We start from the raw sequence: 57671 nt of genomic DNA, 5'->3' as shown, positions 1-57671 counted from the left end.
TGCCGGATTGGCCAGAGCGCATCACGTCAAAGCCTTGCTGAAAGTCATCGATCGGGAAGTGGTGAGTAATAATCGGCGTTAAATCGAGGCCAGATTGGATTAACGACGCCATTTTGTACCAGGTTTCGAACATCTCCCGGCCATAGATGCCTTTGATCGTCAGCCCTTTGAAAATCACCTCGTTCCAATCAACCATCATCGGTTCCGGCGGGATACCAAGCAGCGCCACCCGCCCGCCGTGGTTCATGGCATGCAACAACGCGTGCATCGCGGCTGGCGCGCCGGACATTTCCAGACCCACGTCAAACCCTTCGCGCATCCCGAGCGACAACATGACATCCGCCAGCGTCTCTTGCGCCACATTCACCGCACGCGTAACGCCCATTTTGCGCGCCAACTCCAGCCGATATTCATTGACGTCGGTGATCACCACATGGCGTGCCCCGACGTGGCGGCATATCGCGGCGGCCATAATGCCGATGGGTCCGGCACCAGAGATCAGCACATCTTCGCCAACCATATCGAACGACAGCGCGGTATGTACCGCATTGCCAAAGGGATCGAAAATCGCGGCCAGCTCATCAGAGATCCCATCAGGAATAGGAAACGCATTCAATGCCGGGATCACCAGATATTCGGCAAAGGCACCGGGACGATTAACGCCAACGCCGATGGTGTTACGGCAAAGATGACGCCGTCCGGCGCGGCAATTACGGCAAAAACCGCAGGTGATATGCCCCTCTCCCGCCACGCGATCGCCGATCAGAAAGCCACTGACTTCCTGACCAATGGCAACGATTTCACCCACATATTCGTGCCCGACGATCATTGGAACGGGAATGGTCCTTTGCGACCAGCTATCCCAGTTGTAAATATGCACATCAGTACCGCAAATCGCCGTTTTGCGGATCTTGATCATGATGTCGTTGTGGCCCACCTCCGGCAACGGCGCATCCATCATCCAGATACCGGGCTCCGACTTCAGTTTGGCGAGTGCTTTCATGCGTTTCCCTCCGTTAGCTGACAACACCAAGGCGTTTCCCAACCCGAATAAAGGCAGCCACCGCATGCTCAATCTGCTCCGTGGTGTGCGCGGCCGACATCTGCGTGCGAATGCGCGCTTGCCCTTGCGGCACCACGGGGTAGAAGAAGCCGGTGACGTACACCCCTTCACGCTGCATGGCCAGCGCAAAATCTTGCGCCAGCCGCGCATCCCCCAGCATCACCGGGATAATGGCGTGATCGGCACCTGCCAGCGCAAACCCAGCGGCCGTCATCAGCTTGCGAAACAGCGCAGCGTTTTCCCACAGCCGGGCACGCAATGCATCACCCTGTGCCAGCAAATCCAACACAGCAATGGACGCCGTGACAATAGCCGGGGCCAGCGAGTTGGAAAACAGGTAAGGGCGAGAGCGTTGGCGCAGCCAGTCAATCACCGGTTTGCGCGCCGCGACATAGCCGCCAGACGCACCGCCCAGCGCTTTGCCCAACGTACCGGTCAGAATATCGACGCGCCCCATCACATCGCAGTATTCATGGGAACCTCGGCCCTGCTTGCCAACAAACCCCACCGCGTGCGAGTCATCCACCATCACCAGCGCACCATAACGCTCTGCCACATCGCAAATGCCTTTCAGGTTGGCAATCACGCCATCCATCGAAAAAACGCCGTCGGTCGCCACCATCAGCGTACGAGCCCCGTCCGCTTTTGCCTTTTGCAACTGCGCTTCCAGTTGCTGCATGTCGTTATTGTCATAGCGATAGCGACGCGCTTTGCACAACCGGACGCCATCAATGATCGAGGCGTGATTCAGCGCATCGGAGATAATGGCATCGTCATCGCCCAGCAGGGTTTCGAACAGGCCGCCGTTGGCGTCAAAACAGGAGGAGTAGAGGATGGCGTCTTCCATGCCGAGGAAATCGGCCAGCTTATTCTCCAGCGTTTTATGGATATCTTGCGTACCGCAAATAAAACGCACGGACGCCATGCCGAAGCCGTGGCTGTCTAACCCCGCTTTCGCTGCCGCAATCAGGGTGGGGTTATCCGCCAGCCCCAGATAGTTGTTGGCGCAGAAATTCAGCAAAGGGCCGCCGTCGGCCACCTCGATATCCGCACGCTGTGCCGTAGTGATAATCCTTTCTTCTTTGAACAGACCGTCGGTTCGTGCCGCCATAAGCTGTGCGGACAGACGCTGATAAAACGATGCAGGCATGATGTCACTCCTTTGTGTAAGCCCGTACTCAGCTTAATCAATCCTGTTTATTACGGTGACAGATAACGCCACATAATCTGAAAAATGCCAGTGCGGTCACGACATGCCACAACACCGTCTCGGTAAAACCTTGCGGCAGCGCAAAATGGTGTACTGTCTGTCGTGCAACGAAATGTTATGATGGCAGTCATAAATAGTGTGGAGCGTGGTGCTTCACCCACGAGATTTACAAGGGTTACTCCCATGATCATCGTCACAGGCGGAGCCGGCTTTATCGGCAGCAACATTGTTAAATCATTGAATGACATCGGTTATCGAGACATTTTGGTGGTGGATAACCTGAAAGACGGCACCAAGTTTGTCAATCTGGTCGATCTGGACATTACCGATTACATGGACAAGGAAGACTTCATCGCCAGTATCGTTGCAGGCGACGATCTGGGCGATATCGATGCCATCTTCCATGAAGGCGCATGCTCCTCCACCACCGAGTGGGACGGCAAGTACATGATGGATAACAACTATCAGTACTCGAAAGAGGTGCTGCACTACTGTCTGGAGCGTAGCATCCCGTTCCTGTACGCCTCTTCCGCAGCCACTTACGGCGGACGTACCAGCGACTTTATCGAAGAACGTCAATACGAACAGCCGCTGAACGTTTACGGCTATTCCAAATTCCTGTTCGACCAGTACGTGCGCGATATCCTGCCGCAGGCAGACTCGCAGATTTGCGGCTTCCGCTATTTCAACGTCTACGGCCCGCGCGAAGGGCACAAAGGCAGCATGGCGAGCGTCGCATTTCATCTGAATAATCAGATCAATCAGGGCGAAAATCCGAAACTGTTCTCCGGCAGCGAAAATTTCCAGCGCGACTTTATTTATGTCGGTGATGTGGCTGCGGTTAACCTGTGGTTCTGGCAGCACGGCGTTTCCGGTATTTTCAACTGCGGAACGGGCCGTGCCGAGTCATTCCAGGCCGTGGCCGATGCCGTGCTGGATTTCCACAAGAAAGGCCAGGTGGAATACATCCCCTTCCCTGAAAAACTGAAAGGCCGTTACCAGGCATTCACGCAGGCAGACTTGACCAAACTGCGCGCGGCGGGTTATGACAAGCCATTCAAAACGGTTGCTGAAGGTGTCAGCGACTACCTGACCTGGCTGAACCGCTCCGCGTAAACGCCACAATAATGTGCGGCCGCACGCAGGGATGGCCGCACGTTCCCGGTACGCAGCAGGCACCGGATTGCATCCTTCGATGGCATTCTTCTGTCCGCCAAGAAACAGAACATAAAAGATAAACGCTATGAAAATCCTGGTGATCGGCCCGTCATGGGTGGGCGACATGATGATGTCCCACAGCCTGTATCGTTCGCTCAAAGCGCAGTACCCGGATGCACAGATTGATGTCATGGCGCCGGCCTGGTGCCGTCCGCTGCTGGCCCGTATGCCGGAAGTGCGTCAGGCGTTGGCGATGCCGCTCGGGCACGGCGCGCTGGCGTTAGGTGAACGTCGACGTTTAGGTGTCTCGCTGCGCGAACAGGGTTACGATCGGGCCTATGTGTTGCCGAACTCGTTTAAATCCGCGCTGGTGCCCTTCTTTGCCAAGGTGCCAGAGCGTACTGGCTGGCGCGGCGAAATGCGTTATGGCTTGCTTAACGATGTGCGGGTATTGGACAAAGCAGCGTTCCCTCTGATGGTACAGCGCTATGTCGCACTGGCCTATCCGCGCGACCAGATTCACCGGGCTGAAGATCTTCCGCAGCCGCTGTTATGGCCGCAGCTACAGGTTACACAGGCAGAAATCGACGCCGTGCTCCCCACTTTTGATTTAGTAAGCGAGCGCTCACTTATTGGTTTCTGCCCCGGCGCTGAATTTGGCCCGGCCAAGCGCTGGCCGCACTATCACTATGCCAGCCTGGCGCAAACGCTGATCGAACGCGGCCATCACGTTGTCCTGTTCGGCTCAGCCAAGGACAACGAGGCGGGAGAAGCGATACGCGACACCTTGCCCGAATCCCTGCGCGCCTTTTGCTCCAATCTGGCCGGCAAAACGTCACTGGATCAAGCCGTGGTGCTGATCGCCGCCTGTCACGCTGTGGTCAGCAATGACTCCGGATTAATGCACGTGGCAGCCGCGTTAAACCGCCCTCTGGTGGCACTCTATGGCCCCAGCAGTCCGGATTTCACGCCGCCGCTGTCACATCAGGCCAACGTTATCCGTTTGATTACCGGCTATCATCGCGTGCGTAAAGGCGATGGCGAGCAGGGATATCACCAAAGCCTGATTGATATTCAGCCTGAGCGCGTGCTGGAAGCCTTGACGCCTTACCTCCAGAAACAGGATTATCGCTAATGCGGGTGCTGATCGTTAAAACCTCTTCCATGGGCGATGTTTTGCACACGCTGCCTGCCTTGACGGACGCCATGCGCGTCATCCCCAACTTGCGATTTGACTGGGTGGTGGAAGAAGGGTTTGCCCAGATCCCTACCTGGCACGTCGCCGTTGACCGCGTGATCCCGGTTGCCATCCGCCGCTGGCGTAAAAGCTGGTTCAGCGCAGAAACGCGGCGTGAACGCATGCAATTTAAGCAACAACTGCGAGAACGACAGTATGATGCCGTGATCGATGCACAGGGTTTGCTGAAAAGTGCGCTGCTGGTCACGCGTCTGGCACGCGGGAAAAAGCATGGTTTAGACAGCAGCAGCGCGCGTGAGCCGCTGGCCAGCATTTTCTATAACTACCGGCACCGCATTGCACGGCAGCAGCACGCCGTCGAACGCATTCGTGCGCTTTTCGCGGCCAGCCTGAGCTACCGTAAGCCCAGTGAGCGGGGGGACTACGGTATCGCCCAGCATTTTCTGGCAACACCGCCGGAAGATGCCGGACGCTATCTGGTATTCCTGCACGCCACCACCCGCGATGAAAAGCATTGGCCCGAATCTCACTGGCTCGAACTGATCGCCAGCCTGCAACCGTCAGGATTGCGCATTAAGCTCCCCTGGGGCGCAGAGCATGAACATCAGCGTGCGCAGCGCCTCGCTGCCGATTTCCCTCACGTCGAAGTATTACCGCGCCTGAGTTTGCAGCAGGTGGCCGCCGTGCTGGCGGGCGCACAAGCGGTGGTATCCGTCGATACCGGCCTGAGTCACCTGACGGCGGCATTGGATCGTTCCAATATCACTCTCTATGGCCCTACCGATCCTGGGCTCATTGGCGGATATGGTCTCAATCAGGTGGTAGAACAATCTGAAAATCGCCACATGAGCGCCATCTCTGCCGACGCGGTCCGGCAAAAGCTGTCAGAGCTGGTAGACTTACAGCCTCTCGACACGATTCCCCTGCACACATCGGCGCCAAGCGCGCTTCCGTAAAGGCTTGCGCCGGGGCTACACTCATGCCATCCCTGATGGTCGAGATAACGGGGATAGCCCTTGCTACGTGACCCAATGATATGTTGAATGCTTTAAGATACAGTTGGGCAAAATACCCCGCGGTAAGCGCCTCGTTAACCACGAATACGCTGTTTCCAGGGTGCATGCTGACCTTGGCCGTGATGCCATTTAGCACCATCATCGCCGGATGGCTGTTTTATTTGACTGGGGTGTCTGCCGCACTGTATGTGGTTACGCATGTAAAACAGATTCTAGCCGCAAAACGGCTGTTGATATTGCCCATATTGTTGCTACTAATGGGCTGCCTCAACCTTGTCTGGTTTACGCTTTACTATCAACCCGACACACTTTTTACCGATGTCTACTCCGCTTATCGCACCGCCGGGCATGCCGCGATGCTCGGTGCGTTTATTCTGTTAGCCGCATGCCACCTGCCACATGAAAACCAGCCCGTCGTGCGAATCGGCTCCTTCGCAGTTTGTGTGATGACGCTGGCTTATGCGCTATTTCAGTCCGTTTTTCACGATATGCACCGTGTGGGCCTGATCTTTGGTCCGGCAACCAGCGCGGCCTATTTTATGACGTTTATCGGCGCCCTGAGTGCGCAGGCATTACTCACGCTCAATGTACGCTACAAATATTATCTCTATTTATTCCATTTCTTACTGGTGACCAGTGCCATCATCCTGACCCAGACACGGGCGGCTATTTTTGTTTATCCCCTAATTGGGGCGATGATCCTGTTATCAGAGGTGCGCCATAATAGACGTACCTTGCTTAAGGGCGTGCTGGGCTCCATCGTGACGCTAACGCTCTGCATTGCACTGTTCCACGACACGATCCATAAACGCACCAGTGATTTGATCAATGACATGCGCAGTTACAGTCAAAACAACAGTCAAACCTCGGTAGGCGCACGGTTTGCCATGGTGCAATCCGGCATTGACGCAGGGCTTGCTGCACCGTTCGGGCAATCCGCCGAGCGGCGCGCGGAAGATATCACCGCCCTCGCACAGCAGACGCCAGCCATGAGGGGCGCGGTGAGCTACCTGAACGTGCATCTGCATAACGATGCGATTGAAGCTTTTTCACTGAAAGGCTGGCCCGGTGTGCTACTGATTGTTTTGTTTTATCTCGCGCTCTCTTATTTTTCGATTTTTGTGCTGCGCAGCCACTTCTCCATTGCGCTGTTATTTGCCTTACTTATGTTTGGCTTGAGTGATGTCATTCTCTTTGCTCGAGATATGTTAATGGCGTGGCTGGTCACGTTGTGTCTTGGCATGACACTGACGGGAAAATGGACCCGCCCTGCCTGCGCGCAAGCCCCCTCAGCCTAGCGTAATTATCGCTGTGAGAGGCATACAGCTTTTAGTACCATAGCGGTATAAAATAGTAGAGCGTGTGTATTTATTTACGTGACGCCTGAAAACAATCCGGATAATAGCGCGCAGTTCACTGGTAGCTGAAAAGCCAGGGGCGGTAGCGTGGTCATTTTCTGGTTTAAGTGCGTTGACTGAAGGAAAGCGAGTGAGCCTCAAAACCCTTACCTATAGCCGGATCTTGATTGTAAAGCTGCGTTTTCATGGGGATATGCTGCTGACTACGCCGCTTATCAGCACGCTAAAAGCGCGCTACCCAGAGGCCGCGATTGATGTGTTGCTCTACCAGGACACCATCCCTATCCTTTCCAAGCACCCGGATATCCACCGGTTATACGGTTTGAAAAGAAAAACCGCTGGCGCAATGGAGAAAATCAGTGATTTTGTCACCATGCGCAACACACTTAAACGCAACCGCTATGACCTGATTGTGAATTTAGCCGACCAATGGCCAATAGCGCTGCTGATTAAATCCTTGAACTGCCCTTACAGTCTCTCCATTCAACGCGGAGGAGCCAGGCAGTCACTGTGGCGCGCCTGTTTCACCCACTGTCTGGAACCAACGGGGCAACATATCGTTGAGCAGAACTTCTCTTTGCTCGCCCCTCTGGATGTGCCAGAACAAGACAGGACTCGGCCTCTGTCGCTGTACTACGGCCCGGAAGACGCGGAACGCGTTTTTGCCCTCGCGCCTGAGTTAACGGCAACGCCTTATGTGGTCATTCAGCCGACTGCCAGACAGTCTTTTAAATGCTGGGATAACGATAAATTTGCACAGGTCATTGATCATCTGAAACAGCAAGGATTAGAGGTCGTCCTTACCTGTGGCCCAGGTGCCGAGGATGTGGCGGTGGTGAATGAGATCCACACCCTGTGCGAACACAAACCTACTCTGTCGCTTGCCGGTAAAACGCATTTTCTCGAACTGGCAGCGTTAATCGACAAAGCCGTGCTTTATATCGGCGTCGACTCAGCACCAATGCACATGGCGGCAGCGCTCGCGACGCCAACAATTTGCCTGTTTGGGCCGACGGATCACCGTAAATGGAGCCCTTGGTCAGATAACCATATTGTTCTCTGGGCGGGAGACTACACCGCCATGCCCGAGAGAAGGTATCTCGATAGAAATAAAAAATACCTGTCATGTATCCCTGCTCAGGACGTTATTCAAGCCGCAGAAAAACTGCTGGCCTGCCCCACGGGTGCTCCACTAAATACGGCAGAAAGATAAGGAATTCCGCATGAATATTGCCTTCTGCTTGTATAAATATTTCCCGTTTGGCGGCCTGCAACGCGATTTTCTCAGTATTGCTCAGGCCTGCGTCAGGCAGGGTCACCGCGTGCGTGTGTATGTCTTGTCCTGGCAGGGAGAAGAGCCAGAAAATCTTGAGATTATTTTGGTACCCACTGTCGGTATCAGCAATAACACGCGGCATCAACGCTACAGTGAGTGGGTTCAACATCATTTGCAATTGCACCCTGCCGATCGCGTGGTGGGGTTCAACAAAATGCCGGGGCTAGATTTTTATTACGCCGCTGACGTGTGCTACGCAGAAAAAGTTGAGCAGGAGAAGGGATTTTTCTATCGCTTAACGCCGCGCTACAAGCACTATGCGGCGTTTGAAAAAGCAGTGTTCAGCCCAGGCGTGAAAACCAAAATGCTGATGCTGACTCAGCGCCAGATTGCAGATTTTAAAAAACATTATGGCACGCAGGATGAGCGTTTTCTGATTCTTCCACCGGGCATTGCACTGGACAGAAAATACGACCAGCAGGCACCCGGCGTTCGCCAGACCTTTCGTCATACGCATAATATCCCAGAAAGCGCTCGGGTTTTGCTGCAAGTCGGCTCTGATTTCAAGCGTAAGGGCGTCGAGCGCAGCCTGCGCGCCGTTGCCAGCCTGCCGGAAAACCTACGGAAACAGGTCGTTTTTCTGGTTGTCGGCCAAGACAAACCCGATCGTTATCAGACGCTGGCAGGTCAGTTAGGCCTTGATAAGCAGGTGCATTTTTTTGCTGGACGTAGCGATGTTCCTGATTTTATGGCCGCCGCAGACCTGCTCCTCCATCCTGCACATCAGGAAGCCGCAGGCATCGTGTTACTTGAAGCGATCACTGCCGGGCTACCGGTTATCGTGACGCAAGTGTGTGGCTATGCGTTCCATATCGATAAGGCACAAGCAGGCCAGGTTATCGCCTCCCCCTTTAGTCAGGACGCGCTGAACGCTGCGCTGCACATCGCATTAGAACAAACGGAAACCTTGCATCGTTGGTCGGAGAATGCCCGGCATTATGCCGATACGGAAGATCTTTACAGCTTACCGGAAAAAGCCGCGCTGCTGATTTCGGGCCAGGACCGTCACTAAATGAAAAGTGTCATTACGTTAAAAGAGCCGTTCGCCTCACTCTGGCAAGAACATGACCCGTTTGAAGAAGTCAAAAAACTGGATGGCGATGTCTTTCGCGCATTAGAGAGCCGTAAAACATTACGTTTCACCTTGGCCGGACGCTCGTGGTTTATCAAAATACATCGCGGTACCGCATTGAAAGAGGCTCTGAAAAACCTGCTTTCATTGCGCCTGCCCGTATTGGGTGCCGATCGCGAATGGAACGCGATTCACCGCTTGCGCGATCTCGGCGTAGACACCATGACCGGAGCAGCATTTGGTCAGCGCGGGTTAAACCCGCTACTACGCGAATCTTTTATCATTACTGAAGATTTAAGCCCGGCCATCAGTCTGGAAGATTACTGCGCCAACTGGCCGCAGAATCCGCCAATGCATGCCGAAAAGCGGCGACTGATTCGCCGCGTGGCAGAAATGGTGAGAAAGATGCATGCCGGCGGCGTTAATCACCGCGATTGCTATATTTGCCATTTCTTGCTGCGTCAGCCTTACCAGCCCACCGATAAACAATTTACACTTTCGGTCATCGACCTGCATCGGGCGCAACTTCGCGAGCGTGTTCCGCTGAGATGGCGTAATAAAGATCTTATCGGCCTCTATTTCTCCTCACTCGATATTGGGCTGAGCAAACACGATCTGTTGTTTTTCCTGAAGATCTATTTTGATCAGCAACCATTGCGTACTACGCTGCGTCAGGAACAAGCGCTGTTTCACGAAGCATTTACCAAAGCAGAAAAAATTCGAGAAAGAACGGAGCGCAAGGCGCTTTAACCCGAGCCCTGATTATCATTATGAATATACTTTTCGTCGGTGAGGCTACATCCGGTTTCGGCGGGATTGAAACGGTAATAAAAAAAGTCACCAGCTTCCTGGAAAATGACCAAGACGCTGAAAACACCTATACCTTATATTTTCTCTGCCGCGATAACCGCATGGATAAAGCCTGGCTGGAAGGAAAGCACTTTATTTGCCATCATTCAGGTATCAAGATCTCCTTTCTGCGTAGAATGAGTCACGCGTGTGCACTGGCGCGCTTCATTAAACATAACCAACCCGATACGGTGATTGCTTTTGATGCACCATCCTGTCGAGTTGCGGCACAAGCGATCCGTTACAGTAAGAAAACACTGCCGCTGATTTCATGGCTGCACTACTCACTCGATCACAAAAAGCATGCCGAACAGGCACTGGTCGCGGATCATCACTTGGCTATCAGTTCTGGCATCAAGCAGCAATTAATAAAGCGTGGTGTTCCTCCCGAACGCATCTCTGTGATTTTTAATCCGGTCACACCACAAAGCGTTGTCATCCCTCGTCCGGCACAGGGCGAAAATGCGGTGTTTATCTATGTGGGCCGACTGAAGTTTGAAGGGCAAAAACGCCTGAAAGACATGTTGGATGCCTTTGCTGGCGTAACGGGCAAGTGGGAATGCCATTTTATTGGTGATGGTTCAGATACCGAAGTCTGCCAGGCCTACGCGCAACAACGGGGTATTGCAGATCGTTTGTATTGGCACGGATGGCAAGAAAAACCGTGGGAATATGTTCAGACAGAGATCAAGCAAGTCTCGGCATTTGTCATGAGTTCTGCTTTTGAGGGGCTTCCGATGACACTGCTTGAAGCCATGTCTTATGGGATTTATTGCGTTAGCAGCGATTGCCCATCGGGACCAGGTGATATCATCAAGAATGGTGTGAATGGGCAACTTTATCCACCGGGTGATACGCACCATTTCGTGAAAACATTATCTCAATTGCAAACGAATGAAATAAATTCAAGCATCGAAGAGATCAAAAACTCTATCAGTGAGTTTTATGATAAAAATTATTATGCTAAATTTATAAACGCGATCGCGATTGAAAAGAACAGATGAAAAACTAATAAAGTGGTGACCTTGTGTATTTTAACACTGAGCATGTAATAAAAGAAAAAATAATATTAAACCATAATATTAATGACTCATCTAACGAGGCTTTTAATATAGCCTACGGTATAGACAAAAACTTCATATTTGGCTGTGGAATATCCATAGCGTCTATTTTATTGCATAATAAAAATAAAAAAATTGCATTTCACATCTTTACTGATTTTTTCGACGAAACGAACATTGCTGAATTTACAGACCTTTGTCATCAATACAATACGCAGATTGTCGTTTACATCATAAATTGTGATGAATTAAAACAATTACCAAGCACTAAAAATTGGTCTTATGCAACATACTTTCGTTTTATCATTGCTGATTTTTTCAATAATGTGTTAACCACCGTTCTTTATCTTGATGCTGACATTGTCTGCAATGCAGATCTGGATGAATTGATTAACCTTGATTTGATAGATCATACTGCTGCGGTTGTCTGCGAGGGTGAAAAGCCCTGGTGGACTAAACGCGCCCTTGCATTGGGAGACGCAGAAATAAGCAATGGCTATTTCAATGCTGGCTTTCTTTTAATAAATATACCACGTTGGGGAGAGCAGGATATCAGTCGACAGGCGATGTCACTTCTTGCTGACGATGATGTAAAACAAAAAATATCGTTTTTAGACCAAGACATATTAAATATTTTATTTGTAAACAAAGTTTTGTTTCTAGATAAAAGATACAACACCCAATTCAGCATTAATTATGAATTGAGTGAAAACAAAAAAACACTGACACCAATTACAAAAAACACCGTGTTTATTCATTACATTGGACCAACCAAACCGTGGCATGCATGGGCTAGCGACTACGATTCTTCCCGCTACTTCATGACGGCAAAACAGCATTCACCATGGAAAGAGACTAAACTACTCAAAGCTCATTCGGCCAATCAGTTACGCTATTGTGCTAAGCATCAATTCCACAATAAAAAAATCCTTTCAGGCTTAAAAAGTTATTTCTTGTACTTTTTAAGAAAGATCAGCTGATTTTATTCTAGAAATAATAAATCATGTACTTTGACAACAGCATAGTAAAGAATAAGCTTGCATTTTTGGGTGCTAAAGAAGGCAACACTGAAAAAGCATTACATATTGCGTATGGTATTGATAAGAACTTTTTGTTTGGCGCTGCCGTTTCCGCAACATCGGCTATTATAAATAATAAAATCCCCATTACCCTGCACTTTTTCACCGACACGATAGATGATGATGATAGCCATCGTTTCAAGAAAATGGCTGCTAAATTTAATACAAACATCTATATATATCATATCGACAATACTCCTTTAAAAAACCTACCAACAAAAAACTGGCCATACTCAGCATATTATCGACTGATAGCATTCGATTATCTCGCGTCGTCGATAGATCGTTTGTTATATCTTGACGCTGATATTGTTTGCAAAGGCCCGCTTGATCAGCTAGCCAACTTATCTTTTGATGATAATGTTTGCGCAGTGGTTCCTGATATTAAGGAAATGCACAAGAAAGCAGTAGATAGATTACACTGCCCTGAACTGGATGGTCACTATTTCAACTCGGGTATGATGTTGATGGACTTAAGTAAATGGCATCAGCAGTCGTTCACCGCCAAAGTCATCGCTTTTATTCTCGATAATGTGGAACTAAAATATCCTGATCAAGATGCACTTAATATTCTGTTATTGAAAAAAACGCATATTTTACCAAGAAAATACAACTGCATTTTTAGTATAAAAAGCGAGTTAAGCGATCGGAGTCATCAGAAATATAACAACGTCATTAACGACGACGCGGCTTTAATTCATTATGTTGGCACAACTAAACCATGGAATGAGTGGGGACAATACCCATCAACAATTTTCTTCCAAAAAGCATATCTAGCCTCAGAATGGCATGATGTGCCGTTACTTAAACCGCGAACACCTTTGCAATGGAAGAAAAAGTCAAAGCATGAGTTCCGAAAATATCACTTATTTAGCGGAATTTTGGCAAGATTAAAATATATCACAACAAAATAAGAGAATCGTTTCATGAATGTGTATTTTTTAGAATGGAATGCCAATTATGAAAAGCTCATGATAAAAAATTTAGAGTCGCATGGCGTCACAGAAATAAAAAATATCATGAAGCATTTTACAAGAAACAATATTAGACTTAAAAAGGCCAACGTTAATAATTGGTTATTCGTTAAGATACATATTTTTTTAAAACTGAGAAAAGTCAAAAAAGATGATTTAATAATTTGCAATGGATATAGTTTTTTAGGTTTTCTTGATATAATAAAAGCACTCCCATGTAAAAAAGCTTTAGTCATTCGAGATACTATAATTCATTTAGAAAGAGGAATGAAAGAAAACAAAAAATGGCTTCCATCTGATGGAGATATCACCCAAGAAATAGATTCACATTTTGATAAAGTATATAGTTTCGACCCATCTGACTGTAAAAAATACGATTTCATATACTTAAAACAATTCCTTCCATTTACATCCCAAGATATTGACACCATACTTAAAACATCAATAAAAAGCAAATTATCAGAAAAGTCATGTTTTTTTATTGGTGAATACAGAGCTGATCGAGAAAAATCTCTCCAAGTCCTTTTCCCTTATTTTAAACATTTAAATTACACACCTGATTTTTATCTTTTTGATAAACATAACAAATCAACAAATTACCCATTTTTTTGCAAAAACCAATCTCTTGATTATAAAGAAAATATACAGAGAGTTATTGCGTCTGACGTTGTTATAGAAATAAACCATCCAGGACAAGATGGTTTAACGTTACGAACGATCGAGGCTCTTGCTTTTAACAAAAAAATAATAACCAACAATATAAAAGTAATGCAATATGATTTTTATACTGACGACCGTTTTTTCATATTAGGCTATAATGACATTGACTCTTTACACAGTTTTTTAGAAAGGCCATTAGCACCTGTAGATATTGAATTGATAAAAGAATACACAGCAGATGGAATGTTAAATCGATTGGTCTCAGACATTTACCATCATAACAGCCCTACGCAAAGCAATATATTAAATTAACCGCATACTTTTCCACATCTCTTATTATAATAGAGAGCAACATTCGACTCTTATCTAGGGCATAGCTACAATGCGATTTATAATAATGGCTCCAGCATATACTGAATGGAGTGGTGGAGTTATCGTTCTACATAAATTATGTCATCTTCTCAACCAACTTGGAGAAAATGCTTACTTACATCCTATGGTCAAAGAATATCCTTTATCATGGAAAAATCATTTTACTGAGATAAAAGAGAAAATCAGACTAAAATATAAGAGTGGAAGATATAAAACAAACAAAGCATTCCAAACCCCTGTAATTAATAAATTAACAAACGACGATTTAGAAAATTCCATTATTGTATATCCAGAAATAGTATCAGGAAACCCATTAAAAGCTAAAAATGTAGTCAGATGGTTCTTACACCATCCGGGTTATCAAACAGGAAACGTAAATTATTTCTCTCGCGAACTGTATTTCTCATACGGTGCATTTGGCCGAGATTTTAAGCTATATGGTTCCCACACCTCTGACACAGTACTTCATGTATTTCATCAGATGAATGATATTTATAATGAGATTGGCGCATCTAAAGAACGGACAGGTACCGCATATTGCATTAGAAAAGGTCAAGGAAGAAAGATAATCCATGACCTATCCGATTCAATTCTTATCGATGAAAAAAAGCATGAAGAAGTCGCTGAAATATTCAAGCGTGTGAAGTACTTTATCTCTTATGACCTATACACTGGATATTCATTGTTTGCCATAATGTGTGGCTGCATTCCGATTGTTGTTCCTGATGAGAACTTATCACTAACGGAATGGCAATCTGACCCCAAGATGCGATTAGGTATTGCATACGGGTTTGAGCAAATTGAAGAGGCGACCAAGAACCGTAAAATTGCATTGGATTTAATGTTTGAAAAAGAAAACGAAGCAATTCTTAACGTCAAAAAATTCATAGTTGAATCGAAAGAATATTTCTCCGTAGATTAAATACTTATTTGCATAAAAAGACCTAGTCTATAGTCCCCTCTGCATTAATTACTACACAGATGATTGATTACATTCATTTGCTTTTTAAAAATATGGATAAAAACTTTCAAGTAGTTCATAGCTGAAACATTATAGAGCTAGAAAATATTTCCTTAGGCAACAATGTTAGAATTAATGGATTCACAACCCTTGTTGCATCAGGAAGCGGATTCTTGAATATAGGCTCCTATGCGCAGATTGGCGGATACACGTTTCTTTCTGCGGGTGCAGGAATAATTATCAAAGATTTTTGTGGCCTTTCACAAGGTGTCAAAATTCACAGCAAGTCTGATGACTACTCAGGAAAGAAGCTGACTACTCCAACAATAAGTGAGGAGTACACTGGTGTGATAAAAGGTACAGTGGCCCTCGCGAAACATGTTATCATCGGCTCAGGTGCTGTTGTTCTTCCTAATATAACGCTTGAAGAGGGCGTATCCGTCGGGACACAGTCTCTCGTAACCAAAGATTTAAATGAATGGGCAATGTACTTTGGTTGTTCAGCAAAAAAATGAGAGATAGAGGAAAGGAGCCCCTTATACTCGAAAAATTTTTTTAGCGATTCAGGAACTTAAATAAAAAAATTAATAGCCAGTGCCATAGTCATTCCTTAACAAAAAAGCTAAAATATTTTCAGCGATAACTCTAAAATAGCCAATGCCAATGTTACAAACCCTTTACACCATCTTGCTTTACCTCATTCAACCATTAATCTGGCTCCGTCTGTGGCTGAGAGGGCGCAAAGCGCCTGCCTACCGTCGCCGCTGGAGTGAACGCTATGGATTTTGTGCAGAGAAGGTCAAACCCAACGGTATCATGTTGCATTCGGTCTCGGTTGGCGAAACATTAGCGGCCATTCCCTTGGTCAGAGCGCTCCGTCACCGTTACCCTTCTTTGCCGATTACAGTCACCACCATGACGCCGACCGGCTCAGAGCGGGTACGCTCCGCCTTCGGCAATGATGTCTTTCATGTGTACCTGCCTTACGATCTCCCCTGCGCCCTTAAACGCTTCTTCGATCAGGTGAACCCAAAACTGGTGATCATCATGGAGACCGAACTGTGGCCAAACCTTATTACGGAACTTCATCGCCGTGATATCCCGCTGGTTATTGCCAACGCACGGCTGTCTGAACGCTCAGCGGCAGGCTATAAGAAAATCAGTTCTCTGACACGCCGAATTTTGCGTCGCACGACCCTGATCGCCGCTCAAAACCAAGAGGATGGCGAGCGCTTTATCGATCTCGGTTTACAGCGTTCACACTTAGCGGTCACTGGCAGTCTGAAATTTGATATTTCTGTCACGCCAGAATTAGCAGCAAGAGCCGTAGCACTGCGGCGTCAATGGGCTTCCCGGCGTCCGGTTTGGATTGCAACCAGCACTCACGAGGGTGAAGAAGCGATTATTTTGGCCGCGCACCGTGAACTGCTGATCCGATTTCCCGATTTACTGTTGATTCTGGTACCTCGCCATCCTGAGCGTTTTCCGACGACTCAGGCGCTTACCCAGAGTCTGGGATTTAGCTACACCTTGCGCAGCAGCGGTGAAGTCCCGGCGGCTGACACACAAGTGGTGATTGGCGATACCATGGGCGAGCTGATGATGCTGTATGGCATTGCTGACATCGCTTTTGTCGGGGGAAGTCTGGTGGAACGGGGAGGACATAACCCGTTGGAGCCTGCGGCACACGCTATCCCGGTATTGATGGGCCCGCATACCTTTAACTTCAAAGATATTTGTCTTAAATTGTCAGAAGCAGGCGGTTTGATCACCGTGAAAGATGCTGACAGTATTGTCAAAGAAGTGAACAGCTTGCTGACGGATGAAGATTATCGGCTCTATTATGGGCGACACGCTGTAGAAGTGCTGCACCAGAATCAGGGAGCGCTTCAGCGCTTGCTCACTCTGCTGGAGCCCTATCTTCCTCCGCGTGCAAACTCGTCTATCTAACCCTCTGGTGCTAAGGAATCCCATGGCGACCAAAGCAATCTACCCAGGTACCTTCGATCCCTTAACCAATGGGCATCTGGATCTGCTCGCCCGCGCTTCACGTCTGTTTGATCATCTCGTGTTAGCCATTGCTGCCAGCCCCGGTAAAAACACGATGTTCAGTTTGGACGAACGCGTCGCATTAGCCCGGCAGGCAACGCAACATTTGACTAATGTTGAGGTAGTGGGATTTTCCGATCTTATGGTGCATTTTGCCCAACAGCAGCAAGCAAATGTGTTAATACGCGGGCTGCGCGCTGTATCGGACTTTGAATATGAGCTTCAGTTGGCAAAAATGAATACTCACTTAATGCCAACGCTGGAGAGCGTATTCCTGATGCCATCGGAAGAATGGTCCTTTATCTCTTCCTCTCTGGTCAAAGAGGTTGCCCGACACGGTGGAGATGTCTCACATTTTCTTCCCGAGGCGATTGGCTCGGCGCTTAAGCAAAAGCTGGCACAGGGTAAGTAAAGCACCATCCGGCGGGTGGGTTCCTCCGCCGGAAATGGCGATGTGATTAACGCGCCAATGCACCGCATAGATAGCGGAACCACCACAACGGACGCCACCATGTATTTCGCGGAGGCAGTGTCGCGGGCATTACGTTGTTACGGTATTTAATTTCCCAGGTAAAGTTGAGGAAAATACGACTTTGCCCATACTCATAACCGAACAGGCTACACTCTTGCTTCTTACGCTTATCAATCGGCGTATTGGCGGAAAGGTCGCGCTGTAACGTATGGTAACTCTCTTCCCGGTCCACATCCCGTTCAAAACAACGAATGTTCTTCGGCAGGTAATGTTGGCGCGAACCTTGGTATTTCTGATATTTAACGAAGCGGAAATCCTCTGAGCCATAATTTCCGGCAAACTCCTCGTCATAGCCAAAGAAACGCATAAAACGTGCGCGCGACATGAAGAACGTGTTCGGGTGACCATAATACCTGTCGCCCACGTTACACACTTGGCCACGTTTTTTGATGCCGTCTTCACGGCTTTCCCGATAGATTTTGTAAAAATTGCGGCCCGGGTTACGGCAATTGATCAAATAACGGAATGTGGATTCCGGTAACTCATGGTCAAGATCGGTGATGAAAATTTTGTCAGATTTAGCGTAGGTCACCCCTAAATTACGCGCACCGGCCTGATTCCATGGAATATCTTCATTAATCCGTAGCCAGGTGATATTCAGGTCGAAAACGCCAACGTCGTACTCAATGGGCGAACCGTCATCAACAATAACGAACTCAACCGCAGTCCTGATATCTTCCGGCAACTGCTCATACAGCCGCAGCAACGAAAATACGGAGTCCATGTTGTTCTGATTGCAGTAAAAATGCGTAACATAGCTCAATTTTATATGCTGCTTATCAAGCGGATGCCGTGCGGCAGTAGAGTACTCGTGGTTCACCGATAAAATCCTCAGCCTTGTTCTTATTGATGCCCTTCCAGACTCGCCATTCGAACGGCAATCTGGCGTTACTTATCCAGCATCACTTCTGGCAGCAGCGACAATAAAATGTACTACGCTGCCCATGTTTTTTCGTTAACAACGGCGTTCCGCATACGCGGCAAAGCTCTCCGGCCCGACCATAAACCTGCAATTCCTGCGCAAAATACCCCGGTTTACCATCTGACTGTAAGAAATCCCTTAACGTCGTTCCGCCTTGCTCAATCGAGCGCTGTAACACCCGCTTTATCGACTGAACGAAATGAGCAGATTCTGATTCGTTAAGCGAGCCTGCCGCACGATCGGGATGAATACCCGCCATAAAGAGGGATTCGCTGGCATAAATATTTCCTACGCCGACCACCACCTTGTTATCCATCACCCACTGCTTAATGGCCGTCTGCTTACCACGAGAACGTTGATGGAGATAGTCGGCAGAGAATTCCTCACTCAAGGGTTCCGGTCCAAGATGAGCAAGTACATTGCTTGCTGCAAGATCCGTCGTCCATAGCCAGGCACCAAAACGTCGGGGATCGGTATAACGCAGCACATGGCCATTGTCCATGACCATATCCACATGATCGTGCTTTGCGGGGGGGAGATATTCCGGCAGAATGCGCAAGCTACCAGACATGCCGAGATGCACAATGATCCAACCACCAGGCAGTTCAAACAGCAGGTATTTCGCCCGACGGTCGATGCTCAAAACAGGTTGGTCACTCAACGAAAGGATCTCGCTGGATACGGGCCAACGCAAGCGGGCATTACGCACTTCAACGTGAAGGATAGTGTGTCCGACAAGATAGGGTGATATCCCGCGGCGGCTCGTTTCAACCTCTGGTAATTCCGGCATTTTCTCCTCCTGAACACTCCCGCGGCTAACGTAGCATAAAAAAACCCGGCCTTGGCCGGGTTTTTAATAAGTCCACTAAAATTACTTGATTTTAGCTTCTTTATAGATCACATGCTGACGGACAACCGGATCGAATTTCTTCAGTTCCAGTTTTTCCGGCTTAGTGCGCTTGTTCTTCGTCGTCGTGTAGTAATGACCAGTACCGGCAGAAGAAACCAGCTTGATCTTCTCGCGAACACCTTTAGCCATGATTCAGTTCCTTAGTACTTTTCACCACGGGTACGCAGATCGGCCAAGACCGCTTCGATACCCTTTTTATCGATAACACGCATACCTTTAGCAGATACGCGCAGCGTGACAAAACGTTTTTCGCCTTCAACCCAGAAACGATGGGAATGCAGGTTAGGCAGAAAACGGCGTTTGGTCGCATTCAGTGCGTGGGAACGGTTATTACCGGTCACCGGACGCTTGCCAGTAACTTGGCAGACTCGGGACATGTCTATTCTCCAAAAATCAAATCAGCTCGAGCTTCGTAGAGGATGTTGGCCGCCTCGTCAGGCTTTAGAGCCCATCTCAGCAACTTTACAAGTAAAGATACTGTCATCAGGGTAAACCTGCTGAGATAGGCTCTTAACGCCACACCCAAGATTCTCAAAGGTGGCGTAGTATACGCTCTAGCGCGGATGTGCTCAAGTCCCGAGCAGCGAAAGATCTCTAAGGATCGCGGAAAATATGCTAAATCCAGCCTCGCTCGGCAAATGACACGTACTCACCACGCCCAATAACCAGGTGATCGAGGACGCGAATGTCCATCAATGCGCATGCCTGAATAATATGCGTCGTTATCATACGATCGGCGCTACTCGGCTCTGCATCCCCTGAAGGGTGATTATGCGCCAGAATGAGCGCCGCCGCATTGGCTTTTAACGCTTCACGCACAATTTCTCTCGGGTGCACCTCGACGCTGGCGATAGTACCTGCAAACATCTCTTGATGTCGAATCACACGGTGCTGATTATCTAGAAACAGCACGGTAAAAATCTCCCGCGCCTGATGCGCCAACGCGGATTGCAGGTACTGTATGGTCAGATCGGGATTCAGCATCGCTTTTTCCTTCACCAAACGCGTTGCATAGAGCCGCCGCGCTAGCTCCGCTACCGCCTGAAATTGAACAAATTTAACCACCCCCATCCCTTTCACGGCGCAAAATGTTTGTTGCTCTGCCATCATGACATGGTAGAGGGAGCCAAAATGATGCAGCAGTTGCTCCGACAGCGCCATCACGTGGACACCCGGAAGCCCAGTGCGCAGAAAAATCGCCAACAGTTCCACATCCGTAAGTGCTTCAGCCCCCGAGGCAATAAGCTTTTCACGCGGAGCCTGATCGTCAATCCACACCGTTGTGCCTCCTTTCCATCGTTGCCCTATCATGGCAGGCTCACGGTAGCGCGGCGAGAGCTCAGGCAAGCGCCTGCACAACCGCACGCAAGACGCCCTGCAACAAAGCATCATGAACACACACAAACGCGAGCAAGATTCCGCTCATCCGGCAAGGTTATGATAAAATGTTTCCTCTTAGGCGTTAATCGGACAAAGATGATGACGGGATTTTCCAATCTGCCTGGGCTCTCCGGTAAAAAAATCGTGCTCGGCATCAGCGGCGGTATTGCCGCTTACAAGTGCCCAGAAATTGTCAGGCGTCTACGCGATCGCGGCGCAGAAGTCCGCGTGGTAATGACACCTGCCGCCAAGGCATTTATTACGCCGCTCACGCTTCAGGCGGTTTCAGGATACCCAGTATCAGACGATCTGCTCGATCCTGCCGCCGAAGCATCGATGGGGCATATTGAGCTGGGAAAATGGGCGGATCTGGTTATTCTTGCCCCCGCAACGGCAGATGTGATTGCACGTTTAGCCGCTGGCATGGCTAACGACCTGCTCACCACGCTTTGTCTGGCGACGGCGGCACCCATCGCCATTGCACCTGCCATGAATCAGCAGATGTATCGCGCGACACCCACACAGGATAATCTTGCCACGTTGGCACGGCGCGGTGGACTTGTTTGGGGACCCGATAGCGGTAGCCAGGCCTGCGGTGATGTTGGTCCCGGTAGAATGATTGATCCATCAGCGATCGTTGCGCTCGCCGACGGATATTTTACGCGCGTCAACGATCTGCAACATCTCAATATTATGATCACGGCGGGACCAACGCGTGAAGCGCTTGATCCGGTACGTTTCATTACCAATCACAGTTCAGGCAAGATGGGATTTGCCATTGCTCAAGCGGCGGCGGAGCGTGGCGCTCACGTAACACTTATCGCCGGCCCCGTGTCCTTGCCAACCCCCGAGGGCGTTCGGCGCATTGACGTGACCAGCGCGCTGGACATGCAACAGGCGGTGATGTCTCATGCGGCACAACAGCAGATTGTCATCGGCTGTGCCGCAGTGGCCGATTACCGGGCTAAACAGATAGCCAACGACAAGATTAAAAAACAGGGTGATGAAATCAGTATCACACTGGTTAAAAACCCAGATATTATTGCAGGGGTTGCAGCCATGTCAGCGGCTCGTCCTTTCGTCGTTGGATTTGCTGCCGAAACCCAGAATGTGGAAGAATACGCGCGACAAAAACTGACGCGAAAAAATCTGGATCTGATTTGCGCGAATGACGTTTCCCTCTCAGGGCAGGGATTCAACAGTGATACCAACGCGTTGCAGCTGTTTTGGCCGGAGGGTGACACCCGTTTACCTCTGTGCGAAAAGCGCCTCCTTGGCCAACATTTAATCGATGAGATTGTCCGCCGTTATGATGAAAAAAATCGACGTAAAAATTCTTGATGCACGCATTGGTCAACAGTTTCCGTTACCGACCTATGCCACCGCAGGCTCGGCCGGCCTTGATCTTCGGGCTTGTATTGATGAAGGGATCGCATTGGCCGCTGGGGAGACGATACTGGTGCCGACCGGTATCGCTATCCATATCGCCGATCCCAGCCTGGCTGCCGTAATCCTCCCTCGCTCAGGGTTGGGGCATAAGCACGGTGTGGTATTAGGTAATCTGGTTGGGCTTATTGACTCTGATTATCAGGGACAACTGATGGTTTCCGTTTGGAACCGTAGCCAGCAAGCCTTCACTATCGAGCCCGGTGAACGCCTGGCACAGATGGTGTTTGTTCCCGTCGTTCAGGCTGAATTTAACATCGTCGATGATTTTGTGGGAACAGAGCGAGGAGAAGGCGGCTTCGGCCATTCTGGTCGCCGTTGATCCGAAAATCGGTATACCCTGCATTACCCCCTGGACACGCGGTCAATCGCGTGTCTTTGTAGTGTTTATTCAGGTCGTTACCCTAAATAATTCTAAATGGTTGTCAGCTTCTTTTTGATCAAGGGTCTTTTCTGACATGGCAGAGAAAGAGAATACGAAAAGGAATCGTCGCGAGGAAATCTTGCAAGCGTTGGCGCAAATGCTGGAGTCCAGCGATGGCAGCCAACGCATCACAACTGCAAAGCTTGCCGCAATGGTCGGGGTTTCCGAAGCCGCACTCTATCGGCACTTTCCCAGCAAAACGCGGATGTTTGACAGCCTTATCGAGTTTATTGAAGATTCGCTGACAACACGTATCAATCTGATTCTGCAAGATGAGAAAGATACGTTCCAGCGCTTGCGGCTGATTTTGTTGCTCATGTTGGGTTTTGCTGAACGCAACCCCGGCCTGACGCGTATCCTGACCGGCCATGCGCTGATGTTCGAACAGGACCGCCTGCAAGAACGCATTAACCAGCTGTTTGAACGCATTGAATCGCAGCTTAAGCAGGTGTTGCGCGAGCACAAGCTACGAGAGGGTAAAGCCCTTACCCATGACGAGTCACTGCTTGCCAGTCAACTACTCGCTTTTTGCGAAGGTATGCTGTCACGCTATGTTCGTTCTGAGTTCCGTTTCCGACCGACACAGGAATTTGATACGCGCTGGCCGTTGTTGGCGGCACAAATATTCTAACCTGCGCTAGTCCTGCATCTGCTGGTATTTTTCGCCTGCTTTTTCTTTCAAAAAATTTAGAAAACAAAGAATAACGCACGTAATAAGCACGTGCGTTATTTTCATACTGTCACTTTATCCCCACAGGATCTCCGGTTTCAACGGCGTTGGCTGAAACCCTCAAGGTGTGGATATAACGACTACGCAGAAATACCGTACCGATCGCGATAGGCCTTCACCGCATCCAGATGCACGGCCATCTCCGGTTTTTCTGCCAAAAAGCTGATCAAGTCTTGCAACGTAATAATGGAAATGACCTGACACTGATAATCACGTTCCACTTCCTGAATGGCAGAAATGGCACCCGTACCACGTTCCTGGCGATCCAGTGCAATCAACACCCCGGCAAGCGTCGCACCATTAGCGGCAATAATGCCCATGGATTCACGTATGGCGGTACCTGCGGTAATCACGTCATCGACCAGCATGATACGGCCTTGCAGCGCGCTGCCGACCAGATTGCCCCCTTCCCCGTGATCTTTGGCTTCTTTGCGGTTGAAGCAGTAAGGCACATCGGTGTCGTGGTGTTCAGCCAACGCGACCGCGGTGGTCGTGGCGATCGGAATCCCTTTGTAAGCCGGCCCGAACAGCACATCAAAGGTAATACTGGCATCCACCAACGCTTCAGCATAAAAACGGCCCAAAAGTGCCAGGTCGCGCCCGGTATTGAATAGCCCGGCATTGAAGAAATAGGGGCTGACACGCCCGGATTTCAATGTGAATTCGCCGAATTTTAATACCTGCTTGCTAAGCGCGAATTCAATAAATTGGCGCTGATAGGCTTTCATTACTGCATCTCCTCGTATCACGGTGAGTATGGTTATGGCTTGAACACCAGCCATAAAAAAAGCGACGCCGAGGTCGCTTTGCAAAAATGGATAACGCCGCTGCCAGGCAACGGCTGATGAAACGACAGGCGGTGTATGCCAGTCATGTTTACTTGAGGTCCGCGACCGGCGCTTGCGTCAGCGCTGCTTTCTGCGCCTCGACGATAGTGTCAATGCCACCGCGCGCCAGAGCGAGCAGCGCCAGCAGCTCTTCGTGGCTGAACGGCTCGCCTTCGGCGGTGCCCTGCACCTCAATCATGCGGCCATCTTCGGTCATGACCACGTTCATGTCCGTTTCCGCGGCAGAATCTTCCACGTATTCGAGATCGCACACAGCTTCACCGGCAACGATCCCCACGGAAACCGCTGCTACCATGCCTTTGAGCGGGCTGGATTTGAGTTGGCCTTTTGCCACCATGCGGTTGAACGCATCCGCCAGTGCAACACACGCGCCAGTAATAGAAGCGGTGCGCGTGCCGCCATCGGCCTGCAATACGTCGCAATCCAGCGTGATGGTGTATTCACCGAGCTTTTCCAGATCAACGGCAGCGCGCAGAGACCGCGCGATAAGGCGCTGGATTTCCAGCGTTCTTCCGCCCTGTTTCCCCTTGGCGGCTTCGCGCGCATTGCGGCTATGGGTCGCACGCGGCAGCATGCCGTATTCAGCGGTTACCCAGCCTTTTCCCTGCCCTTTCAGAAAGCGCGGCACGCCTTCTTCTACCGTCGCGTTACACAGCACTTTCGTGTCGCCGAACGCCACTAACACGGAACCTTCCGCATGCTTGGTATAGCCACGCGTTAGCGTGATGGGACGCACCTGTTGTGCACTTCGGCCTGACGGACGCATGAGATTCTCCGGGTTATGCTCTGTTGATTGGCGCGCATTATACGGCCTTCGAACAACAATTCCTACTTTAGCTGCCGCGCGTTTCGCGATATCGGCAGGGGAGTGTTGGCGTCTGCATCAGGGTATAGCCTGAGGTTATACCCTCCCGACAAACAAGTATTCGTCAGTCATTCCCCTGCATGAAATAGTTTTGATTATTCATTCACCAGAGGGATACACGAGATGCGCCAGATGCAGGTTGAGACCGTCAAACTCTCTCTGGCACGCCCGTGCAAGCGTGCGCAGGAACGGCGCAATGCCGTAAGCGTAGTCAGGATTACCGTTGAAGAACAGGGATTTATCGGTTTAGGCGAATGTACCCCCGCGTTTGAATATCAAGAGTCTGCGGCCAGTGTCTGCCGTCAGCTTGACGCCGTGCGTGGCGCTGTAACGCGCGGTGCGTCGAGGGATGAAATCCAAACGCTGCTCCCTCCTGGTGCGGCACGTAACGCACTCGATTGCGCACTCTGGCGCTTAAATGCGGCCCTGCATAAACAAACCGTATGGCAGCAGGTGGGAATACAACCGCCTGCCTCTTTGATCACCACGGAAACGCTGAGCATTGCGTCGTTGGAAAACACGGTGGCAGCGACCCGCGATGCGATATCACGCGGGGCGCAGGTGATAAAGCTCAAGCTGGATCGTAGCGACATCGTTGAGAAAATCGCCGCAGTGCGTGACGCCGCGCCACGGGCCACCCTGATGGTCGATGCCACAGAGAGCTGGGCAGGGATTGATTTACTCAGCCTGTGTCACGCACTGCTGCCCTATAACATCGCGCTGATTGAGCAACCGTTACCGGCAGGCAAAGATCAGGAGTTACTGCGATTTTCGCACCCGATCCCTCTTTGCGCCGATGAAAGTTGTCGTCACGCCGGCGATATTCCCGATATCCGCCGTCGTTACGAGATGATCAACATCAAGCTGGATAAGTGTGGCGGATTAACAGAAGCACTGGCAATGGTGCGTGAAGCGCGGTTGCACGGGCTAAAGCTGATGGTCGGTTGCCTGGTTGGCTCTTCACTGGCGATGGAAGCCGCACTACCGGTCGCCGCCGCCGCCGACTATGTCGATCTGGATGGCCCACTCTGGCTGGCCGCCGACAGCTCCCCCTATCTGACTTATCACCACGGACGTATCTGGCTATGACGCAGCAAGAGTCCACACTGTTAACCGGAGTCCACATGACGCAACTCGCACAGGCCGCCCCGCTCCCGGCGTCGGCCCCCCCACAAACCGCCATGCCGGTGCTGGAAATCGATGACCTGAGCGTCAGCTTCAGCGGCAGATCGGGCAAGCATGTCGCCCTGAAAAGCGTCTCGTTTTCCGTCAATAAGGGGGAAATCGTCGCCATTGTCGGTGAAAGCGGCTCGGGAAAATCCGTTACGTCGTTAACCGCGATGGGCCTGCTCGCCAACTCGGCGGCGATTGAGCGCGGAAGCATTCATTTCCATTCCCGCCACGGGCAGCGCCACGACTTGCTGAATATGAAAGAGGACGATCGCCGTCAACTGCGCGGACGCGATATGGCGATGATCTTTCAGGAGCCGATGACCTCGCTCAACCCGGTGTTGAAAGTCGGCGATCAGTTGACGGAAGCGCTGCGCGACCACCAGCTTTGCGATGCCGCCACGGCAGATAAAAAAGCGCGCGAGTTACTGCGCAAAGTGCGCATCGCCGATGTCGATCGCGTGATGAAAAGCTACCCAGCTTCGCTCTCCGGTGGCATGCGCCAACGCGTAATGATTGCGCAGGCGCTGGTGTGTGAACCGCAGTTGCTGATTGCCGACGAACCTACCACCGCGCTGGATGTCACCGTACAAGCGCGCATTCTGCACATCCTGCGCGATCTCCAGCAGCAAAGTGATACCGCCGTGCTGTTTATTACCCACGATATGGGGGTGGTGGCTGAAATCGCCGATCGCGTGGTAGTGATGTACCGTGGCGAAGTGGTGGAGCAAGGGTCGGTTGAGCAAATTTTCGCGCATCCGGAGCACCCTTACACTCAAGCCTTGTTAGCCGCAGTGCCAAAGCTGGGGGATATGCGTGACAGCGCCTGGCCGCGTCGTTTTCCGCTGCTGGGACAACAATCCAGCGATAGCGAACAGAAAACCGCTCGCTATGACGCCGATCCGCTGCTGGATATCCGAGGCTTGCGCGTCTACTACCCGATCCGCAGCGGCATTTTCTCCGCCGTCACCCACCGCGTACATGCCGTCGAACAGATTGATTTTTGCGTGTGGCCTGGCGAAACCCTGGCGATTGTCGGGGAGAGCGGCTGTGGAAAATCCACCACCGGGCGTGCGCTGCTGCGTCTGATTCAGAGCGAATCAGAAAGTATTCTGTTTCAGGGCAATGAAATCTCCCAGATGGACGATCGCGCTTTTTTGCCGTTGCGCCGCGAAATCCAAATGGTTTTCCAAGACCCGTATGCGTCATTGAACCCGCGCTTAACCGTCGGTTTTACTATTGCCGAACCGCTGCTGCTGCACGGGCTGGCGCGCTCGCTGGAGGACGCGACGCCCCGCGTGCAGGAACTGCTGAAAAGCGTCGGACTGCCTCCCGAACACGCCCGCCGCTACCCCCACGAGTTTTCCGGCGGCCAGCGCCAACGTATCGCCATCGCCCGCGCCATGGCGCTGCAACCGCAGGTCATTATTGCTGATGAAGCTGTCTCCGCGCTGGATGTCTCGATTCAGGCTCAGGTGGTGAACCTGATGATGGATCTGCAACAAAAAACCGGCGTGTCATGGATTTTCATTTCTCACGACATGGCCGTCGTCGAACGCATCGCCAACCGCGTTGCCGTGATGTATCTCGGTCAGATTGTGGAAATCGGCCCACGTCAGGCGGTGTTCAATAACCCTCAGCATCCCTATACGCAGCGCTTGCTGGCCTCGGTGCCGATTGCCGACCCTCAACAGCGCTGCGTGCGCCAGTTTGATGACAGCGAAATCCCCTCCCCGCTGCGCAAAGCGGGCGAAGAGGTCAACAAAATGACCTATCGGAAAGTCGGCCCGCACCACTGGGTCGCCAACGACAGTCATTAATGAAACGCATTGATGAACAAGCCGTTTTAAGCATGCCGTTTTAAACAACAACTACAACCCATTCACAACCGGGAGACACAACATGAAGCCACTACGACATCGTTCCGCTCTGGCCCTCGGGCTTTCACTCTGTCTGGCCGCAGCGGCTCAGGCACAAGATCTGCGCATCTCTATCTATGCCGATATTACCGGACTCGATCCGCACGACACCTCAGACACCCTGAGCTACTCCATCCAGAGCGGTATCTTTGAGCGCCTGTTCCAGTTTGATAACCAAATGAAACTGGTCCCGCGTCTGGCAACCGAATACACCAGCAATGACGATGCGACCGAGTTTGTGGTCACGCTGCGCGAAGGCATCACTTTCCAGGACGGCGCGCCGTTTAACGCCGAAGCGGTCAAAGCCAACCTGGATCGCCTGGCCGATCAGAGCAAAGGCTTAAAACGTAATAGCCTGTTCAATATGGTGAAAACCGTCACCGTGTTGTCGCCAACCCAGGTGAAGATTGAACTGAACAAATCGTTCGGTGCCTTCGTCAACACGCTGGCGCACCCGTCTGCCGTGATGCACAGCCCGGAAGCGCTGAAGAAATACCCGGATGAAGCGCAACTGCGCGTCCACCCAGTCGGCACCGGCCCGTTCAAATTCACCGAATGGCAGCAGGGCAAAGACGTCAAGCTGGTCAAGAATGACAGCTACTGGCAGAAAGGTTGGCCGAAAGTGGATAGTGTGACCTTCTACCCGACGCCGGAAGACTCCACGCGCGTGGCGGCCCTGAAATCCAGTCAGGTGGATGCCATTTATCCGCTGCCGTCCGATCTGCTGGCTACCGTACAGAGCGACAGCAAACTGGCCGTCCAACGTGACCCCGGTATCTATCAATTTTGGTTGGCGATGAATAACCTCCGCCCGCCTATGAATGACATCCGCGTGCGTCAGGCACTCAACTACGCCATCAACCGCGATGTGTGGCTGAAAGTCGGCTTCGCGGGCATGGGGACACCGGCAACGTCAGCGATGGCACCGGGCGTTCAGTTCTTCCAGGCACAAACCACCCCGAGCTACAGCTACGATCCGGCCAAAGCCAAGGCGCTGTTGAAAGAAGCGGGTTATCCGGATGGCATCAGCCTCAAGCTGTGGACCACCAACCGTACCGATTACATCCGTAGCGCACAGTTCTTCAAGCAGCAGTTGGAACAGGTCGGCATCAAGATCACCGTGACACCGATGGATTCCGGGATGCGTAACGCCAAACTGTTCGGCGTGAAAGACCCTAAAGAGGCGGAATTCGATCTGTTCTACAACGGCTGGTCACCGTCTACCGGTGATGCCGACTGGGCGCTGCGTCCGCTGTATGCCACCGAATCCTGGGTGCCTGCGGCCTATAACGTGGCCTACTACAGCAGTGCTGCCGCCGATAAAGCCATTATGGCTGGCTTGGCTACCGCCGATTTGGGCAAGCGCGCCGCGGCCTACGCCGAAGCACAGAAAGTGATTTGGGGTGATGCGCCAGTGGTGTTCCTCGGTACGCCGGACAATCTGGTCGGTAAAGCGAAAAATCTCTCTGGCGTTTACATGCTGGCAGATGGCTCGTTGATCTTCGATCAGGCTGAATTTAAGTAATCGCACGGGGAGAACGCCATGTTTGCTTATATCGTCCGACGTTTGCTGGAAATGATCCCGGTGCTACTGGTGGTCTCCCTGTTAGTGTTCGGTTTTATCAAGCTGTTACCCGGCGATCCGGCGCGGATTTATGCCGGGCCGGATGCCCCGATTGCCGCCGTGGAGGCTGCTCGCCAACTGTTAGGGCTCAACGATCCGTTGCCGCAGCAGTATGTTCGTTGGCTGGGTGGCTTGTTGCGCGGCGATCTGGGCATCACCTATCGCACGCAGCAACCGGTGATGGACGTGATCGCCAAAAGCTTTATGCCCACTATGTGGCTGGCGCTGGCAGGCTTCGCCTGGTCAGTGGTGCTCGGCCTGCTGATTGGCGTGGTATCGGGATTAAAACGCGGAAAGTGGCAGGATTGGACGCTGATGAGCGCCGCTGTCGGCGGTATCTCCATGCCGCCGTTCTGGCTCGGATTGCTGCTGATTCAGTTTGTGGCGATGCCGTTCGGGGTGTTTTCCGTCAGCGGTTTTAACCAGCCGAGCGATATCGTGTTACCCGCTCTGACGCTGGGTGCTTCCGTGGCCGCCGTGATGGCGCGCTTCACCCGCTCCGCATTTCTTGAAGTGGCACAGGAAGATTATGTACGTACCGCGCGCTCCAAAGGATTACGCCAACGGCTGATCACCTGGAAGCACATCATGCGCAACGCGCTGATCCCCATCATCACCATGCTCGGCCTGCAATTTGGCTTTCTGCTGGGCGGGTCGATTGTGGTGGAAAGCGTCTTCAGTTGGCCCGGCCTGGGCTGGCTGCTGATTGAGTCGATCAAAACGCAGGACCAGCCGGTGATTCAGGCGCTGGTGATGCTGTTTGTGTTCGAATTTATTGTTATCAACCTGCTGGTCGACCTGCTCTACGCCGTGGTTAACCCAGCCATTCGTTTACGCTAGGAGCGATCATGAGCCACTCTACTGAGCCTACGATGACCGCCGCCGCGCAGGATAACGCCACCATCCGCTCACCGATGCGTGACTTCTGGCAGGCTTTTATCCAAAACCCGCTGGCGCTGGTGTCCGGCGGATTTATTCTGCTCTTGGTGCTGGTCGCGGCCTTCGCCCCTTGGCTAGCCCCTTTTAACCCGATGGACCCGGATTGGATGGCACTGTCCGCCCCCCCTTCCGCCAGCCACTGGATGGGGACCGACGATCTGGGACGCGATGTGATGAGCCGTATTATCTACGGTTCGCGCATCTCCTTATATATTGGCCTGTTTTCCGTCACGCTCGGCATGGTGGTCGGCATTGTGCTGGGTCTGCTGGCCGGATTTTACGGACGCTGGATCGACATGCTGATCATGCGCAGCGCCGATGTGCTGTTCGCCTTCCCCGGTATGCTGTTGGCTATCGCAGTGGTCGCCATTCTTGGTCCTGGCTTGAATAACGTGATTATCGCCGTCGCGGTATTCAGCGTGCCGGTGTTCGCGCGTATCGTGCGCGCTTCTGCCTTAACCTTAAAACAAGCCGCCTACGTGGAAGCGGTGCGCAGCGCGGGCGCACCGGATCGCGTCTTGCTGATCCGCCATATTCTGCCCGCCACCTTGCCGAATGTGATCGTCTATTTCACCATGCGTATTGGCACCAGTATTCTCACGGCGGCCAGCCTCAGCTTTATCGGTCTTGGCCCTGAGCCGGACGTGCCGGAGTGGGGTAATATCCTCGCGATGAGCCGCAGCATGATGATGGCCGGTCAATGGCACGTCAGTGTCTTCCCGGGTCTGGCGATTTTCTTCACCGTGCTGTCATTCAATTTGTTAGGCGACGCCTTGCGCGATACGCTGGACCCGAAACTGAAGAATGCATGAGAATCCTATGATGGCTTTTCAACAGGCGCAGCTGCACGCCCTATTGCAGCGCTGGCGTGACCACCAGCAAGTCGGCATGCCGCGCATGCCCAGCGGTCCTGGCAACAGCCTGTGCGATGTGGCTGGCGTGCGCGTCGGGCATGAAACGCTGGCACAGGGCGAGGTGCAAACCGGCGTTACTGCCATTGTGCCGCCCGGTGACAACCTGTTTACGCAGCCGCTGCCGTGCGGTGCTGCGGTCCTGAACGGTTTTGCCAAACCGGTGGGGCTGGTGCAAGTGGAAGAGCTGGGGCAACTGCAAACCCCGATCCTGCTGAGTAATACGCTTGCGGTCGGCACACTGTTTACCACGCTGGTGCGCGACGCCATTGCCAAAAACCCTGAACTCGGGCGCTCGCTGCCTACGGTGAACCCGCTGGCGCTGGAATGCAATGACGGCTGGCTGAACGACATTCAGGCATTGCCGGTGACGGAAGCCATAGCGCAGGCCGCACTGAGCGAGGCAGATACCCACTTTGCACGCGGCAGCGTCGGTGCCGGGCGCGGTATGAGCTGCTTCGGTCTGAAAGGCGGTATCGGCACCGCATCTCGTCTGATTCCCGAACTGAATGCCACGCTGGGTGTGCTGGTGCTGGCCAATTTTGGCACGCTGGCATCGCTCACGCTGGATGGATTACACATCGGCCCCTTTATTGAACCGCTGCTTCCCGAGCTGGCGCCACAACGCGATGCAGGGTCAATAATCATCATTATGGCAACCGATGCACCGTTGGATGCACGCCAGCTCGGACGCATCGCCAAACGCGCCGGTGCCGGACTGGGTCGTCTGGGCAGCTATTGGGGCCACGGCTCAGGCGACATCGCCGTCGCTTTTTCCACCCAGCCCACGCCGCAGCCGCCAGAAGACGCAAAGCTGGAATCGATGCTGTGCGCCGCCGCCGATGCCACGGAACATGCCGTACTGGATGCCTTGCTGTGCGCCGAGGCGGTGACCGGTTTTCGCGGCCACCATCGTCCAGACTTGCGACAGGTATTAGATAGTCTTGCACAACACGTTTTAGCGTAAGGACATACCCATGAAAGTGTTTATTTCTGCCGACATCGAAGGGATCGCCGGCGTGATGCGACCGGAACAGTGCAGCCCCGGACAAGCCGAGTACCAACTGGCTCGCGGGCTGATGGAGCAGGAAGTGAACGCCGCCATTGACGGTGCTTTCGCCGGTGGCGCAACGGAAGTGGTGGTGGCTGACAGCCACGCCGCCATGACCAATCTACGGGCAGAGAATATTGATGCCCGCGCCCGTCTGGTTCAGGGCAAACCGCGCATACTGTCGATGGTCGATGGGCTGGAGCAGCAGGCGTTTGATGGACTGATGTTCATCGGCTACCACAGCGCTGCCGGAGAGCACGGCGTACTGGCGCACACCATCAATGGCCGCGCCTTCTATCGGGTGAAAATCAACGATGAAGTGATGGGTGAGAGCGATATCTATGCCGCCGCCGGTGCCGAAAAAGGCACACCGCTGTGGCTGGTCAGCGGCGATAATATCCTGCAACAGTGGATCGCCCGCTATTATCCACAAACGGGCTACGCCTGCGTCAAACGCGCCATTTCGCAAACCTCGGCAGAATCGCTCAGCCCGCTGGCAGCGCAGCAACTGATCCGCACACAGGCACAACAGGCCGTGCAGCGCGCGCACCGTGAAAACACCTCGCGTATCGCTGCCCCCTATCATCTTGAACTGATGACTGCCAAACCGGTACTGGCCGATCTGTTTAGCCTGATCCCCGGAGTGGAACGCGGTGATGCGGTGACGGTACACTACACCGCACCCACCATGACAGATATCGTTCGCTTGCTAAGTACATTCTCGTATCTGGCTACCACACAGAACTAATAACAGGGAGATGACATGGTCAAGCCAGTCATTGTGATCCACGGAGGGGCGGGGGCATTGACCCGCTCCGCCATGAGCGCAGAAAAAGAGCAAGCCTACCGCGAAGCGTTAAACGCCATTGTCGCCAGCGGCCAGCAGATTCTCAGCCAGGGCGGCAGTGCGCTGGATGCGGTCACCGAAGCGGTGCGTTTGCTGGAAGAGTGCCCGTTGTTTAATGCCGGGCACGGTTCAGTCTTTACGCACGATGAAACCCACGAACTCGATGCCAGCATCATGGATGGCCGCACTCGGGACGCCGGTGCCATTAGTTGCGTCAGCCATATCCGCAATCCGGTGCTGGCAGCAAGGGCCGTCATGGAGCAGAGCCAGCACGTGATGTTTACCGCGGCGGGTGCAGAAGCGTTCGCACGTAAGCAGGGGCTGGAGATGGTCGAACCCGACTTCTTCTCGACCGATGCCCGGCGTGAACAACTACATCATGCTCAAGCAGGAGAAGGGCGTGTCGTGCTGGATCACGATGGTCAGCGCGATGTGGCACAGGGCGAGCCAATCGATCCGGAACGTAAATATGGCACGGTCGGTGCTGTGGCCTTGGACAGCGCAGGCAATCTCGCCGCTGCCACCTCAACCGGCGGCATGACCAACAAGCAGGCCGGACGCGTAGGCGATAGTCCCATCGTTGGTGCAGGCTGTTACGCCAACAATAATACCGTCGCGGTCTCTTGTACCGGCACGGGCGAAGTGTTTATCCGCTGCGTAGCGGCTTATGATGTCTCTGCGTTAATGGAATATGCCGGGCTGACGCTGGAACAGGCGGGTGAGCGCGTGGTGATGGAAAAACTGTTGCCGCTGGACGGCAGCGGCGGCCTAATCGCCGTCGATAAAGAAGGAAACATCGCTTTGCCGTTCAACAGTGAAGGGATGTATCGCGGTTATGGCTATGTGGGCCAAGCGCCGTGGGTTGGCATTTACCGCTAACATGCAGGTAGCGGAATGCCCTGTGCTGGCATTCCGCTTAGCGTACTTACGCCCAGTGAACGTCCCCGCGCCGCGCCGTAACCACCCGACTGCGGTTAAGCAAAAACGTCATGTTGTTGCCTTCAATATGCAACGCAAAGCGTTTCTCCCACGGGCCGTCCTGCGCGGTCGCCAATAGCCGACCTTGACCCAGACACTCCAACGACGCAACCGGCGCCGAGGGGCCAACCCCCATCACCAGACGATCGCCCTCAATCACCCATTCACTGCGCCATTCCGGGCAGAACCAACGGCCTTGCGCTTGCGCGAGAGAATCATCACGATGTGGCAGCACAAAGCGTTTGGCAGCGTGGCCTATTTCACCCTCAATCACCGCCCCCTTCTGACGCAACTGTATCGGCAAATGGCTGGAGAGCGATATCGCTCCGTCCTCTGACGGATAGAGCGTCTCGGTTGCACCCAACCAACAGGCGTTATTGCCACTGATTTCCAGCCACTCGTTGCCGTTTTCCTCCACATACAGCCCCGGCATCAGTGAATGGCCCGGTTGCGGTAACGCTTGCCCGGTCAGCGCCGCCATGATGCGCAGTGCGCAGTCATAGGTTGATACATCCTCACGGTTCGCTACCAGCGCCAACCCAACGCCACGCTGCGGATCGAGCAGAAAATAGCTCTTATAGCCCGCATGAGAACCACCGTGGCCGACCCAGTGCGCATCACCAAAACGTGAATGAGCAACCCCTAAACCATAGCCGGTCACGCGACCATCCGTTAGCTGGCGCGGTGCGGTCAGGCGCGCCAATACCCCGCGCCCCGGCCCCTCATCGCGCAACAGCGTTTGCAGCCAGGTGCTCAGATCACGCACGCTGCCCGCCACGCTGCCGGACGCAGAAAGATGCAGCCCGGCGCTTGCCAGTTGCCAACCGCTGTCGCTGCGCCAATACCCCGGCACTAACCCAGGCACAATATCGAACCAGGTTTCCGGTGCGTACAGGTGAATATCTAATGGCTGGCAAATATGCTGCTGCAAGCGTTCAGCAAACAAAATGTCCTTGGCTTTCAGCGCCTCCTCCACCAACCGATAACCGGTATTGGAATAGGAAATTTCACTGCCTGCCGGATAGTTCAACTTATCCAGCGCAGCAACAAACGCCAGCAAATCATCAGATTGCGTGGCGTTGTAGACCGATAGCCCAAGCAACGATAGCGTTTCACGCAAATCGTGCAGCCCGGCCGTCATATCCAACGCCTGACCGACGGTAACCTGCCCGCTCGGGCCGCGCAGTTGGGGCAGATGCTGCGCCAACCGGTCGTCGAGTGCGATAATCTCTGCTAACGGGCCGGTCACCAACGAAGCAAATAAATGTTTGGTGACCGAGGCAAAACGCACCACGCTATCGGCGCTAAACGGCGTGCCTTGCGCCAGATCGGCCAGACCACCGCAGCTTAATGCCCGTAACTGATTGCCATCAAACAGCACAATTGCGCCACCGGGCTGCCCCTCTCCCTGCCATTGCGCCGTGATAGACTGTGCCACCTCCGTCGCCCGCTGCCAATCAAGCGTCATGCGGGTTCCTCCAATGCGATACTCAATGCATATAATTCAGCGGTGTGAGGATGTTGAATCTGCCCGGCACGTAACTGCTGCGCGCTCAGACTCTCCACCATCTCTCCTTGCTGCATCACCCCCACCTGCTCGCACAAGTGGGTCACCACGGCCAGATTATGGCTCACCATCAGGTAGGTCAGCTTACGCTCCTGCCGGATATCTGCCAGCAGATTCAAGATTTCAGCCTGTACCGACACATCCAGCGCAGAGGTCGGTTCATCCAGCAGCAGCACTTGCGGCTCAACAATCAGCGCCCGCGCAATGGCAACGCGTTGGCGCTGTCCGCCGGACAATTGATGCGGGAAACGAAAACGCACCGCCGCAGGCAGCCCCACATCATCCAGCATTTTGGCAATGCGTTGCTCGGCATTGTCGACGCGGTGCACCAACAGTGGCTCTTGCAAAATGCGATCGATGGTTTGGCGCGGATGCAGGGAACCGTAAGGGTCTTGAAACACCATCTGCACCTGACGGAAGAAATCCCGCCCGCGTTTGGCACCCAGAGCCATGCCCCCGAACAACATCTCACCCTGCCAGTGATCGTTCAAACCGGCCAGCGCGCGCAGAATGGTCGATTTACCGGAACCACTCTCGCCGACAATACCAAAACTGCCGCCGCTCTCTACCTGAAAAGAGACGCCCTTGACCACCTCGGTAGCGCCAAAGGCGATACGCAAGTTATTTAAGGTAATCATCCGTTTTTCCACGCCTCATCACGTTTCATTACCGGTAGCCGTTCACGTGGATGTTTCAGTGACGGCAAACAGGCCAACAGCCCCTGGGTGTACGGGTGCTGCGCAAGCTGGAGATCTTTGGCTGCCAGCATCTCCACCACCCGCCCGGCATACATCACCGCCACGCGATCGCAGAAATGCGACACCAGCGGCAGGTCATGGCTGATCAAAATCAGCCCCATGCCGCGCTGTGAGACCAAATCGTCGATCAACTTGAGGATATCGGCCTGCACCGTGGCATCCAATGCGCTGGTCGGCTCGTCCGCGATCAGCAGCTCCGGGTCAGGAGCCAGCATCATGGCGATCATCGCCCGTTGCCCCATCCCGCCGGACACCTCATGCGGATAGCGTGCGGCCACCTGCTGCGGTTCGCGAATGCGCACCTGCTCCAACAAATCGGTGGCGGCCGCCAGCGCTGCACGGTGCGAGCCGCCCTTATGCTCACGCCATGCTTCGGCGATCTGTTGACCGATAGTCATCACCGGATTGAGGGAGTATTTCGGGTCTTGCAGAATAAAGCCCACCCGCTTGCCACGAATACGACGTAAGGTTTTTTCATCCGCGCCGCGCAAATCGATGCCGTCAAAGCTGAGCTTATCCGCCTCCACGCGTGCGCTGCCGGGCAGCAGTTGCATCAGGCTGCGCGCCGTCAGGGATTTGCCTGAACCGCTCTCCCCGACAATCGCGAATTTCTCTTTGCCAATACTGAGCGAAATACCACGCACCGCTTCAAACGTCTGCGTGCGACTCGCAAATGTAATTCGCAAATTTTCAATTTCCACCAACATTTAGCGCTCCTTAGGGTCCAGTACGTCACGCAAACCGTCACCCAAAAAGTTAAACGCCAGCGAGGTCATGAAAATGGCGATACACGGCACCAACGGCACCCACCATTCGGAGAATAAGAAACGTCGCGCGGTGGCAATCATGGTGCCCCATTCCGGCGAAGGCGGCTGCGCCCCCATGCCGAGAAAGCCCAGACTGGCCGCCGTGATGATGATAGAACTCATATCCAGTGTGATACGCACCACCAGACTCGGCACGCAGAGCGGCATAATGTGGCGCACGATAATGCGCAACGGCGTCGCCCCGGTGAGCTTGCAGGCGGCGATAAAATCACTGTGACGAAACTGCATGGTTTCTGCCCGCGCCAGGCGCGCATAGGGCGGCCAGGCCGTCAGTGCAATCGCCAGGATGGCGCTCTCGACGCCAGGTTTCAACGCAGCAACAAACGCCAGCGCCAGAATCAAGCGGGGGAAGGAGAGGAAAATATCGGTTACGCGCATCAGGGTTTTATCTAACCAGCCACCGGCATACCCGGCGACACAGCCAATCAGCAGCCCTAACGGCGCAGTCAGCACCACCACGGCGATCACCATGCCGAGCGTGGTACGGCCGCCATACAGAATGCGGGTGTAGATATCACGCCCCAATTCATCCGTGCCGAACCAATGGGCAGCAGAAGGCGGTGCCAATCGGTTGGCCAGATCCTGGAATCCCGGCTGATAAGACGTCAACCAAGGCGCGAGAGATGACAACACCAGTACGGCCAGAATCACCACCAACCCGATCATCGCCATCGGATTAGCCTGTAGCCCCAGCCATAAGCGATAACGTCGCCCCCAGATGGCCTGACGGCGCGTCGCGGGCGTTTCGTCGAGCAACCATGCTCGTGAGACAGGAAAAATCATTTTACGCGCGGGTCCCAAAGTCGATAGAGAATGTCAGCCAGCAAATTGAGCAGCACGTACACGGTGCCCACCAGCAACGTGGCACCGATCACCGGATTCATGTCGGCGTTCATCAATGCCGTGGTGAGGTATTGACCCAGCCCCGGCCAGGCGAACACGTTTTCCGTGACCACCGCCCCTTCCAACAGCCCGGCATAGGTCAGTGCCAGCACGGTCACCAACTGCACCGCAACGGTCGGAAAGGCGTGACGCCAGATCACCCGACGTGACGACAACCCTTTGGCGCGTGCGGTGATGACGAATTCACCGCTCAACGCATTGAGCATAAAAGTGCGCGTCATGCGGGTGATATACGCCATGCTGAAATAGGCGAGGATCAGGACCGGCTGCGCCATGTGCGCCAGCGCATCGTGGAAGGCGGCATAGTCACCCGCCAACAACGAATCCACGGTCAGCAAGCCGGTCACCTGCGGCACCATATCCTGAAAAATGATGTCCTGACGTCCCGGCCCCGGCGCAATACCGAGTACGGCATAGAAAATAAGCAGGCTAAGCAGTGCCAGCACAAACACCGGCAACGAGTGCCCCGCCAGACAAACCACACGAATGGTTTGATCGACCCAGGTACTCTGCCTCACCGCGGCCCACACACCGAGCGGAATACCGACCAGCGCAGCGATAATGATGGCTGCGGTAGCCAACTCCAGCGTTGCCGGGAAGAAACGCGCGATATCCGTCATCACGGGGTTGGACGTAAGGATCGACGTGCCGAGATCGCCGTGCAACAGTTGCGAAAGATAGTGGCCAAACTGCACCCACAGGGGCTGATTCAGCCCCATCTCTTCACGCGCACGTTGCACCACGTATTCCGGCGCATTGTCTCCCACCATCGCCAGCACCGGATCGGTGGGCATGATGCGACCGATAAAGAAGGTCAGCACCGACAGCCCCAACAGCGTGAGCAGCAAGCTGCCCAGCGTACTGAGAATACGTTTTGCTATCGGCATCAGGCTTTTTTCACCTGATCGTACGGGTTGTCACGCAGTACCGTCATGTTCACGCCGCTGATGTTTTTGCGGCAGGCAATCGGCAAGGTGTTTTGCATCAGGAAAATAAACGGGCTGTGCTCACGGTGCTCACGCTGGATGGTTTCATACAGCGCGATACGCTTGGCGGAATCGCTTTCATGCAACGCCTGCTCGGTTAACGTATTGAATTTTTCGTCAGACCAGCCGCAGCGCCATGCCAGAGTACGGCTACGCGCATTTTCTGTGTTATCGAGATTGACGCAGAACGCTTCGGTGTTCGAGTTAGGATCGAAGTAGTCAGCGCCCCAGGCCGTAATCGCCAGTTGGTGCTGGCGAGCACGCATTTTGGTTAATACAGCACGGTTTTCAGAAGAGACCAGCTTCGCCTTGATACCAATCGCACCCAGTTGAGTCTGGATGGCCTGAGCGATATCCGGATACGGCTGAGCAGAATAGTGATCGATGGTGATCTCGAACCCATCAGGGTAACCCGCTTCTGCCAACAACGCTTTCGCCTTGGCCACATCCTGATGGAACGGCGTATCGTCCAGTGCCGCAGGGAAGCCACCCGGCAGGAAGCTCTGATGCACGCGGTGCGTCAGCGGAATGATGTTTTTCTGGATGGCATCATAATCAATCGCCCATTTCAGTGCCTGCCACACCTGCGGTTTTTTCAGTAATTCATTGGTGGTGTTGCACGACATCAACATGATGGTGGAGACACTACTGCGGATCACGTTGTACTCAGGATCATTAATGATTGGACGCAACTGCTCGCTGGTCAGGTCGCGGGCGATATCCACATCCCCTTTTTGCAGCATCAGTAACTGCGCCGCAGGATCGGTGATGTGCTTCATGATCACGCGCTGAATCTTGCTGTCGGTCTGGAAGTGGGTATTTTTCTCCAGAATGATGCTTTCGCTCGCTTTCCAACTGCGCAGCGTAAACGGGCCAGACCCGGCACTGTGCTGTTTAATCCAGGCGTAGCCGAAATCGCCGTTCTGTTGGTTCGCCAGCGCAGCTTTCTTCTGCACGATGCTGCCCACCGGCGCAGAGAGGCAATAGAGCAGGAAAGATTCTGCCGCCGGTTTGTCCAGATTCAGCACCAGCGTACTGGCATCCGGCGCGGTGATGTGCTGCTCCACGTTATCCTTGGTGAAACCGAACTGGTTGATAATAAAGGCCGGACTTTTATCCATTTTAACGGCGCGCTGTAACGAGAACGCCGCATCTTCTGCGGTAACCGACGTGCCATCAGAGAATTTTGCTTTGGGATCAATATGGAAGGTGAAGGTTTTCCCTTCATTGCTCACTTCCCAGTGCGTGGCCAGCTCGCCTTTCACTTCGCTGGGTTTCAACGGGTTCGGCATCACCAGACGCTGGTAGAGGTTGCCCACAATTTCAGAGCCTACCGCTTCAAAACTTTCATGGGGATCAAGGCTGGTCATGTTATCCAGTTGCATCGCCATCACCAGCATGGTGGGAGGCGTGGCAGCGAAAGCGGAGTGCAGGTTCAGATAGGATAAAAAAGGTACGGCGCCGCAACCGGCGAGAAAACGTCTCCTGGTAAGCATGAATCCCTCAACTTATTGATATATTTAACAATTAATTGGATTTTATTTCATATCCAGCCTTGACATAGCCAAACGGGATTGGCTTAAATGAATGCACCAGGACATCCATTCCCTGCGCAATCATTTGTCCATTTTGGGGCAGCGTGCACCTTAATGGGGCAAATACCGTTTCATCGCATCCTGAGCCGATAACTTTGAATATGTCTAACAATTTCCTAACGGGTACGCAACGTCCTTTCCCTGTTTTTGACGGGCATAACGATGTTTTATTACGCCTCTACGCCTCCCACCGGGAGGATGCGGTCAGTGCCTTTTTACAAGGCCCGGCCGCGGGTCAAATCGATCTGCCGCGTATCCGACAAGGGGGACTGGCTGGCGGATTATTCGCCGTTTATGTCCCATCCCCTAAAGACCCAGCAAAATCTGTACCAGAAAACGACAGTTTGTTTGTGAACCATGCAACGCCGTCGATGGAATCCGCCAGAGAGATAACCTTTTCAATGATTTCCACGCTGTTGCGCATAGAAGCGGCCTCAGCAGGGCAAGCCAAAATTTGCCACAGCGTTGCCGATATTCGTCACTGCATGGCGACGGGAACCCTGGCGATGGTGTTGCACATTGAAGGTGCAGAGGCACTCGACCCCGATCTGGAACTGCTTGATATCCTTTATGCCGCGGGTTTACGCACTCTGGGCCCACTCTGGAGCCGACCGAATATCTTCGGCGATGGCGTACCGTTTCGTTTTCCTTCTTCACCCGATATCGGTTCCGGACTGACAGAAACCGGCCTGCGTCTGGTGAAAGCCTGTAACGCCAAACGCATCATGGTGGATTTGTCGCACATGGACGAAAAAGGGTTCTGGCAGACGGCGCGCATCAGCGATGCCCCGCTGGTTGCCAGCCACTCCAACGCCCACGCACTCTGCGCGCAATCCCGCAATCTGACGGACAAACAGCTGGACGCCATTGGTGAAAGCAACGGTTTTGTCGGCGTGAATTTCGGTACTGCTTTCCTGCGCGCCGATGGTAAAAAAGACCCGAACGCCACGGTGGAAGAGATTGTGCGCCATGTCGATTACCTGCTGAACAAGCTGGGAGAAGACAGCGTCGGTTTTGGTTCGGATTTCGATGGCACCACCGTGCCGCCGGACCTGCATGATGTTGCAGGACTGCCGCTATTGGTCGAGGCGCTGACGCGGCGCGGATACGATCGCCCATTGTTGGAAAAAATTTGCTACGGCAACTGGTTGCGTGTACTGGAAGCCACCTGGGGCAAATAACCGCCGGGTTACGTACCGGGTGGCGTGGATATTGCATGGAATTTGCTCAAGGTGAAATCATGACCTAACCAACACGGAGCACCTGTCCATGCGCTTACGCCACATCGAAATCTTTCAGGCGATTCTTCAGGCTGGCACCATCAGCGGTGCTGCCCGCTTGCTGAACGTTTCGCAGCCGAACGTCAGCCGGGTGCTCAACCACGCTGAGCAGCAACTGGGATTTGCCCTGTTTGAACGCGGTGCGCAAGGCATGATGGCGACCCGAGAAGGGCGGCGTCTGATCCCTGAAGTACAGGAGCTTTACATCCATCTGCAAGCCATTGGTTCACTGACGGAACAGATGAGAAGAAATCGGGTGCAAACGGTGCGGCTGGGAGCGGCCCACGCGTTTAGCCAAATGGTGGTTGCACCCACCATGGTGGAGTTTCACAAGCAGGAAGCGCGTGTCAACGTCGAGCTGGTGACCGAGCACTTTTCCACCCTGTGCCAAAACATCTTGCAAGACCAACTCGATTTTGCGCTGGTCTTTGGTCAGCAAGTGCCTGCCGCACTACTGGCTGAGCCGCTGTTTCAAGCCTATATGGTGGCGGTGTTGCCCAAAGACAGCCCGCAGAACGGGCCGGTATCACTGGAGTGGCTCTGTTCCAATAACCTGATGATGATGCAGCAGCAAGATCCGTTAGGCCAGGTGCTGCACCGGGCGTTGCGCGCCAAAGGGCTGACGCCGATGTCATCGGTGTATATCAAGACCTATTCGGTGATTGCCGACATGGTGCTGGCGGGCGGCGGCGCGGGTATCGTCGATCTGTTTACCGCGCATCGCTATGCCGATATGTTGAAAATCGTACCGATCGCACAGCCGCTGCCGTTCGAGGTAACGCTGATCAGCCGCCGCGACAATCCGCAATCACGCGCCGCATTGCAACTGAAGCAACTGATGAAAAACAAATGCTGGGAGATTGCCCGACAAAATGAAGGCCTGTTTCACGCGGCATAATGCGGTAGCGCTCTGAAATCCTGCTCTGCGCCGACCGCTCAACTGATTTTATCCTACCCTGCAAAACCACGGGCGCGTTATACTCGCCCCATCACTTGCTAAACAGGTAAATCCCGATGATCCGCAGTATGACCGCCTACGCCCGCCGTGACATCAAGGGCGGCTGGGGTAACGCCGCGTGGGAGCTTCGCTCCGTTAACCAGCGTTATCTTGAAACATACATCCGTTTACCGGAACAGTTCCGCAGTCTGGAGCCGGTGATTCGTGAGCGTATTCGCGCCCGTCTGACGCGCGGGAAAATCGAATGCAACCTGCGTTTTGAACTCGACCCGAGTGCGCAAGGCAGCTTGATCCTGAATGAAAAACTGGCAAAACAGCTGGTTGAAGCCGCCAACTGGGTCAAAATGCAAAGCGATGAAGGGGAAATCAATCCCGTTGATATTTTGCGTTGGCCGGGCGTGATGTCCGCACAAGATCAAGATCTGGATGCGATCAGCAAAGAGTTGATAGCCGCCCTGGAAGAGGCACTGGATGACTTTATCACCGCGCGGGAAACCGAAGGTGCTGCACTCAAACAGCTTATCGAACAACGCCTTGCTGGCGTGAGCACTGAAGTGGTGAAAGTGCGTGCGCACATGCCGACCATTCTGCAATGGCAGCGCGAACGCCTGCTCAATAAGCTGGAAGAAGCGCAGGTTCAGTTGGAGAACAACCGGCTGGAGCAAGAGTTGGTGCTGTTGGCACAACGCGTTGACGTTGCCGAAGAACTGGACCGGCTTGAAGCGCACGTTAAAGAGACCTACAACATCCTGAAAAAACCGGAAGCCGTTGGCCGCCGTCTGGACTTCATGATGCAAGAATTCAACCGCGAATCAAATACCCTGGCCTCCAAATCCATCAACGCCGACGTCACTGCCAGCGCCATTGAATTGAAGGTGCTGATTGAACAGATGCGGGAGCAAATCCAGAATATCGAGTAACGTTTCACGCGATCTTCATAGCGTCTCACCATCGCTAAAAAAAGCCATTGTAAATAATGGCTTTTTTTCATCCCTTTAATTGCTTCCAAATATCCGTGCCCGGACAACGGGAAGGGATCAACATCGACGCCCAAGTCTAACTATATAATTAATAGTGTATTTTCTATAATTGAATCAAAACAGCGCTGAGCGTACAATCCAAATGTACATTTCAGGAGACACATCATGCGTACTTACACCTCAACGCAGGCGCGGGCCAAGATTTCAGAGGTATTGGATGCGGCCACGCATGGCGAACCGGTTGAAATCACCCGCCGAGACGGTAGCGCAGCAGTGGTCATCAGCAAGGCTGAATTTGAGGCATATCAAAACGCCAAGCTGGATACGGAGTTTGATGTGATGATGCAACGTCATGGTCACACGGTAGAAGCGCTGACAAACCGATGATGTGGGTCAGCGCTCAGGACGTTATCGCCTTCCATAACCGCATATTGCAACGGCTTCCCGGCGTTGCTGGCATGTCCGATCCCGGCAGGGCTGAAGCACTCATCTATCGGGTGCAAAACAGAACGCATTATGAAGGCGTTACCGATGTTTTTGAGCTCGCCGCCACCTACTGGGTCGCTATCGCTCGTGGGCACATTTTTAATGATGGTAATAAGCGCACTGCGTTTTTTGTCACCATGACCTTCCTCTACCGCAACGGCATCAGGATTCGGGATACCGACAATACGCTGGAAAACTTAACGGTAGAGGCAGCCACTGGCGAGAAGGCCGTAGATCAATTAGCACAGCATTTGCGGGACTTAGTGGAGAATGTTATCCCTGCTCGTTAAGAATCTTCATTTGTAATGGCAAGCTGACAGCCCTGGACAGGCAACTACCTAACCACTTGCAACGTCACATGCAGCAGATATTCCACCTCAAAATCTCCCGGGCCGCTTCTCGCAGAGAAATGGACATCACCGACGTAGCGCCCTGGCGGCAAGGTAGCATTATCGTCTGCCGAGAACACCAGCTCGGCATCCATACCGTTCCCGGCCTTGGCGCAACCAATGGCATCATTTAGCGGCCTGAGCTTACAGCCAGAGTGGCGATACCCTCTAAATTTCACCGTATAGCGATTTTCATCCGCTTGATTGGTCAGTGTCGCCACTAAGGCCTGATCGCTGCGTGATGACCAGACCAATTGCTGCGGACCAAGGGTCGGTGCTTTTGCGACAAACCCTAAGGATGAATAGCCTTTGACCGGTACCGAGCGATACCTGACACCTTCGCTGGCGATGTCCCATGAATCTTCAATAAATCCCATCGTTTTGACGCTGGCATCACTCACGCTGGAGTGGTTAATGGCGGCGGTAACCGACACCTTACCTTTATCGACACTTTTTAAGCTGACGCTGGCGATTCCCTGGGCAGATGTGGGTGTCTTGCTCGCTGACAAGTGACCAAATGAATGACGCCACTGCACCATGGCATTGGGAACAGGGTTGCCATGCGCATCGGTAATCAAGGCGGTAAACTGAACATAATCAATGCCATCACCAGTCAGTAAGGATTTATCCGCAGACAGAGACTCTACCTTGGCAGTCGTCATATCGGCGTTAAGCGCAAACGTTGCCGATAGTGATGCCATCGCCACACCATCAAACTGTGGTGTGACTGAATACACGCCCGCTTTTTTCCCCCTGACCGTTGCAACATAACGACCAGTCGCTCCGCTTTCATGGATTGCACTGAGCGTCACTTCACTGGCGGCGGGTTCCTCCCCCTGCTGGTTTCGCAACCGGAATGAAAGATGGCCTGCCATGCTGCTTAGGGGCCTATCGTTACTGTCTTTTATCGTCAGGACAATGTTGATGCTGGCCGCATTGTTTGCCACGGCTGAAGCAGGCATAACCGAAAACGTGCTGCGGGCGGTATCCGAGGCCGTACGCATCATGGCCATTGCGGGAGCATGAACGCGTACCCAGGATTTCCCCTGATTAGAACGATGACCCTGTGTATCTACGGCAACGGCGCAAACGCGGTAGCAGTTCTGGGGTTGACCGCCGTCCTTATAGTTAGGTAACACCACCGCATAATTTTGGTATCCACGCGGCAAGATTTTTCCTCCCGCAGCGATCAACGCCGGTGCAGACCACTCCAGGCGAGCGAGCTTATGGGTAGCGCTCACTTCTACATTAAGCGGCTTTTGCTCTCCGGAATACCCATCTATAGCCCGGATCATACTCAAAAAGAGACGTTGCACCTTGCGATACTCAAGCACCAGATGATTTTTGCGCGTAACAAGATCGTAACGCTGTCCCTGTAAACGGCGAGTCGAACCAACCGCTTCAGGATCAAGCTGCCGCTCCCAAGGCTGACTAAGCTGATAGTGAAATTGCAGGCTAAAGCGTGTATCACTGCTTCCTGCTTTCCCACTGCGCCGCTCTGCGCTCAACGTCATCAGTGGGAAGGGGGTATAGTTTACACCTGCACCAATGGCATGAGGATTATGCTGGCGATCGTCCTTACCAAACAGTACCACCTGCTCGCCATAAAACTGCTCATACAATAGTTTCACACCAAGTTGGGGCCAATCAGGTAAATAGGCTTCCGTGCGAATATCCCACCCATTCGCTGGACGCTCTCGCTCATTGTCATAGGGCGCTTTCCAGCTGCTAAGGCGTAGATAACTATTCACACCCAGTTTCAGGAAATCACGCCAATATTCTATGCCAATCCCCGCACGCACATGATGATGGGAAAAATCGTAGTCGAGAAAACCGTTGCCCCCCACCACAACATCCTGAGTGACGTGACGCATACCTACACCCAGATTTGCCTGCACGCGTTTATCGATATGATGAATACTGCCCTGCGTGAAAAGAAGATTGTCCTGCCTGTCCCGTAAAGGAAGCAGTAAATCAACCTGAGATTTTTTAAGCAAAGAGGCATTATTTGCATCGAGTTGTACACGAGCAGTACCAAAACGACTCAGCCAATGCTGAAACCCACTGCCTGCCTGATCAATAGCAAAGCGATGCAGCTCGGCAATAGCGGTATCGCGCCTTGGATCGTCAGCAAGAAAGGGGCCGACCCGAAGGGCTAATTGAGCAATCTTATGCGAACGTTCATTATCTGGAATTAGCAGGGAAGGCTCAGCACGTTGAAAATTTGTGCTGCTCGATACCAAAGGCATCACTGGGACAATCAGTTCCTCACCGGGTTGAAGATCATCGAATTTATGTAAGAAAGTCCGTGATTCATTTAATTTTCGCAGTATATCCATGCTGACATGCAGGCTTTTTGCTACGGACTGCGGTGATTCACCCATTTTCAACGAATATAGCGTAGTAGGTAGCGAAGCAAGGTGTTCGGAATCAGTGAGAATTTGATGAGTAGATAGTACAGATGAAGAGAAGAGTGAGCCGCTCAGAGCCAGCATGCACAAGAAAAAAAACTGTGAGAAAATGGGATTTACTCGCGAAATCCGCAATAAATAAGAAAAGAAATCATGCATAAACATGTACTTCACCTGTAATCCTGAACATAACGAATACAGGAAACGACGGACGCATAAAAAGAGACACAGCATCTTCACATCAGGAAACTATTGTTACCATCGTGTTTTACGCCCGTAATCCTTTAATGATTACGCACACCAAGAATAGAACAAATTCAGCGACTATTCTTTCAAAAAATGACCCAAAACACCGATGAGATAAAAGCAAAAAATGAAAAGATAAAAAACCTCAAAACATTGATTAAAAACATATTATTTAATATATCTAACCACGTGAGATAGCGGTTATAGACAAAAATAGGTTTAGCCTTTTATTCAAAACTTTTCTGGCAAATCGGAAACAGAGATAAGCTTCCCCTCTTTGGTTTCAATATACCCCCCTTTTTTCAACTCGGACAAAATTCTCATGACATGACTACGGGACAAACCTGTGAGCTTGATAATAATTGAGGCTATGCCAAATTGCATTCTAAAACCCAGTGGTTTATCAATATAATGCAATAATATACTTCTTATCACCTGATAACTATCAGACTTCCCGGATATCAAGTCTCTGCGATATAATTCATTCAGGTTAGCGATCATAACGTAGATAAGACATTCTTCCAGGTGATTCTCTTTTATTATTTTCAGTAGCGTATCAACATCGCCGTGATAAATAACTGTTTCAGGGCCTCCGGTAAAATAAACGGGAAAATAGGCATCATATAAATAATTAACACCAAAGAAAACAGGGGCGTGTAGATGACCAAGAAGAATATCTTCATTTTTTCTATACACAGAGAGAAATCCAGATGACACATAGAAAAACGACATTAAATCCTGCTTGCCCTTGGCATTTTTTACCCTCACCATATGAGGCAACAAATATTTTTTCAATATATTAGTCTTGCTGCTTAATTTTTCTTCAAACAATGGGCAGCGTTTGTCTTCATAATTATATAACATTCTTGATTCTTACCTTATCAGAAAAACCGGTCTTCAATTTGAAGAATTGAATAACATAAAAATGGCAACATCATATTTTATTGGCATAGATACCAATATTGAGCAACTCCAATATTTTTACAAAAATGGCGGTGTCAATGTTTTTTTCAATTACCAAATGTGGACATAGCCTATTGATGTAAAAATTACTTTTATTTTTACTTTCAATTAAGAAAACAATCTTCGTATTTTCTGAAACAGAACGAACTGAAGCTAAAAAATCCTCCGAAATAATCCAAACTCTCTGTGAAGGATCAATGATGAGGATATCGATACTCTGCCGCTTAAGAAGATCGATAACATCTCGTTGTGTTGCAGCAATATAAATAGGTTCAAAGGTATCAAGCAGCGTCTTGGCACCAAGAACAAAGAAAGAATCCAAATCATAGAAAACAATATTACTCGGCATAGTGAAACTCTGATTAAGGTATAATACAGTCTCGAAGTTTTCTCACACCCAATTTTGCGAAGAATCGGCGTTTATATGTCATGATTGTTTTTTCTTTAATTTTCAATTGCTTTGATATATCTCTTACGCTTACACCGCCAGTCATCATAGACAATATGGTATTTTCTCTTGGGCTAAGGACTTTCTTCACATTCAACTTTTTGTCAGGTACGACTTTCGAATCAATGAGCCGATAGCCCGCACAAAACAGATCGATAATGGTTTCATAGAGATGCAAAGGGCTTTTCCTATCGACAACAGAAAGGTCTTTACTAATACTAAGATCTACACACCCTTCGGTGAAAAGCAGGACTCTCACACCCAACGAATAACATTTAATTTTGAAGAGTTCTCTTTTCCTTTCACAATCCAATATATCATCCGTCACGATGACAAGAGATGGAGCATCACTAACAAGCTGGGTGAAAAATTGGCGATAATTTTTTACATGTACGCATTGAATGTTTTTTTTCAGCAGTATTTCAGATACTGTATTACAGAAAAAAGAATCTTGACCAAAGAGTAAAACGTTATTGATTACCATAAATCCTCCGCTACGTATCAATCGCGAGAATTAACTTTCTCGCTAGCCGCACAGGCGTAACGTTGATCATTCTAAAGTTGCCTAATCGAAAAAAGGTCAACCAAGCCGATATCATAAAAAGATGCGAATGAACACGCGCAGCTTCAGTTCGCATCCAGCCATAGCGGAAAGGATTCGAATATTCTTCTTCTCTGCACAAGAACACCAATCTACGGAGTGACCTAAAACAAGTGTAGCTCAAGTATCAAGATAGTGAAGCCAGACACTTTCACTAAGGGTTATTATAAACATGATCCTATAGTGCACCGCGTTTACGTGACCTATCTCCCTTAAACGAACATTGAATTACATATAATTATGATGCTTATCACTCTGTTATAAACTAATTTACAGCAAGAGCTTTCGCAAAAACGCCATCATTCTTCCTAACCTCTCGGAGCTCCAGCCTGAGCCCTTACAGGAAAACTTTCACCTTGCAACCTGCAACACAACGGCGTTTCGAAATGAGAGCAACGTTAATGCGACCCTTTCCTGACACTCAAGAAGCAAACAAGATCCTTGGCAGCATGCCAAATACCACCAAAGTATTACCCCCATACCACAGTAGAATGAAATATGAGTTCAGATAATTCTTGATTTTAATGCCTGCTCATACCAGTCCAGACATTCGAAGTTTTCGCTTATATCCTGATAAATACCAGCCAATGCCAAAGAATACAGATCTTCCACATTCAATAAAATCAAAACCAAATGGATTTTACCCGTCTGATTCTACTGGGTCACTGTCTCATTTAAGACACAAAAACAAATAAGATATCTCATACTTGACGATAAAAACGATCATTGAAAACACAAAAATCGACCACGCACGCACTTAACGCCCAGACTGACAATTACAACGATTATTAAACAGTAAATAAATAAACTATTAATGGCAGCTAAACCCATGACTATTTCCTTAAAAATATTTGCAATAAATTGAGCGAAAAATGACAAAAAATGACGAAAAAAAGTTTATATTAACGACCATAAAAAATACAAACAGAGGGATAACCCATTTATTATACTTTAACAAAATGATACACATCAAACAGTTAGCATCAAAGAGATAGGATGTCTCTCTTTGCCAACATGTCATTATTAACAAACATGATAACGAGATTCATTTCTCGCATCAGCCATAAAAAATATAAACCCGTCACAGAACGCTATTAGTCGGCAATACAGAAAAAACTTTACCGCCAGGGCAATGAGATGAAAGAGACACATTCCATATCCAACGTTTTTGATGCGGCGTTATTACGCCTTGATATCGTTTTCAGTGATTATGAAAAAGTGTGTATCTCCTTATCTGGAGGAAAAAGTTCAACCGTATTATTACACCTCGCCGCTACTGTTGCTAAAGCTCACGGTAAAAAACTCACCGTGTTGTTTATTGATCAGGAAGCACAACATACGCAAACTATTTCTCATATACAACGTTTGAAACAGCTATACCGCGAGGTAATTGAAAATTTTTATTGGATTGCGTTGCCGCTCACAACAGAAAATAACCAATCCGATCATTCACACACCTGGATATCTTGGGAAGACAACGTTGAATGGTGGAGAATTCCTCCAGCAGGCACCATTACGGATCAGCATGTCTTTCCGTTTTACCATTATGCGATGACAGAGGGCAATTTTACCTCTGCGTTTCTGAATTGGCTCTCCTCAGGGAAAACGCTCGCCTTCGTCATGGGAACGCTGTCCAGTGACGCCGCCAATAACGATAGTCAACTGACACAAAAAAGCTATGATGTAGAACGCAATGAACTCCGCACTAAATCAGAGACAAGCAGCCAGATTCATACGCTATATCCTCTTTTTGATTGGCAATCGCAAGACGTATGGTTATTTAACAGCCTATCAAAAGCGCCTTACAACCCCTTGTATGACCTGATGTATCGCTCAGGCGCACCGCGCAGCGGTATGAAAATACAAGAACCTTTCGAACAACAAACCACAGAAATTTCTCAGTGTAAGACAATTCCCGCGCAACAGGCCGCGTTTAATCGCACGGGCCCGTGTGATAATGCCCGCAAACCCAGCGAGGGGACATGGCAAAACCATGCCACATTTCTCTTGAACTCAATGCCGCAGAAAATGGCAGATCAATTCCGCGCCAACATAGATCAGTACCTCAGTTGGCATCGTTCGCGCGGTTTTCTGACGTGTATACCGGATGAAGAGGCGTGTGCTACCGAGGAACACGATATCGTGTCATGGGAAAAGATATGCACCATGATTCTGAGTAATGATTATCGCAGCCTGGCCCTGACAGCTTCACCCTCGCCTTCAGAGGACGCGACGCTTTGCTGTAGCAGAAAAAAATCTCGCAGAAGGCGCAGTAACAGTAATGAAGCCATCTTTCTGTGATATTCGCGCTCATCTTTAAGGAACCCAATCGCTGCCGGGGATGCGCTACTGGTGATAGAAGTGCGCCCAGACTTTGATCAATACAAACGCAGAGGCGCTCCAACAGGCTACTGCGGATAGCAATGCCAGCGGCAGCTTCATGGATGCGGTAAAATAGTAGAGCGATATCAGGTAAATCAGATAGGGAATGACTGACCAGATGCCAAACAGGATGGTGGCTCGTAGCGCTTCAGTACCGCGCTCTGTTCCCACAATGTAATGGGCAATTAAGGCAAAGGTCGGAAACAGCGGGATCAGCCCCGCAATATAATAGTGTCTGGTCTTAGCCAAAATACCAATCAGCACAACAATGACAGCGCCAAGAATGGCTTTGATTAACAGAGACATTGCAGATTTACCGTGCGGTGACAAGACAATCAGGTGTAACAGAAAAGGAAGGAAAAATACAGGAGCAACCGCTGTGTCGCCAAGGCCGATACGGCATGGTGATAACCACCCCAGCCTACACGCCGAGGTGGAATAATCGTCGGTGTATTTAGACGCTCTTCAGTCGTAGCGTAGTCATGCAGGTTTGGCTGTCATCATAAGTGGCAAAAGGTGCCTGAGCGACACGTCCCTGATAGGTTACCTCAATGGTTCCTTCGGTATTGCGCGGCAACCAGACACCCACAAAACCATTCTGGTAGCTCGTCACGTTCTTATGCACAATGACAGCGCCCTGCTTGTCAGTAATTTTGACGTTGAATGCCGTGTTGGCCAGTTCCCCCTGGCAGCCCGACAAGCTGTGATTAAAGCAGGGGTGCGTTTGCTGGACATAGGGCGCAAACGACAAATAAAACTTGTCGCCCAGCGGATAAACATACTTCTGCTCCCCTTGGGTCAGCATCAATTGGGTCGCATTGATCGATGCAGAATAGGGCAGCGGTCGCACTTGTGCTGATTGGTCAATGGTGTTGACCATCTGTTCAACCGTTTTGCCCGCTAGCCCCTGCTGTGCCAAAAATGATGTAGCATCGGCCTGCACGGCACCGCTCAAGGACAACGTCAGCAATATCGCCATGGTACGCGTATTCATCGTAAGACTCCGTCAGTTGACATTATTAATACCGATGCTAAACCATACCCCTGCTTAAAGACCAGACTATCTGTACGCTTATGTGCGTTACAACTGACGAAAACGCTGGATAAATGGCCCGGACTCATCAATCACCGCCTGAGCTGATGGTCGGCACAGACACTCGAGCGAGATGGCACCTTGATAATCAAACTGCCGCAACTGACGGTAGATAGCATCAAACGGCAGGTGCCCATAGCCAGGGAAAGCGCGGTTAGAATCAGCAAAATGCACATGTCGCAAGCGCGGCCCCATCGATGCAATGGCCTGCGCAAAGTCACGGTCTTCGATATTGCCATGAAACACATCCCACAAAATGCCAACCTGCGGCGGTGAGCCAATAAGATCAAGAAACTGCACCATATCTTCTGCACTGTTCAGATGCTCAGCCTCATAGCGATTCAGCGCTTCAACGATCAGGGTCACGCCGCGTGCGTGCGCATAGTCCAGGCAAGGAGCGAGCCCCTGCGCCAAAAGCTGGCAATAACGTGTTGCGTTCAATGGCGTATCCGCCACACGCAACGAGCCAATCGTGACATAAGATCCCAGCACCGCTGCCGCATCGATATGCTCAAAAAGGCGCTGACGCGTGCGGCGCAAGATTTCCGAGTCTTGTGACAGCAGCGATAGCCCTTCTCGCTTACGCGCCTGCCCGCTGGCAATGGTGGTGCAGCCCAATCCGTGCGAGGCTAACGCATCGGCTATCCGTGCAATATCGATCCCCTGATAATCCGATATGCACAGCTCCGCCGCATCAAATCCACTCGCTTTCAGCCACGCCAAGCCTTTGTTGAGATCGGCCGCGCTGAACGGGGAAAAGGGCGCGTCGTACTGGCAGGTCAGTGTTGCACTAAAGGTAATCATTATCGTGTTCCGTACCTTGGCTATCCCGGTGAAACCGTGTTCCCCGGCGCATGACCGGGGCGTTCATGACGTGATCGAAGGGCGTTATTTGGTGGCACGTTTCAGGATGCGATCGGCGCTTTTCGCAAAGGAAGATGCCGCGTCTTTGACGGACAGGTTCCCCTGATCAATTTTCTGGATAGTTTCATGGTACAGCGCCACAAACTGCGGGTTATCAAAATGGGGGGACGTCGGGATGGCATGCGGCAAGGCCATAAACGATTTCAGTCCGGCCACCACGATATTGTTTTCCTTGATGGTGCCATCCTGTACCAATTGCTGGTATGCCGTGTTGCTGAGCGGCACGCCGCGCTCCAGCCCCATCTCCTTGACACCCGCCGCCTCATTCATCAGGAAATTGACCAGCAGAGCGGCCTCTTCAGGATGTTTGGTGGAGCGTCCGATACTGAGCATCATGGTCGGTTTGAAGAACAATCCCGCGTCTTTCGCTCCCGGCAGCATAAAGAAAGGGCCCAGTTCCAGTTTGTTATAAGGAGGCTGTAGGTTGGTTTCATACATGGTGGCATTGGTGTTCCACATGTAGATCCCTCCCCATTGCCCGCTAATCCACGGCTTCATCTCCCAGGTATTGGCTTTTCCGTAGGAGGCCAGCACTCGCATTGATGGGAAAACGTGGCTGTCGACCAAATCTTTATACAATTGGAAGAACTCTTCCCACTGGGCTGGCGTATAGGTGAATTTCCCCGCTTTATCGTCGATCGCGGCAATGTTGTATTTCTGCACCATATAGGAGTGAAGCAGCGTTAACGACTCCATGTAATCCAGCACCAGCGGATAACTGTTTTCATCCTTGGCTTTGAAAGCCTTACCCGCCGCTTTTAGCTCATCCCAACTGTTGGGGTAGGCGACACCCGTCTCTTGCCACAGTTTCTGGTTGTAGTAGAAGCTACGCGCGGTAGCCGCCACGGGAATACCGTTCAACTTACCGGCAACCGACACGCTCTCCAGCGACTGAGGATCGTACTGCGTTAAATCCAGCGTTTTAGCCACTTTGCGCAAATCGTAAAACCCGCTGCCATCTTTAGAAAAAATCGGCAGCCAGTTCCAGTTGGTCTGGACGACATCCGGCTCCTGACCGCCGGCGATCTGGGTGGTAAAACGGGATAAATAGCCTTCCCATCCCGAGTATTCCGCCTGAACCTTGATATTCGGGTGCTGTTGTTCAAACGCTTTTATCGCCTGGAGCGTCGCCTGGTGGCGGTTGTTTCCTCCCCACCAGGAAAATCTCAACTCGACATTTTCCGCGTACGCCATACCGGATGTGGCAAGCAGCAGGGCTGCGGCAAGCGTGACTGGTTTCATCAACATAGCTAAATCCTCTTATTTATCATTGAATAGCGCGGAGAATAGCGTCGGGAATACAGGCCAGATACAACGCAGGCTTGCCATCCTTATCCGAGGAGAACAACACCTGTTTCTCATCGGGCGTGAAAGACGGGTGAGGATGGGTAACCTGACGATCGCCATCCAGCACCGCCCACGAACTGCTGTGTTTGGCAATTTTGTGGGTTTGTTGGTGCTTCAAATCAAAGAGGTATAAGTAGGGATCGGTGGCATCGCCGTACTTGTCATTGTCAACAATATCAATGGGCTTGCCGGAGCCATCGCCAACCGCCAACTGCCCGTTGTCATTGCTCATGACATGCGAACACGGCGGCATCGCAACAATCTTTTCATCAACACCGGTGTCGGGATCAACCCGGCACAGATAGCGTACCGGGCTGTCCTTTACATAGGTGACATACATCATGGCAGAGCCATCTGGTACCCAAAATTCATGGGTATAACTTTCCCCTGGTGCCGGCAATTTGACTCGGCGAATATGGCTGCCATCTTCGTTCATCAGCCACATGCGGGTTTCTACCCGATCCAGTGGCCCTTCATGGCAAAAAGCGACGGTAGTATCATCATCAGGGCGGTAAATCGGGTGCCCTAACCACTGGTTTTCTTGTAATAGCGTGGTGCGCTCACCCGTTTGTAAATCGATGCGAATCACACGGCAGAGCGGATTTTCTTCATAAAATTGCTGGAACACCGTCCAGTCACTGACGGGCCGCCAGCTATCACGGTGGATTTCCACCCCCACCAACTTGGTGCAGGCGGAGTTAGCCACCCAGGTACCATAACCCACCCACTCATCCGCCACCTGATAGACGGTTTCCTCGGACAAATCCTGCAACGTAACCCGCATCAGCGCGCGTTCGCCCTTCACGTAATAGAGGTATTGCTCGTCAGGAGAAAGGAATCCGCCAAAGGTGTTATCGCCTGCCCCTTGCGTTAGCTGCGTCGCTTTGCCGCTAGCCAGCTCCAACAGGTAATAGTTGCGAAACCCATCGAATTCCGCGGCAAAAATCAGTGACCGACCTTCATCGAGAAAACATTTCTGATAAAAATAATTGCGGTGGCAGATAACGTTCGGGGGTGTCAATCGGGTCACCCGCGCGCCGGTATCCTCATCGATAGATTCATGGTACTCGAGCTGATAAACATCGCCTTTCGCCATTGCTATTGCTCCCTGTTTCGCCGTGACAGCAGCTTTCTGCCCACAGGCAATTCGTTGATAAATACCGGTTGATTACGTTGCATTGAGAGGTTTCCGCACACGCCGGTCAAAATGGACATGGCTCCGGCATGGCTGTCAGCCCGACGTTTAAGCGGATCGGGACCTGGGTTGCCAAACAGCTCTTCCAGGATCAGCGCATCACCGCCACCGTGCCCCCCTTGTCCGTAAGCCACCTCGATACGCTCCGGCGCGCCAAACATCGGATACCAAGTGATATCGCAGTCCATCAGGCTGCCTTCGTTCTTACGTTCTCCCCCGCCATTGACGTAAGAGTTCTCGACCAGCTTCATTTCCAGCCGCCCTTTGCTGCCATTAAAGGCGATGTTCAACCCTTCCCACGGCTGATAGGCGTTGAGGGAGTAGGTCAGCAGCGTTTTGTTGCGGTACTTCACCATCACCGCCAGGGTATCTTCGATGCTGATGCCGTCGCCGAACACGCTCTGATCGCGCAGGTAGCCA

Annotated in this window: 57 protein-coding genes (2 of these 57 running past the window's edge); 32 read left to right on the top strand and 25 right to left on the bottom strand. The window is 51.6% G+C overall.

Annotated features, from left to right (window positions below; translation table 11 throughout):
* Both tdh and J5069_RS19840 read right to left on the bottom strand, forming a co-directional pair.
* Positions 1–1003, bottom strand: partial view of an L-threonine 3-dehydrogenase gene (gene tdh, locus J5069_RS19845; protein WP_264645478.1) — the 5' portion only. 23 nt of this gene lie to the left of the window's left edge; only the first 1003 of its 1026 coding nucleotides appear in the window; the start codon lies at positions 1001–1003; the stop codon falls past the left edge of the window.
* Positions 1004–1016: 13 nt separating this feature from the next.
* On the bottom strand, positions 1017–2213 hold the full coding sequence (locus J5069_RS19840) for a glycine C-acetyltransferase (protein WP_264645477.1): 1197 nt from the start codon (positions 2211–2213) through the stop codon (positions 1017–1019).
* A 243-nt stretch (positions 2214–2456) separates the two neighbouring features.
* Here J5069_RS19840 and rfaD point away from each other — a divergent pair, with 243 nt between their 5' ends.
* From rfaD to coaD, 15 genes are all read left to right on the top strand, one after another.
* Positions 2457–3389 carry an ADP-glyceromanno-heptose 6-epimerase gene (gene rfaD, locus J5069_RS19835; RefSeq protein WP_195316079.1) on the top strand — a complete coding sequence of 311 codons (933 nt, stop codon included), beginning with the start codon at positions 2457–2459 and terminating at the stop codon, positions 3387–3389.
* A 127-nt stretch (positions 3390–3516) separates the two neighbouring features.
* Complete coding sequence (rfaF, locus tag J5069_RS19830; protein ID WP_264645476.1) at positions 3517–4566, top strand: ADP-heptose--LPS heptosyltransferase RfaF; 1050 nt, start codon at positions 3517–3519, stop codon at positions 4564–4566.
* On the top strand, positions 4566–5585 hold the full coding sequence (gene rfaC / locus J5069_RS19825) for a lipopolysaccharide heptosyltransferase RfaC (protein ID WP_264645475.1): 1020 nt from the start codon (positions 4566–4568) through the stop codon (positions 5583–5585). The genes rfaF and rfaC overlap by 1 nt, the downstream gene beginning before the upstream one ends.
* An 80-nt stretch (positions 5586–5665) precedes the next feature.
* Entirely contained in the window at positions 5666–6943 is a 1278-nt protein-coding gene (locus J5069_RS19820; protein WP_264645474.1) for an O-antigen ligase family protein, read from the top strand.
* 190 nt (positions 6944–7133) lie between these two features.
* Positions 7134–8216 carry a lipopolysaccharide core heptosyltransferase RfaQ gene (gene rfaQ / locus J5069_RS19815; RefSeq protein ID WP_264645473.1) on the top strand — a complete coding sequence of 361 codons (1083 nt, stop codon included), beginning with the start codon at positions 7134–7136 and terminating at the stop codon, positions 8214–8216.
* Positions 8217–8226: 10 nt separating this feature from the next.
* Positions 8227–9351 (top strand): glycosyltransferase family 4 protein, encoded by a 1125-nt coding sequence (locus tag J5069_RS19810; protein ID WP_264645472.1) that lies wholly within the window; start codon positions 8227–8229, stop codon positions 9349–9351.
* A complete protein-coding gene (rfaP, locus tag J5069_RS19805; protein WP_264645471.1) occupies positions 9352–10161 on the top strand; it encodes a lipopolysaccharide core heptose(I) kinase RfaP in 810 nt (269 codons plus the stop codon).
* Between the two features lie 20 nt (positions 10162–10181).
* Complete coding sequence (waaB, locus tag J5069_RS19800) at positions 10182–11264, top strand: lipopolysaccharide 1,6-galactosyltransferase (protein WP_264645470.1); 1083 nt, start codon at positions 10182–10184, stop codon at positions 11262–11264.
* A 23-nt stretch (positions 11265–11287) separates the two neighbouring features.
* Positions 11288–12301 carry a lipopolysaccharide 3-alpha-galactosyltransferase gene (gene waaO, locus J5069_RS19795; RefSeq protein WP_264627594.1) on the top strand — a complete coding sequence of 338 codons (1014 nt, stop codon included), beginning with the start codon at positions 11288–11290 and terminating at the stop codon, positions 12299–12301.
* A gap of 23 nt (positions 12302–12324) precedes the next feature.
* A complete protein-coding gene (locus J5069_RS19790) occupies positions 12325–13314 on the top strand; it encodes a glycosyltransferase family 8 protein (RefSeq protein WP_264645469.1) in 990 nt (329 codons plus the stop codon).
* Positions 13315–13326: 12 nt separating this feature from the next.
* Positions 13327–14346 carry a hypothetical protein gene (locus J5069_RS19785; RefSeq protein ID WP_264645468.1) on the top strand — a complete coding sequence of 340 codons (1020 nt, stop codon included), beginning with the start codon at positions 13327–13329 and terminating at the stop codon, positions 14344–14346.
* Positions 14347–14431: 85 nt separating this feature from the next.
* Positions 14432–15328 (top strand): hypothetical protein, encoded by an 897-nt coding sequence (locus tag J5069_RS19780; protein ID WP_264645467.1) that lies wholly within the window; start codon positions 14432–14434, stop codon positions 15326–15328.
* Positions 15329–15540: 212 nt separating this feature from the next.
* On the top strand, positions 15541–15882 hold the full coding sequence (locus J5069_RS19775) for a hypothetical protein (RefSeq protein ID WP_264645466.1): 342 nt from the start codon (positions 15541–15543) through the stop codon (positions 15880–15882).
* Between the two features lie 148 nt (positions 15883–16030).
* Positions 16031–17317, top strand: a complete 1287-nt coding sequence (waaA, locus tag J5069_RS19770; RefSeq protein WP_264645524.1) for a lipid IV(A) 3-deoxy-D-manno-octulosonic acid transferase — start codon at positions 16031–16033, stop codon at positions 17315–17317.
* 22 nt (positions 17318–17339) lie between these two features.
* Positions 17340–17828, top strand: a complete 489-nt coding sequence (coaD, locus tag J5069_RS19765; RefSeq protein ID WP_264645465.1) for a pantetheine-phosphate adenylyltransferase — start codon at positions 17340–17342, stop codon at positions 17826–17828.
* 46 nt (positions 17829–17874) lie between these two features.
* On the opposite strand, the gene J5069_RS19760 is transcribed toward coaD, so the two are convergent.
* The 5 genes from J5069_RS19760 to radC all read right to left on the bottom strand — a co-directional run bounded on the left by J5069_RS19760 (position 17875) and on the right by radC (position 21091).
* Positions 17875–18672 carry a glycosyltransferase family A protein gene (locus tag J5069_RS19760; protein WP_264645523.1) on the bottom strand — a complete coding sequence of 266 codons (798 nt, stop codon included), beginning with the start codon at positions 18670–18672 and terminating at the stop codon, positions 17875–17877.
* A gap of 178 nt (positions 18673–18850) precedes the next feature.
* Complete coding sequence (gene mutM, locus J5069_RS19755; protein ID WP_264645464.1) at positions 18851–19660, bottom strand: bifunctional DNA-formamidopyrimidine glycosylase/DNA-(apurinic or apyrimidinic site) lyase; 810 nt, start codon at positions 19658–19660, stop codon at positions 18851–18853.
* Positions 19661–19741: 81 nt separating this feature from the next.
* Entirely contained in the window at positions 19742–19909 is a 168-nt protein-coding gene (rpmG, locus tag J5069_RS19750; protein WP_026738454.1) for a 50S ribosomal protein L33, read from the bottom strand.
* An 11-nt stretch (positions 19910–19920) separates the two neighbouring features.
* On the bottom strand, positions 19921–20157 hold the full coding sequence (gene rpmB, locus J5069_RS19745; RefSeq protein WP_195314938.1) for a 50S ribosomal protein L28: 237 nt from the start codon (positions 20155–20157) through the stop codon (positions 19921–19923).
* A 238-nt stretch (positions 20158–20395) separates the two neighbouring features.
* Positions 20396–21091, bottom strand: a complete 696-nt coding sequence (radC, locus tag J5069_RS19740) for a RadC family protein (protein ID WP_264645463.1) — start codon at positions 21089–21091, stop codon at positions 20396–20398.
* A 165-nt stretch (positions 21092–21256) separates the two neighbouring features.
* On the opposite strand from radC, the gene coaBC reads away from it, so the two are divergent.
* The 3 genes from coaBC (at position 21257) to slmA (ending at position 23661) form a co-directional block, all read left to right on the top strand.
* Positions 21257–22501: a bifunctional phosphopantothenoylcysteine decarboxylase/phosphopantothenate--cysteine ligase CoaBC gene (gene coaBC, locus J5069_RS19735; protein WP_413542264.1), complete on the top strand. Its 1245-nt coding sequence runs from the start codon at positions 21257–21259 to the stop codon at positions 22499–22501.
* Positions 22470–22928 (top strand): dUTP diphosphatase, encoded by a 459-nt coding sequence (gene dut / locus J5069_RS19730; protein WP_264645462.1) that lies wholly within the window; start codon positions 22470–22472, stop codon positions 22926–22928. The genes coaBC and dut overlap by 32 nt, the downstream gene beginning before the upstream one ends.
* Before the next feature lie 136 nt (positions 22929–23064).
* Entirely contained in the window at positions 23065–23661 is a 597-nt protein-coding gene (gene slmA / locus J5069_RS19725; protein ID WP_264645461.1) for a nucleoid occlusion factor SlmA, read from the top strand.
* 179 nt (positions 23662–23840) lie between these two features.
* Here the strand turns inward: slmA and pyrE are convergent, their stop codons facing one another.
* On the bottom strand, positions 23841–24488 hold the full coding sequence (gene pyrE / locus J5069_RS19720) for an orotate phosphoribosyltransferase (RefSeq protein ID WP_264645460.1): 648 nt from the start codon (positions 24486–24488) through the stop codon (positions 23841–23843).
* A gap of 148 nt (positions 24489–24636) precedes the next feature.
* Positions 24637–25374 carry a ribonuclease PH gene (rph, locus tag J5069_RS19715; protein WP_264645459.1) on the bottom strand — a complete coding sequence of 246 codons (738 nt, stop codon included), beginning with the start codon at positions 25372–25374 and terminating at the stop codon, positions 24637–24639.
* Positions 25375–25596: 222 nt separating this feature from the next.
* Here rph and J5069_RS19710 point away from each other — a divergent pair, with 222 nt between their 5' ends.
* The 8 genes from J5069_RS19710 (at position 25597) to J5069_RS19675 (ending at position 34813) form a co-directional block, all read left to right on the top strand.
* A complete protein-coding gene (locus J5069_RS19710) occupies positions 25597–26562 on the top strand; it encodes a dipeptide epimerase (protein WP_264645458.1) in 966 nt (321 codons plus the stop codon).
* 35 nt (positions 26563–26597) lie between these two features.
* On the top strand, positions 26598–28463 hold the full coding sequence (locus tag J5069_RS19705; protein WP_264645457.1) for an ABC transporter ATP-binding protein: 1866 nt from the start codon (positions 26598–26600) through the stop codon (positions 28461–28463).
* 82 nt (positions 28464–28545) lie between these two features.
* The gene (locus J5069_RS19700) at positions 28546–30087 is read left to right on the top strand and encodes a glutathione ABC transporter substrate-binding protein (protein WP_264645456.1); all 1542 of its coding nucleotides are present in this window, start codon (positions 28546–28548) and stop codon (positions 30085–30087) included.
* 18 nt (positions 30088–30105) lie between these two features.
* Positions 30106–31026 carry an ABC transporter permease subunit gene (locus J5069_RS19695; RefSeq protein WP_222158578.1) on the top strand — a complete coding sequence of 307 codons (921 nt, stop codon included), beginning with the start codon at positions 30106–30108 and terminating at the stop codon, positions 31024–31026.
* Positions 31027–31034: 8 nt separating this feature from the next.
* Complete coding sequence (locus tag J5069_RS19690; protein WP_264645455.1) at positions 31035–31937, top strand: ABC transporter permease subunit; 903 nt, start codon at positions 31035–31037, stop codon at positions 31935–31937.
* Between the two features lie 7 nt (positions 31938–31944).
* On the top strand, positions 31945–33003 hold the full coding sequence (locus J5069_RS19685) for a P1 family peptidase (RefSeq protein WP_264645454.1): 1059 nt from the start codon (positions 31945–31947) through the stop codon (positions 33001–33003).
* Between the two features lie 10 nt (positions 33004–33013).
* Positions 33014–33835, top strand: coding sequence for a M55 family metallopeptidase (locus J5069_RS19680; RefSeq protein WP_264645453.1), 822 nt, complete (start codon positions 33014–33016; stop codon positions 33833–33835).
* Positions 33836–33850: 15 nt separating this feature from the next.
* Positions 33851–34813, top strand: coding sequence for an isoaspartyl peptidase/L-asparaginase family protein (locus J5069_RS19675; RefSeq protein WP_264645452.1), 963 nt, complete (start codon positions 33851–33853; stop codon positions 34811–34813).
* A 46-nt stretch (positions 34814–34859) separates the two neighbouring features.
* Here J5069_RS19675 and J5069_RS19670 read toward each other — a convergent pair whose 3' ends face one another.
* The 6 genes from J5069_RS19670 to J5069_RS19645 are packed head-to-tail and all read right to left on the bottom strand — an operon-like array spanning position 34860 to position 41449.
* Positions 34860–36380 (bottom strand): serine hydrolase domain-containing protein, encoded by a 1521-nt coding sequence (locus tag J5069_RS19670; RefSeq protein ID WP_264645451.1) that lies wholly within the window; start codon positions 36378–36380, stop codon positions 34860–34862.
* On the bottom strand, positions 36377–37117 hold the full coding sequence (locus J5069_RS19665; RefSeq protein ID WP_264645450.1) for an ABC transporter ATP-binding protein: 741 nt from the start codon (positions 37115–37117) through the stop codon (positions 36377–36379). Before J5069_RS19665 ends, J5069_RS19670 begins: the two co-directional genes overlap by 4 nt.
* Positions 37114–37944, bottom strand: coding sequence for an ABC transporter ATP-binding protein (locus J5069_RS19660; RefSeq protein WP_264645449.1), 831 nt, complete (start codon positions 37942–37944; stop codon positions 37114–37116). Before J5069_RS19660 ends, J5069_RS19665 begins: the two co-directional genes overlap by 4 nt.
* On the bottom strand, positions 37945–38847 hold the full coding sequence (locus tag J5069_RS19655) for an ABC transporter permease (RefSeq protein ID WP_264626697.1): 903 nt from the start codon (positions 38845–38847) through the stop codon (positions 37945–37947).
* Complete coding sequence (locus J5069_RS19650; protein WP_264645448.1) at positions 38844–39854, bottom strand: ABC transporter permease; 1011 nt, start codon at positions 39852–39854, stop codon at positions 38844–38846. Before J5069_RS19650 ends, J5069_RS19655 begins: the two co-directional genes overlap by 4 nt.
* Positions 39854–41449 (bottom strand): ABC transporter substrate-binding protein, encoded by a 1596-nt coding sequence (locus J5069_RS19645; RefSeq protein ID WP_264645447.1) that lies wholly within the window; start codon positions 41447–41449, stop codon positions 39854–39856. The genes J5069_RS19650 and J5069_RS19645 overlap by 1 nt, the downstream gene beginning before the upstream one ends.
* 200 nt (positions 41450–41649) lie before the next feature.
* On the opposite strand from J5069_RS19645, the gene J5069_RS19640 reads away from it, so the two are divergent.
* The 5 genes from J5069_RS19640 (at position 41650) to J5069_RS19620 (ending at position 45542) form a co-directional block, all read left to right on the top strand.
* Positions 41650–42729 carry a dipeptidase gene (locus J5069_RS19640; protein WP_264645446.1) on the top strand — a complete coding sequence of 360 codons (1080 nt, stop codon included), beginning with the start codon at positions 41650–41652 and terminating at the stop codon, positions 42727–42729.
* Between the two features lie 88 nt (positions 42730–42817).
* Positions 42818–43726 (top strand): LysR family transcriptional regulator, encoded by a 909-nt coding sequence (locus tag J5069_RS19635; protein WP_264645445.1) that lies wholly within the window; start codon positions 42818–42820, stop codon positions 43724–43726.
* A gap of 116 nt (positions 43727–43842) precedes the next feature.
* A complete protein-coding gene (locus J5069_RS19630) occupies positions 43843–44706 on the top strand; it encodes a YicC/YloC family endoribonuclease (RefSeq protein ID WP_264645444.1) in 864 nt (287 codons plus the stop codon).
* Between the two features lie 225 nt (positions 44707–44931).
* Positions 44932–45153 (top strand): type II toxin-antitoxin system Phd/YefM family antitoxin, encoded by a 222-nt coding sequence (locus tag J5069_RS19625; RefSeq protein WP_264645443.1) that lies wholly within the window; start codon positions 44932–44934, stop codon positions 45151–45153.
* Positions 45150–45542 (top strand): type II toxin-antitoxin system death-on-curing family toxin, encoded by a 393-nt coding sequence (locus tag J5069_RS19620; protein ID WP_264645442.1) that lies wholly within the window; start codon positions 45150–45152, stop codon positions 45540–45542. Before J5069_RS19625 ends, J5069_RS19620 begins: the two co-directional genes overlap by 4 nt.
* Positions 45543–45586: 44 nt before the next feature.
* Here J5069_RS19620 and J5069_RS19615 read toward each other — a convergent pair whose 3' ends face one another.
* The 4 genes from J5069_RS19615 to J5069_RS19600 form a co-directional block, all read right to left on the bottom strand.
* Positions 45587–48217, bottom strand: a complete 2631-nt coding sequence (locus tag J5069_RS19615; RefSeq protein ID WP_264645441.1) for an inverse autotransporter beta domain-containing protein — start codon at positions 48215–48217, stop codon at positions 45587–45589.
* Positions 48218–48529: 312 nt separating this feature from the next.
* The gene (locus tag J5069_RS19610) at positions 48530–49162 is read right to left on the bottom strand and encodes a helix-turn-helix domain-containing protein (protein WP_264627758.1); all 633 of its coding nucleotides are present in this window, start codon (positions 49160–49162) and stop codon (positions 48530–48532) included.
* A 70-nt stretch (positions 49163–49232) separates the two neighbouring features.
* Complete coding sequence (locus J5069_RS19605) at positions 49233–49610, bottom strand: hypothetical protein (protein ID WP_264627757.1); 378 nt, start codon at positions 49608–49610, stop codon at positions 49233–49235.
* 13 nt (positions 49611–49623) lie between these two features.
* Positions 49624–50193 carry a helix-turn-helix domain-containing protein gene (locus J5069_RS19600; protein WP_264645440.1) on the bottom strand — a complete coding sequence of 190 codons (570 nt, stop codon included), beginning with the start codon at positions 50191–50193 and terminating at the stop codon, positions 49624–49626.
* Positions 50194–51447: 1254 nt separating this feature from the next.
* On the opposite strand from J5069_RS19600, the gene J5069_RS19595 reads away from it, so the two are divergent.
* Complete coding sequence (locus J5069_RS19595; RefSeq protein ID WP_264645439.1) at positions 51448–52611, top strand: phosphoadenosine phosphosulfate reductase family protein; 1164 nt, start codon at positions 51448–51450, stop codon at positions 52609–52611.
* Between the two features lie 45 nt (positions 52612–52656).
* Here the strand turns inward: J5069_RS19595 and J5069_RS19590 are convergent, their stop codons facing one another.
* The 6 genes from J5069_RS19590 to J5069_RS19565 form a co-directional block, all read right to left on the bottom strand.
* Positions 52657–52998, bottom strand: a complete 342-nt coding sequence (locus J5069_RS19590) for a GlpM family protein (protein ID WP_264645438.1) — start codon at positions 52996–52998, stop codon at positions 52657–52659.
* Between the two features lie 148 nt (positions 52999–53146).
* On the bottom strand, positions 53147–53686 hold the full coding sequence (gene cueP / locus J5069_RS19585; RefSeq protein WP_264645437.1) for a copper-binding periplasmic metallochaperone CueP: 540 nt from the start codon (positions 53684–53686) through the stop codon (positions 53147–53149).
* A gap of 87 nt (positions 53687–53773) precedes the next feature.
* On the bottom strand, positions 53774–54589 hold the full coding sequence (locus J5069_RS19580; RefSeq protein ID WP_264645436.1) for a sugar phosphate isomerase/epimerase family protein: 816 nt from the start codon (positions 54587–54589) through the stop codon (positions 53774–53776).
* Between the two features lie 84 nt (positions 54590–54673).
* On the bottom strand, positions 54674–55951 hold the full coding sequence (locus tag J5069_RS19575) for an ABC transporter substrate-binding protein (RefSeq protein ID WP_264645521.1): 1278 nt from the start codon (positions 55949–55951) through the stop codon (positions 54674–54676).
* Between the two features lie 25 nt (positions 55952–55976).
* Positions 55977–57152, bottom strand: coding sequence for an oligogalacturonate lyase family protein (locus J5069_RS19570; protein WP_264645435.1), 1176 nt, complete (start codon positions 57150–57152; stop codon positions 55977–55979).
* Positions 57153–57154: 2 nt separating this feature from the next.
* A protein-coding gene (locus tag J5069_RS19565) for a Gfo/Idh/MocA family protein (protein WP_264645434.1) crosses the window boundary here: on the bottom strand, positions 57155–57671 show its final stretch. The gene runs 794 nt beyond the window's last position; only the last 517 of its 1311 coding nucleotides appear in the window; the start codon falls outside the window, past its right edge — the gene reads right to left on this strand; its stop codon occupies positions 57155–57157.

Source organism: Candidatus Symbiopectobacterium sp. NZEC127, assembly GCF_025962675.1.
Lineage (GTDB): Bacteria > Pseudomonadota > Gammaproteobacteria > Enterobacterales > Enterobacteriaceae > Symbiopectobacterium.
This window is presented reverse-complemented; position numbering and strand designations above follow the sequence as displayed.

What these genes read in the sequence shown, in the direction of transcription:
- J5069_RS19660 (WP_264645449.1), bottom strand. Translation starts at nt 37,944, where the DNA reads ATGTTGGTGGAAATTGAAAATTTGCGAATTACATTTGCGAGTCGCACG.
- J5069_RS19620 (WP_264645442.1), top strand. Translation starts at nt 45,150, where the DNA reads ATGATGTGGGTCAGCGCTCAGGACGTTATCGCCTTCCATAACCGCATA.
- J5069_RS19605 (WP_264627757.1), bottom strand. Translation starts at nt 49,610, where the DNA reads ATGCCGAGTAATATTGTTTTCTATGATTTGGATTCTTTCTTTGTTCTT.
- coaBC (WP_413542264.1), top strand. Translation starts at nt 21,257, where the DNA reads ATGATGACGGGATTTTCCAATCTGCCTGGGCTCTCCGGTAAAAAAATC.
- J5069_RS19570 (WP_264645435.1), bottom strand. Translation starts at nt 57,152, where the DNA reads ATGGCGAAAGGCGATGTTTATCAGCTCGAGTACCATGAATCTATCGAT.
- cueP (WP_264645437.1), bottom strand. Translation starts at nt 53,686, where the DNA reads ATGAATACGCGTACCATGGCGATATTGCTGACGTTGTCCTTGAGCGGT.
- J5069_RS19785 (WP_264645468.1), top strand. Translation starts at nt 13,327, where the DNA reads ATGAATGTGTATTTTTTAGAATGGAATGCCAATTATGAAAAGCTCATG.
- rfaD (WP_195316079.1), top strand. Translation starts at nt 2,457, where the DNA reads ATGATCATCGTCACAGGCGGAGCCGGCTTTATCGGCAGCAACATTGTT.
- coaD (WP_264645465.1), top strand. Translation starts at nt 17,340, where the DNA reads ATGGCGACCAAAGCAATCTACCCAGGTACCTTCGATCCCTTAACCAAT.
- J5069_RS19635 (WP_264645445.1), top strand. Translation starts at nt 42,818, where the DNA reads ATGCGCTTACGCCACATCGAAATCTTTCAGGCGATTCTTCAGGCTGGC.
- J5069_RS19650 (WP_264645448.1), bottom strand. Translation starts at nt 39,854, where the DNA reads ATGCCGATAGCAAAACGTATTCTCAGTACGCTGGGCAGCTTGCTGCTC.
- rfaC (WP_264645475.1), top strand. Translation starts at nt 4,566, where the DNA reads ATGCGGGTGCTGATCGTTAAAACCTCTTCCATGGGCGATGTTTTGCAC.
- radC (WP_264645463.1), bottom strand. Translation starts at nt 21,091, where the DNA reads ATGATAGGGCAACGATGGAAAGGAGGCACAACGGTGTGGATTGACGAT.
- J5069_RS19590 (WP_264645438.1), bottom strand. Translation starts at nt 52,998, where the DNA reads ATGTCTCTGTTAATCAAAGCCATTCTTGGCGCTGTCATTGTTGTGCTG.
- J5069_RS19700 (WP_264645456.1), top strand. Translation starts at nt 28,546, where the DNA reads ATGAAGCCACTACGACATCGTTCCGCTCTGGCCCTCGGGCTTTCACTC.
- J5069_RS19705 (WP_264645457.1), top strand. Translation starts at nt 26,598, where the DNA reads ATGACGCAACTCGCACAGGCCGCCCCGCTCCCGGCGTCGGCCCCCCCA.
- waaA (WP_264645524.1), top strand. Translation starts at nt 16,031, where the DNA reads ATGTTACAAACCCTTTACACCATCTTGCTTTACCTCATTCAACCATTA.
- J5069_RS19625 (WP_264645443.1), top strand. Translation starts at nt 44,932, where the DNA reads ATGCGTACTTACACCTCAACGCAGGCGCGGGCCAAGATTTCAGAGGTA.
- J5069_RS19670 (WP_264645451.1), bottom strand. Translation starts at nt 36,380, where the DNA reads ATGACGCTTGATTGGCAGCGGGCGACGGAGGTGGCACAGTCTATCACG.
- J5069_RS19780 (WP_264645467.1), top strand. Translation starts at nt 14,432, where the DNA reads ATGGCTCCAGCATATACTGAATGGAGTGGTGGAGTTATCGTTCTACAT.
- mutM (WP_264645464.1), bottom strand. Translation starts at nt 19,660, where the DNA reads ATGCCGGAATTACCAGAGGTTGAAACGAGCCGCCGCGGGATATCACCC.
- pyrE (WP_264645460.1), bottom strand. Translation starts at nt 24,488, where the DNA reads ATGAAAGCCTATCAGCGCCAATTTATTGAATTCGCGCTTAGCAAGCAG.
- rfaP (WP_264645471.1), top strand. Translation starts at nt 9,352, where the DNA reads ATGAAAAGTGTCATTACGTTAAAAGAGCCGTTCGCCTCACTCTGGCAA.
- J5069_RS19640 (WP_264645446.1), top strand. Translation starts at nt 41,650, where the DNA reads ATGTCTAACAATTTCCTAACGGGTACGCAACGTCCTTTCCCTGTTTTT.
- waaB (WP_264645470.1), top strand. Translation starts at nt 10,182, where the DNA reads ATGAATATACTTTTCGTCGGTGAGGCTACATCCGGTTTCGGCGGGATT.
- J5069_RS19630 (WP_264645444.1), top strand. Translation starts at nt 43,843, where the DNA reads ATGATCCGCAGTATGACCGCCTACGCCCGCCGTGACATCAAGGGCGGC.
- J5069_RS19575 (WP_264645521.1), bottom strand. Translation starts at nt 55,951, where the DNA reads ATGAAACCAGTCACGCTTGCCGCAGCCCTGCTGCTTGCCACATCCGGT.
- J5069_RS19685 (WP_264645454.1), top strand. Translation starts at nt 31,945, where the DNA reads ATGATGGCTTTTCAACAGGCGCAGCTGCACGCCCTATTGCAGCGCTGG.
- J5069_RS19840 (WP_264645477.1), bottom strand. Translation starts at nt 2,213, where the DNA reads ATGCCTGCATCGTTTTATCAGCGTCTGTCCGCACAGCTTATGGCGGCA.
- dut (WP_264645462.1), top strand. Translation starts at nt 22,470, where the DNA reads ATGATGAAAAAAATCGACGTAAAAATTCTTGATGCACGCATTGGTCAA.
- J5069_RS19710 (WP_264645458.1), top strand. Translation starts at nt 25,597, where the DNA reads ATGCGCCAGATGCAGGTTGAGACCGTCAAACTCTCTCTGGCACGCCCG.
- J5069_RS19680 (WP_264645453.1), top strand. Translation starts at nt 33,014, where the DNA reads ATGAAAGTGTTTATTTCTGCCGACATCGAAGGGATCGCCGGCGTGATG.
- J5069_RS19695 (WP_222158578.1), top strand. Translation starts at nt 30,106, where the DNA reads ATGTTTGCTTATATCGTCCGACGTTTGCTGGAAATGATCCCGGTGCTA.
- J5069_RS19580 (WP_264645436.1), bottom strand. Translation starts at nt 54,589, where the DNA reads ATGATTACCTTTAGTGCAACACTGACCTGCCAGTACGACGCGCCCTTT.
- J5069_RS19760 (WP_264645523.1), bottom strand. Translation starts at nt 18,672, where the DNA reads ATGGACTCCGTATTTTCGTTGCTGCGGCTGTATGAGCAGTTGCCGGAA.
- J5069_RS19610 (WP_264627758.1), bottom strand. Translation starts at nt 49,162, where the DNA reads ATGTTATATAATTATGAAGACAAACGCTGCCCATTGTTTGAAGAAAAA.
- slmA (WP_264645461.1), top strand. Translation starts at nt 23,065, where the DNA reads ATGGCAGAGAAAGAGAATACGAAAAGGAATCGTCGCGAGGAAATCTTG.
- J5069_RS19690 (WP_264645455.1), top strand. Translation starts at nt 31,035, where the DNA reads ATGAGCCACTCTACTGAGCCTACGATGACCGCCGCCGCGCAGGATAAC.
- J5069_RS19810 (WP_264645472.1), top strand. Translation starts at nt 8,227, where the DNA reads ATGAATATTGCCTTCTGCTTGTATAAATATTTCCCGTTTGGCGGCCTG.
- J5069_RS19665 (WP_264645450.1), bottom strand. Translation starts at nt 37,117, where the DNA reads ATGATTACCTTAAATAACTTGCGTATCGCCTTTGGCGCTACCGAGGTG.
- J5069_RS19615 (WP_264645441.1), bottom strand. Translation starts at nt 48,217, where the DNA reads ATGTTTATGCATGATTTCTTTTCTTATTTATTGCGGATTTCGCGAGTA.
- rpmG (WP_026738454.1), bottom strand. Translation starts at nt 19,909, where the DNA reads ATGGCTAAAGGTGTTCGCGAGAAGATCAAGCTGGTTTCTTCTGCCGGT.
- J5069_RS19645 (WP_264645447.1), bottom strand. Translation starts at nt 41,449, where the DNA reads ATGCTTACCAGGAGACGTTTTCTCGCCGGTTGCGGCGCCGTACCTTTT.
- rfaF (WP_264645476.1), top strand. Translation starts at nt 3,517, where the DNA reads ATGAAAATCCTGGTGATCGGCCCGTCATGGGTGGGCGACATGATGATG.
- J5069_RS19600 (WP_264645440.1), bottom strand. Translation starts at nt 50,193, where the DNA reads ATGGTAATCAATAACGTTTTACTCTTTGGTCAAGATTCTTTTTTCTGT.
- J5069_RS19675 (WP_264645452.1), top strand. Translation starts at nt 33,851, where the DNA reads ATGGTCAAGCCAGTCATTGTGATCCACGGAGGGGCGGGGGCATTGACC.
- J5069_RS19820 (WP_264645474.1), top strand. Translation starts at nt 5,666, where the DNA reads ATGTTGAATGCTTTAAGATACAGTTGGGCAAAATACCCCGCGGTAAGC.
- J5069_RS19790 (WP_264645469.1), top strand. Translation starts at nt 12,325, where the DNA reads ATGTACTTTGACAACAGCATAGTAAAGAATAAGCTTGCATTTTTGGGT.
- J5069_RS19655 (WP_264626697.1), bottom strand. Translation starts at nt 38,847, where the DNA reads ATGATTTTTCCTGTCTCACGAGCATGGTTGCTCGACGAAACGCCCGCG.
- rph (WP_264645459.1), bottom strand. Translation starts at nt 25,374, where the DNA reads ATGCGTCCGTCAGGCCGAAGTGCACAACAGGTGCGTCCCATCACGCTA.
- J5069_RS19595 (WP_264645439.1), top strand. Translation starts at nt 51,448, where the DNA reads ATGAAAGAGACACATTCCATATCCAACGTTTTTGATGCGGCGTTATTA.
- rpmB (WP_195314938.1), bottom strand. Translation starts at nt 20,157, where the DNA reads ATGTCCCGAGTCTGCCAAGTTACTGGCAAGCGTCCGGTGACCGGTAAT.